This is a genomic window from uncultured Psychrosphaera sp. (assembly GCF_947500655.1).
Classification (GTDB): domain Bacteria; phylum Pseudomonadota; class Gammaproteobacteria; order Enterobacterales; family Alteromonadaceae; genus Psychrosphaera.
In genome coordinates, this window is sequence record NZ_CANMSK010000005.1 from 115344 (window position 1) to 173014 (window position 57671).

Genomic DNA, 57671 nt, shown 5'->3' on the forward strand with positions numbered 1-57671 from the left:
GCGTAATATGTTATTTTTAGCTTTTGTTACTGCCATAGTAGGTATTTATTTTTTAAATCAAAATGGCTCATACACGCAAAATAAAAAGCACCGCTTAATCTCAGTAATATTTAGTATTACCTCTGTTGTATTATTTGCTTATTTATACGGGACTGCGCGGGGAGTATTTATTTACCTGGGTGTAATATCGTTATTTGGAATTGTATTAACGGTTGTTAATACAATTAGGAAACCTGAATAAACGGCTTATAATTTATTTTATGCATAAAAAAACGCAGTTAAAACTGCGTTTTTTTATATGTGTTTCTATATTTAACCTGAATTAAAATTATTTACATACTGCGCCTAAAGTCACTAACTACTGTATTAGTTTTTTCCAATATTTGGCGGCCTTGACGAGACGATTGAGTAATTGCAATAAACAAGATATCTATAATAAATTCTTGCGCCGTACGGGTTAAAATTGATGACAAGCGAGCCGATTCATCATCAGCTACCGAATACAGTTTCAAATTAGCCATATCTGAAATAGGTGTGCTGCCAAAGCGTGTTACAGAAATGATTTTAGCTTTATTATTTTTAGCTTCAGTAACGACGTTGATCATTTCTTTGGTACTACCTGACTCACTAATGGCAAAGACTAAATCATTTTCAGATAAAGTAGCAGCAAAGGCCAATTGAGCATGGGCATCAGGTTCTTCTATCGCTAACATACCCAGTTTTTGCAACTTATAAGAAAAGTCTTTTCCTACCAGAGCTGAGCCGCCTAACCCACAAATTAATATACGCTTTGATGACTTTAATAATTCAACTGCTTCAATAAATGCAGCCTCATCATTTAACTTTTGTGTTTCATTAAGCACAGAAACTTTACTACTAAGTAGCTTATCTGACATCTGACTAAAGCTGTCATTAATAGTAATTTTACCGTGCAAATTATTGCTAGCAGTAGCAATATTCAATGCATCAATAACACCCATTTTAAACGCTGGGTAGCCTTTATAGCCTAATTTCTGAGAGAACTTAACCACTGAGGATTGGCTAACACCAACTACATTGGCTAACTCTAATGAGGATAATTCACGAATAGCACTGGATGAGTCCAAGGCAAATTTGGCTAGTTTTAGCTCACTACTCGACAACGAGTCCTTCAGTGCTTTAATTTTAGTAAATGTTGACATTGTTACTCATAAATAATTTATTCATCGATTAGGAATAATTGTAACCTAAACTGCAGCAATTCTTTAACAAATATTTAGTTATAAGTTTTCTTGGTTTTTAGATATAAAAAATCCTCGCTGAATGCGAGGATTATTTAATATTATAAATATCTAAACATAAAAAACACTACGTTTAAAAATCTATACTTACCGAGAATTGTACTCGACGAGGATTGATTAAAGTTTGTGCTTCACCAAACGTCTCGCTTGATACAATTGGGTTGTAGTTATAACCCGTTTGCTTATCAAATACATTATAAATGTCAGCTTTAAACTTAAGTACAAAATCTTCATTCAAATCAAAGCTTTGAGCATAGTTTAAATCTAATTGCCAATGACTTGCTTCACGGCGGCTACCAGCAGATTCTGCATAACGAATGGTGTCACTTGAATAACCATATAAAGAACCATCCCATGCTTCCCAAACATCTCCAGATTGGAATACAAAGTTGAAACCAATATCGGCCTCCCAATCTGTTGTGTAGTAACCTAAAGCTTTTAGAATATGAGGTCTGTCACCATTTAACTTACCGTATTTACCATCCCATAATTGGCGACCAATACCATCCGCTAAGTTAGATGACCCTACGAATAAGTTACCATCAGAAGCTGTACTAGTAATATCTTGATCGTAGTTACCAAAATAATGGCTCCATACATAAGACATATTCAAATAGAAGTTTTCACCGGTGTAATCACCTTCAATACTCCACTCATAATATGTATTCTCAGCGCCATCTAGTTCTGCAATTACATAAGAACCACCACCAATTTCGGCACGATAAGCATCTAAATCCTCAATATATAAGCCTTTAGCTGCAATATTCGCTGGCACACCACCAAATGGACCGCCATCTATATCAGTATAATCATATAAGCGTGAATCATTTGGCGTATCTTCCCAAGCATGTAACGCTTTACGTTGACGCCAATGGGTACGAATAAATAGTTCGTTTGATACATACTGAGTCATACCAATGGTGAATTCGTCGGTACGACGCGCTTTTAAGTCATCTTGGAATAACTTACCCGATGAACCACCAGCCTCGGTATTGCCAATAAAGTCACCATTTTCATCAAAATAAACTTCTTGGGTTGATTGATTATTACGATCCCACGATGCCGCACGTGCTAATGAAGTTGTATCTGGGTTATAACTGGCATAGTTAGCAAACACAGTGCTGTCTTCGGTATAAGCCCAAGTGATACCTAAGCGCGGTTGGATCATATCGACAAAATCCAACTCATACATTTTGTATTTTTCACCAGGCGCTACTACATAACCAGATACATTTTCAGCAATCGCAGGAGTGTCAGGAGTCGCAGGAATCGCTTCTGTTTTTGCCGTTTCTTTTAAGCCTTGTCCATATAACACATCGTTACTAAATAAAAACCCAACGTTAAATGTAAAATCGTTATACTCTATGGTGTCATTCACTTCAATATTAATGGTTTCAGAAGACGATGTTAGAGGACTTAACTCATCACTTAATAGACTATTAGAGTAAACTGATGCGCTATAATAGATTGGCGTTGTAGATACAAAATCAGTATCTGTATTTAAACCTCCAACATAGCTAATTCCGCCCCAGCCATTTGACAAACGAGTTAATACTTCTTTACTTTCTTTCCATTGATAACCTAAGTGAATACTATGGAAAGTATCGCCTATATCCATCTCATGATCTAATTTCAGTTCAAAGCTTTTACGATAGAAGTCTTGGTTATTAAATGAAGAACCGCCACCGACATTACCGCCTCCGGTTTTTACACCATCAGTTTCATAACCATAAGCGTCAATTAAGGCTTGTGCTTCTACATTATCGTAGCCTGCATCATCTTTTAGCGAAGGCACATAAAAATTACCTAGTTGATCTAAATTATCTAAATCTAACGAACCACCGAGAGAAGGGTTAACGCCAGAGAAAACAGTATCAGGTCGGCCAGAGTTTTTATTTTCAAAGTCACTAAATTGGAAAGATAAAATAGTACTATCACTTAGGATATAAGAACCATCAAAAGTCAAAATATCTTGAGTAACCGTACTACCTTCAGAGGTTGAGTCCGTTGCTTTTGAACTTACCGAGTCCCCTTCTACTTCTTTATCTGAAGTACGGTAACTTAAGTTTAATAATAAATCGTCGGTAGGTGCCCAAGTAAATTTACTAAAAAATTCGTCACGCGAACTTTTGTACTCTTTTACAGGGCCATATGCAGTTTCTTTGTTGTCACGAGTAACTTCGGGACCAAAATATGAACCATAAAAGAATAGCTCATCTTCAAGTAGTGCCCCGCTAACATTAGCACTCATCCAAGTTTTATTTTCTTTATAGCTTAAAGTAGAACTGTCAGTTGTCTTTTTATCTGCAACTAAACCTTTAGGCTCAATGCGATATTCTACGCTAGCATGAAAATCATTAGTACCTGACTTAGACATAGTGTTTATAGACATACCGCCAGCACGGTTAAAACCAATAGCTTTAGCACCGCCACGGTCAATAGACACAAAGGCAACATCTTGAGTTGATGGCTCTGACGCTAAGTTACCGTACATAGGTAAAGACACATCTACACCATCAAAGCCATATTTATTATCACGGCCAGAACCACCAGCTGATGGACCTAAAGTAGAGTTTTCTGAATATTGTACGCCAGGAATAATAGCTAGTAATGAACGATAATCTTGTCCTGCCGGTACACGATCTAATACATCTTTACCAAGTGAACCACTTAACGATGAGTCACCTTCTCGGCTAATGCGAGCACCAACTATTTGAATAACTTCTGTACTACCAGTTGGTGCAGCTTCAAACGCTACATCAACTTTTGCAGTTTGATCCAATAGTACATCTACCATCATTTCACGAACTGAACCGTCTGCAGAGGTAAATGTTAATGTATAAGTACCAGGCTTAAGCGCTGGTAATACATAACTACCATCAGCTTTAGTCTGAACGGTTCTTGGCTTTGGCATAACATTACTAGACGCCGTAACGGTAACACCAGAGACAGATACGTTAGCCGCCTGAGTTTCGACTTTACCCTTAATAGCACTATCACGTGCCATAGCGGGCGCAGACATTAATGCACTTGCTAATACCACAGCTGAAATAGATGCAGCTGGAGTCCTTAATATTTGACAAACGACCTGATGCAAGCGTCGCTTAGTGAAGTTGTTATTATGTGTTGACATGTATTCCACCTTTTTTATAAGAATTATATATGTGACATTGCTCCACAAATTCTGCTAATTACACTCTTGTGACGACTGGTGATTTATAACAGATAACTTTATTTAACAAATATTAACCGACTTCGTCAAGAATAATATTTTCCATTTTTATTAATTAATAGTAATAATTTATGTTTTTATAACTATCATAAATAACAAAAAAGAATATTCAAAGTAGCTATAAGCATGAATAGAAATAAGAGCTAAGCTAAAGTAGATAACTGTTTCACCAATTTTAAAAAATAAACTTTAATATATAAAATTACTTATTATTCACTTGTAAATATGTGTAGAATAATTATTCTTTATTATTCGTTAAATGATAATTATTTATTCTAAATGGTGGTTTGTTATGCAGCATAGTGTTAAAAATCAATCAAAATCGCGGTGTTTTTGGTCATTATCACGCAGGTTATGGTTTATTGCTGGACTAACAGTTTTTATTGTTAGTTGTTCCTCACTACCTTTATCACAAATAAAATCTAAAAATTACAGCCAACGTATTAAATTTTTGGTTATGCACTTTACTGCAATTGATTACCAAAAATCAGTAACTGCTTTAGTTGATGAGGGAGGGTTAAGTGCGCATTACTTAATTCCAGAACGCAACGACCCTTCTTACCAAGACAATGAGTTAAAAGTTATTCAACTCGTAGATGAATCTGGTCGAGCATGGCACGCTGGAAAAAGTTATTGGCAAGGTAGAAAAGATTTAAATGATCAATCTATTGGAATTGAGATAGTTAATGTACCTGAGTGCATGCGCGACAATTCTAGTGCAGATTTACAACAACGCGAAAATACTCCAGACCGACTTTGCCTTTTCCCAGATTATGACCCTGAGCAAATTGAATTACTTATTACACTTTCCAAAGATATTCTTGCCCGAAATCCAGATATATCACCGACTGCTGTTATAGGTCATTCCGACATTGCACCCACTCGTAAAAATGATCCCGGTCCTCGTTTCCCTTGGTATCAATTATACCAACATGGTATCGGCGCTTGGTACGATAATGACACCTTAAAAGAATATTGGGAGAAGTTTAACACTTCACCCCCTAGTATTAGTTTAATGCAGCATGCATTAAGTATTTATGGTTACGGCATTGTAGAAACGGGGATCAATGACAATACGACACTTGACACATTATCGGCCTTTCAAATGCACTTTTTACCTTGGTCAGTTACCGGCAAGCTTGACAGTAAAACCGCGGGAGCCCTATTTGCTTTGATAGACAAATACTTCCCAGAAGAAATTGATACGCTATTAATGCGTTACGAGTTAGAAAAAAAACCAGCTCAACCACCAATTAACTTAAGCTATTACCAAGTAAATGACATATTTCCGAATACAGATAGAAGTACACGTGAATGGGTAAATGATCGCAATGTTTTCAAAGGCTATACCAACGAAGGTCAAATCATTATCGAGAACATTGATGCCCAAAGTGCAGATATTTATATTAACGGTCAAAAACTTAATATAGAAAAAACGCTGCAACCTTACCAAAGTTACAATTATTCTTTAGCCCGTAGAACCAAAAATGGTGAAAACACTTTACGCGTTGAAAATGTATTACCAGAAGGCAGTACTATTAGGGTAATGATCCCTTTCCCTACCTTACAAGAAAAAACTAACCTTGATAGTAAACGTTTTTCTAAAGTGGATGAATTGATACAAGCTGATATCAACGAGGGGTTTCCTGGCGCTGTATTATTGGTAGTAAAAGACGGAAAAATCATTAAACGTAGTGCTTACGGTTACGCCAGAAAATATGCCGATGGCGGCGAGTTACTGGAAACACCAATCAAAATGCAAACCACACATTTGTTTGATTTAGCATCAAACACCAAAATGTTTGCTACAAATTTTGCGCTAATGAAATTAGTATCAGAAGGAAAAATTGATGTTACCAAACCGATTAATGAATACTTGCCTGAATACCAAGGTCAAGGACGCGAGAGTAGATTGGTGCGTGATCTCCTAACTCACACAGCAGGATACTCACCACAAGTGCGTTTTTTCACTCGGGATAACAAATTAGGTCCACAGTTTTTTTCTCAGAATAAAAAACAAACTGAACACTTACTGCTATCCCGCGTGCCCTTTGAAATGGCACGACAAACCAAAGCTGTATATAGCGATACTGATTACATGTTACTGAGTTTATTAATTGAGCGAGTCACTGATCAAGATTTAGATATGTATGCAGAACAACATATTTACCATCCTCTTAATTTAAACAACACCCTTTTTAATCCACTGCAAAAAGGGTTTATAAAGAGTCAGTTTGCTGCAACAGAAATAATGGGAACCACGCGCGGTGGTACAGTTTACTTTGAAAATGTACGTGATTATGTATTACAAGGTGAGGTTCATGATGAAAAAGCATTCCATTCTTTTGCTGGTGTAACTGGGCACGCAGGTTTGTTTTCCACTGTTGATGATTTAGCGGTATTAACCCAAACGTTATTAAATGGTGGTGGTTATGGTAAAACTAAAGTCTTTGAGCATTCAGTGTTAGATGAATTTATTAAGCCAGAAGAAGGCGATAATAGTTTTGGTTTAGGCTGGCGTCGTGCAGCTCATGGTAAACGTAAATGGCACTTTGGCCCTTACGCTAGCGCTTCTGCTTATGGTCATACAGGCTGGACAGGAACGGTCACTGTTATCGATCCTAAATATGACTTAGCCATCATATTACTAACTAATGCTCGACACAGTGAAATTGTGCAAGTAGTTGATGAACATGATCCAGAAGTTACCACAGAGAAGTTTGAAGGTAAGCTATTTGAAACTGGCAAATATGGCAGTATCATCAGCTTAGTGTACGAAGCCGTTTTAGATAATTAGTAGGTAGTCCTAATGCAAAAATTTTCATCTCAGTATTTAATCTGTAGTCTCTTAATTGGTGGTTTATCTATGTTTACTCACGCAAAACCTTCTACTTTAGATGAAGATAAAATACAAACAATCATGCAAAAGTTGTACATTCCCGGTGTCGCTATTGGCGTAATAAAAAATGGTGAAATAATTGCAGCTCAAGGTTTTGGTGTTAAAGATATAAACAGCAAAGAACCCGTTGATACTGACAGTATTTTTAAAATAGCCTCAAATACAAAAGCCTTTACTGCCGCAGCTTTAGCTATTTTAGTAGATGAAAACAAGATCCGCTGGGACGGTAAAGTACAAAGTTATTTACCTAACTTTAAACTGCATGACCCTTGGGTTAGTGAGCATTTTAATATAATAGACTTACTCACCCACCGTAGCGGTTTGGGTTTAGGTGCCGGTGATTTAATGTTATGGCCAGAGCCGTCTAGCTTTACTCGCCGGCAAGTTTTACATAACTTACGTTACTTAAAACCCACTGGAGAATTTAGAGCTGACTACGCTTACGATAACTTACTTTATATTGTCGCCAGTGAAATTATTCCAGCGGTAACAGGTAAAAGCTGGGAAACATTTATTGAGCAAAAAATTATGCAACCTTTGGGTATGCAGCATTGTTTTGCTGGTAACGTAAATGAGCAAAAACAAAAAGATATAGCAACTCCGCATGGAGTTGTTGGTGGTAAATTACAAACAATAATTCGCCCTATTGACCCAGATAAACCAAGCGTATCAGCGCCAGCTGGCGGTATACAATGTAGTCTTAACGACATGCTTAAATGGGTAAAAGTGCAACTCAACCAGGGTAAAATAACCGATGGAAAGTCATTGTTTTCCCAAGCTCAGCATAAAATGATGTGGACACCACATACCATAATGCCAGTGTCAACTCGTAGCAAACGTTTCGACAATACTCACCTTAGTTCATATGGCTTAGGTTGGCGTATTAATGATATGGATGGTCACTTACAAGTACATCACACTGGCAGTTTGGCTGGAATGTACTCATTTGTTAGTTTATTCCCAGAGTTAGATTTAGGCTTTGTTGTGCTAACCAATCAGCAATCTAGTGCGGCTCGCAGTGCATTAATGTATACCGTTATGAAACCCTATTTAGGTGATAATGCAACAGACTGGCTAGCTAAATTCGCTCCAGCATCTTCTAAATCATCATCAGCCAACAAACAAAAAAATAACACTGAGTTAAATAATGTATTGGCAAATTCAACTAATTCTGACGTTAAACAGTACGTAGGTACTTATGAAGATCCATGGTTGGGACAGTTTATTATTGAGTACAGCGATAATGATAAAAACGCTAATTTACGTATACGTTCATTACGAGTAGAAAAATTTGTTGGTGATTTACATCTGCAAAGTAGTGATGACACGTTATTGATCCGCTGGAATGATCGTAGCTTGGAAGCCGATGCAGTTATTACCTTCAAGCGTAATCAGCAGAATGAAGTTAATGGCATGACGTTAGCGCCAGCATCAAAAGACATAGACTTCAGTTATGATTTTCAGGACTTAGATTTTACCAAGCTCTAATTTTCCTAGCTTTCATTTAATATGCTTTACAACATGACGCTGATTGATAGAGTTAAGGCAAATTGCCTTAACTCCCAGAAGCTATAAACGACAAGACTTTACCCACCAACAAACCTCCTCCTGTGCCAACTATATAACCTATCATTGCCATTAATACACCAACTGGGATCAGTGATTTAGAGTAAGACGCTGCCAAAATAGGCGCTGAAGCAACCCCGCCAATATTAGCTAATGATGCAACACCACAAGTAAATAAATCTAGTTTTAACCACTTAGCCATAACTAACATTATTAAGCCATGAAACAGTAAAATCATTAACCCTAGAGCAATATAAAGAGGAGCTTGAGTGAGTTCAGCTAAATTTGCACGTGAAGCTATCAAAGCGATGATCAGATATAACATCAACATAGACAATTGACTCGCTCCGGCAATTTTACCTAAAGGGGTTAGCGCACAAATAACGCCAGCTACAGTAACCAATAATACAGTCCAGGCTGTGGGAGTAAAATAAGCTGAAGTTGGTAACCATAATGCTGCGCTTTGCGCTAAAGCAGACATTAATAAAGCCGTAGCTAAAAGTATTAACAAGCCACCGGAATCTACTTGCTGTTGCTCTTTATCCATATCGATATTGGCACCAATTTTTTCTAGTAATTGACTGTCCGCTTTAACCCATAAATTAAAACGCTTGGCGTGAGGGACTAAAGCTAATAAAAACATAACCCACAAAGCATAATCAATTGAGTCAATTAATAAGGTGTAACCCATGCTTGCATCCGGCACATCTAACGCCAATTGAATAGCAACCATATTACCTGTGCCACCCATCCAACTGCCGCTGAGCGCAGTAAGGGTTTTCCATGCATCGGCAGGTAAATAGCTTTGAAATACCGTAAAAGCTAAAACAAAAGCCACGCCTATGCTGGCAGCTGCAATAAAAAATGCCAGTAACATTCTGCCACCCAGTTGCTTTATTTGTCGTAAGTCAGCGTCAAGTAACATTAAAAATATCATGGCAGGCAGTAAGTTATTACGTAGCATTTTATAAGCATTGGTAATTTCTTCGGTTTTTTCCCATACACCAAATGTAGAGCAAAGCATGACCACAAAATAGAGAGACACAATAGCTGGTAAGTATTCGAATAAACGCCAACGTGTTGTGGTTTCTAAAAATTTAAGACTTCCAGCAATGACTAATAAAGCAGTAACATAAATAAACGAGCTAGTGATCAAAACTTTTCTCCTAAACGAAAAACTGAGAATATATATTAGTGGAGTATGCGCATTATTAACTGCACATTAACACCGTCAATATTCCTAAATTAAATAAATTTTGGAATATTTTATTATTTACATCAAGACTAGCTTTAGTCAATCCTAAATTAAAAATGGATGTACAAAAATTTAAAGGTAAACGGCTTTTTACATGGCGAACAAGTTTACCCATTTAATTATTTTTTATTTTGTACAAGATCACCTTGCTGAAATAATTATTCAAATGTAGTATTTGTTAAGGAATATAATATTATCATTTTTTATATGAAGATTTATGTGGCGACCTATATAAAGGTTTTTATGTAGGGATTGATGACAGCGTATAAAATGTAGTACGCATTGCATTTATTTAAATCTGGCTTATCTATAGATTATTAACATGAAAAGTCTAAATTTGAATCGTCACTTAGCCTATTACCCAAACGAGTTATTGCTATGAAAAATATAACTAAAACAAGAACTAATAAGTCCCGAAAAATTTATAAAAGCTTGTCTTACATTTTATTGCTATCAGCTCTTAGCGCTTGTAGCCCTGTAAAGACAACATATAACCTTAACATTACCGATATTACGGGCCAGCAGTTAAACGCTCAATATTGGCAAAATAAGCTTCAAAACAACGAGACTATGTCGATGAAAAGCCAAGATATCGCTGCATTCAATCAACAACTATTTGAAAGTGATCCTCATGTAGTTAGGCCATTAGCTAGCCTAGAAAATTTAGATAAAACAGCTTTAATAGAAAAAATTAACGACATCAGTAGTATTCCAACTAGTGCGCGTTTTTACGCCGATGGAACTGAACTTACCCCACAAGATTTTGCACGTTACCGTGACAACCTTAATATCCAAGATGTTAAAGATAATAATATCGTTCAATTTGGTTTAGTAACCAAACGTTCTGCACTGCGTACATTTCCTACTTTAGATAGGGTGTTTAACCAAGAAATGGACCTTGATTTAGACCGTTTTCAGGAAACTGGCGTATTTCCAAGTGAAGCTGTCGCTATATTACACACCAGTAAAGACGGTAAATGGCTGCTAGTACAAAACTATAATTATTTAGCTTGGGTGCAGCGCGATGATATTGCCATTGGTGACAAACAAGAAATCCAAGCCTATCTAGATCACGACGATTTTTTATTGGTGTCAGGCGCAAAAGTACACACTAGTTATGTACCTAATGAACCAAAAATATCTCAAATACAGTTAGATATGGGAGTTAAACTGCCATTACTTAGCAGTACCGAACAACATAATGAGTTATACGGACAAAGTACTGCTGGTAGTTATCAAGTTAAACTTCCAGTACGAAATCAAGATGGTAGCTTGAGCATTAAAACAGCGTTAATTGGTCGTACTCAAGATGTGCATGAAGGTTATTTGGAATACACTCCTGAAAATGTTATCGCCCAAGCGTATAAATTTTTAGGCGAACGATATGGTTGGGGCCACGATTACGATGGTCGAGATTGCACAGGGTTTGTTGGCGAAATTTACAAAACATTTGGTATATTAATGCCACGTAATTCAGGTCAACAAGGTAACGGTAAATACGGCACTAACTTCCGTTTTGATGAACATTCTGATCCTGCGAGTAAATTAGCTGTCATCAAGAAATTACAAATAGGCGATCTTATTTATATTCCTGGCCATGTTATGGTGTATTTAGGAAAAGAAAACAACCAACCTATTGTTATTCATGATGTAAAAGGGTTAGCGTATTGGACACCGGAAGGACAGTTTGTTGAAGGCGTACTAAATGCAGTTTCAGTAACGCCATTGATCACATTGCAGTTAAATGAAACCACTACTTACCTAGATAAAATCTACAATATTAAACGTTTAACTCTCAACAACGTTGAAGGACATTAAACCAGTATGAAAATTACAGCTATCCGTTTTGCAAAATTAGAGGTTCCGTTAATTACGCCTTTTAAAACGGCAATGCGGACAGTACAAAACATTACTGATCTTGTCGTAATAATTGAAACGGACAAAGGTATTCTTGGTTATGGTGCAGCTCCGGCAACGCCGGTAATTACCGGCGATACACATGGTTCAATCGCCTATGCAATCCAACATGTTATTGCTCCACATATTATTGGTATGGACGTTGAAAACTTAAATAGTATTTGTCATAAAATTCAGCATGCAATTGTGGGTAATTCCAGCGCAAAGGCAGCTCTTGAGATTGCGGTTTATGACTTATGGGCAAAACGCTTTGATGCACCTTTATATAAAATGTTAGGTGGTGGAATGCCAGAGCTAACAACCGATGTCACCATTAGCGTTGATAATATAGACAAGATGTTAACGGATTCAAATTTAGCTATTGAGCAAGGCTTTGAAATCTTAAAGGTGAAAATTGGTACTGACATTGAAAAAGATATTGAGCGCGTTCATTCTATTTACCAAAATGTTGCTAAACGAGCCATTATTCGATTAGACGTAAACCAAGGTTGGACCGCCAAACAAACGGTTTACGCCATTCAAAAATTAGAAAATTTAGGTGTAGAGCTTGAGCTAATTGAGCAGCCAGTAAAAAGCAAAGACATCGACGGTTTACGCTATATTAGCGAACGCATAACCACACCTGTTATGGCTGATGAAAGTGCATTTTCACCTCAACAGGTTTTAGAATTAATTCGTACAGGTGCTGCTGATATTATCAATATCAAACTAATGAAATGCGCTGGACTTAGCCAAGCGATTAAAATTGCTGATTTAGCTGAATTGCATGACATTCCTTGCATGATAGGTTGTATGCTTGAAGGCAGTGTCAGTGTTGCAGCTGCTGCGCACTTAGCTGCAGCAAAAGCGTCGAGTATTTCGTTAATTGATTTAGACGGCCCAGCTCTTGGTCAATTTGATCCAGTTGTTGGTGGTGTAAATTTTGACTTATCAAATATAAAATTGAGTCAAGGCGCAGGCCTTGGTATTGAAACTATTAACAATTTACAGGAGTTAACATGGCCATTTTAAATTCACGCTATATAGTTACGGGAACCTTCATGTTATTAACCAGTTTACTTAGTGCATGTAACTCAGACTCAACTCCCGCGTTATTACAAAATTTAGACACTAAACAGTTAGTTGTTGTTGTCTCTGATGATTGGAGTGCAACAACTGCAACTTTGCAAAAATTTGAGTGGCAAGATGATAAATGGCAAAAAATAGACGATGCTTTTCCTGTCAATTTAGGACGTAAAGGAATGTCATGGGGATTAGGACTTCATCCGACTCAAAGCGGTAATTACAAAGTTGAAGGTGATGGAACAGCTACCGCCGGCATATTTAACTTAACTACGACGTTTGGCTATTTACCTGAGGCGAATACTGACATGCCTTATCAACCTATGTCTGCGGATCATTATTGTATGGATGTGAACAACTCACCTTTGTATAACCAAATTGTGGATAAAAACGTTGTCGGTGAAGACACAGTTAAAGATTCTACAGAGCCTATGCGCCGTGACATTCATAAAGACGGTCAAACCATATATAAAAAAGGCATAGTGATAAACCACAATCCAGATAATATTAGTGGAAAAGGCAGCTGTATCTTTGCTCATTTATGGTTTGGTCCAGAAGTACCAACCGCAGGTTGTACATCTATGGAAGAATCAAAAATGGATGCGTTATTGGCTTGGTTAAAACCAGAACAAAATCCTCGTTACTTGGCTTTACCAAAAGATGAATACAAAAAGAAAATGAAAGTATGGGGTTTACCGGCTTTATAAACAGCATTTTTTACTTCAACACATAAAAAAGTCCCATAAATATGGGGCTTTTTCGTTTTTACTTTTCGCTTATATAACCTTTATTAATGCTGACAACTGCAATTACGTTGATTTTTATCTGTTTTGCCAATACCAGGGTTAAACGTATTGGTTGGATCTAGCGTTAAGTAAAACTCTTTAAGTGTTTGCTCAGCTTCGTATAAATGTCCGACATTATGTTCCGCTGGATATTTTACGCCTCTGCTATTCAATAATTCCAACATGCTCTTTTTAACCGCTTTAGGATCGGCGCCTTTTTTCAGAATGTAATCTTGGTGGAATACATGACAGAAAAAATGACCATAATACAATTTCATTTCTAAATGCTGCTCTATAGATTCTGGCAAGTTTTCAAGCCAATCAATATCATCTCGTCTTAGGGCAATATCCAGTGATAATAAATCACCCACTTCTTTTTGATATAAAGTGTGATAACGCATGGCAGCGCCTGCTGCTGCAAAGCGATTTAATACTGCAGCTTGAGTCTCTGTTTCGTCACACTCAAAAAAGTCACCTTCTTCTTGTGCAAAAAATTTTGTGAGATGTGCTTTTGCTTCTGCAATACCATCACCACTCATTTTTAAGATTAAGTGATGATCGTATTTAGCTCTGTATTGTAAAATACGTGATGGTAAGTGTTGTGGAAAAATTTTGCTAACAGCTTGCATTACCCAATCAGTTAAGTGAGTTGGCAGAAAAGGTAATGACTTACATAATGCGTCCACTCTACCTTTAATAGCAAACAATTTAGGCAGACGGTCTGTGCCTAAATATTTAACACTTAAAAATGTATCTTTGCCGTACTTAGTTGACACATCAAAGATATCTTTATGCAAGTACTCACCAACTTCAGGTAAATTTTTATAACTTTTTAACACATCACGACGGAATTTACCCAAAACAAGCGGATCGTTTGTACCTAAGTAGAATGTTTGCTCTTTTTCTGCAACAGGAAAAGTATCTAACCTCACAGCAAAAACCGCCAACTTGCCGGCACAACCGCTAGCTTCAAATAAACGTCTTGGGTCTGCATTAAAACGACTCGGTGTATTTTCATCAACTTGGCGAACTCGTTCCTGATATTCAGTATCTGAACACTGAGCATCACTTGCCTTTAAATTATCTTTAGCAAAATTACCCTTCATTAAGTTGGTGATCATTTCCTCTGGCGTTTCACCTAATTCAATCCCTAAATGATTTACCAGCTGTAACTCACCTTGCTCGGTCACTTGTGCAAACAATGCCATTTCAGTATATGCAGGACCACGTTTAACTAACGCTCCACCAGAGTTATTTGCGATTCCGCCAACAACAGATGCGCCCAAACATGAAGAGCCAATTACAGAATGTGGTGTTCGTTTTATTGATTTAAGTAAGGTTTCTAAACCAAAAAGTGTAGTGCCTGGGGAACTTAGAACTTGTTTACCCTGCTCGAGCAAATGTATTTCATCCATTGCTAACGTATTAATAATAACAATTAGTCGGTCATAATCGTCACCACTTGGAGTCGAGCCTTCCGTTAAACCAGTGTTTGCAGCTTGCATAATAATGATGGTGTTGTGTTTTACACAGGCTTGCAGAGCTTGATATAAAGCTAATAGATTTTGCGGCTTAATTACAGCAAATGCATCACCGCCGCCAGTGCGCCAGCCAAGACGAAAACGTCGAGATTTTTGCTTATTTATAATAACTTGGTTTTGACCAACTGCATCTTCAAGAGCTTGCTGTAAAAGTGTGTGCGGCATAATGACTTCCTAATATTCATTCAATAATTGCTAATTAAAGCGGGTATTGAAACAAGCAAAATAAATTAGTCGTTAACGTTTTTTGATATTTAATACGTGCGCTATTCCATCATCTTGTTTATTACTGTCGCGATCTGGATCTAGTTTCAATTCAAGCACATCAACTTGCTCTACTAGTTTAATAATTTTCACATTTTGTTTTGAAACTCGGTCAACCAAGCCATTAATGATTTTTTGTTTTATTGATTCTCTTACTTTTAACGGCAGCATATCAAACAAGTCGCGGGTAACTCTAAGAGCTATGATATCTGTTTTTGCCGTTACTGTGGCGCTTCTTGGTTCGTTGCAAATAAAGCCAACTTCACCAATAAAATTACCAGGAGTCGTTTTGGCAATAAATTGTTTATCCACAGTAACTTCAGCTTCGCCATTTAGCAAAATGTAAAAGTCAGAATCTAGGTGGTTCTGTTTTATAAAAACATTACCCTTTTCAATCATAACCACTAAATCTGGAATATTAGAAACGGTTCTGCGGTCATTAGCATCTAGGTTTTTAAATAGTGGGATACGATTTAAAAACTCCAACAATTTCAATTTTGAGATGTTACTTATTTTTTTCATGTGTTTATGCTTTATCTACGTCAATATATCCGTTGAGTTGCAAACATAAAACTACAATGTCATTACTGCTCAATTATTTAACAGCCCAGCAATGACTTATTTATATTGCCTTTAAATTTAGTTTTAAACTTCCTTTAAACTTAGAGTTTAATTTTATACTTACCCTTATTATCCATTTTACCTAACATGCCAACACCTTGATGTATTGCGGCAGGTAAACTTGCATCTGGTTTAACAAACACATCAATATTATATCTTGTGCCAGACTCAACAAATACAGTTCCATCAATACCAAGAAGGTTATCACCATCAAACTTAATCGCTAACTTATTGTCATCACACAATAACGTAGATGCAATGGTTCCCAATGGAATAGGACCGTTCATATTAACGCCAGATTTACTCCATATAAATTCCCCTGACAATTGTTCACAGACTGGAGTACCACTTTGGAAAATATCTATGGTGGTAATAAAACGTCCTGCAATAGGATTCAGTGGTAAAGGTAAAAATGGTCTAATGTCATCCGCAGGCATTCTAAAAACAAAATCTCTTAATTGATGACCTGTTAAACCAGTGGAAACAATACCACGGCCACTTAGTTGCTGACTTTCTCTTGGATTTCCAAACTTAACGTCAAAACCTAAATTACCATGTAGTAAGCTACTAAATTCAAATTTCCAATGGATATTTTCAAATAGCATTTTGTTAGCTTGCAAAGATTGTATTTCACCTTGCCAGATGTTTCCTGACATACCTTGGTAGGCAACGTTCTTTGGTAAACTTAATTTGCTAGCCACTAAGCTAACGGGGATCAGTGTCACCAAAAACAATATAAAACTTATAATAAATAAAACGATTAATTTAACTTTACTCATTTATTCTCGCCCTAAATCTAATCGTCTAACTTTCACCATGCCGTTAGTATCGGCTTTAGAAAAATCAATATTTTGAGCACTAATGTTATGCTTCGTTTGTAATTCCGTTAACCAGCGCATTAAATTATTAAAACCAATTTCATCAATTCCAACCTTTACCATATCTGTTTTTTGTGGCTGAATTCGCTCAATCACAACACCATATCGTTTAGCTGTTGAATTAATAACTTGGGTAATAGAACGTTCATTGCCTGATGCTGAGCCGGTATTTATACTCGCTGATTTAATAATCTCAATTTGTTGTTTAGCCCACTTGTTCAACTCTAGTTGTTGCGTAAGTTTTGCTTGTGAACTTGTAACACCAGTATTGATTTTAGTGACCACAGTGATCAATAAAAATAGAATAAATACCACACTGGCGACTTTAATTAGCCTTTGTTCGCTTTCTGTTTTACTGCCAAGCCAAGTGATTAATGTATGCTTTAATTTATCCATATTTACTTGGCCTCCTGAATACTTAACGAACCTGCAACTGTATTACCTTCGTTATTTACCGCACCTTGCTTAACTTCTAAGCCCAATTTTTCTATATCATTTTTGAATTGTTCAAATTGTTGAAAAGATGGAGCGTTAGCAGTAAGTCTAAGTTCACCACGTTTTTCATCATATCTAATTGATTCTATATTAATATTTGGACGCTTTTTAAAGATGGGTGTTAACTCAGCCATAAATGCAGTAAATCCACCGAGTTCACTACTGTCAGAACCACCGACAGCTGCAACTTTACGTTTTAACTGAGTACGTAAAATATTTATTCTTAATTTTTCTTTTGGAAAGGCAGCTTGATACATTTGCGCCAAATCCTCTTTGGCTACTTCAAGATCAGTGGTTGCTGATCGCCATTTGGCTATTACCATTACAAATTGGATGGACAAGGTTATTAATAACAACGCTGCGGCTGGACGCCACAATACCCAATTTTTGCTCACGGCTTTTTTCTGAGAAAAATCACCTTGTAACAAATTCCATTTAATTTGATCAGTTTGTTGTGCCAATAGCAACATAGGTAATTCTGGCTCAGCCGCAATTAGATTTACACGCTCTGATTCAATTAAATTAGCAGTTAATTCCGCAGGAAGCGGCGAAAAATAGTTTAATTCTATTTGAGCTTCTGCGCTTTCATCATCTGCTTTACTATTCTCTGCTAACAATTTTTCAAAATACAAAGGTAACCAAGGATCAGTTAAAAACCATCCACGCCAAGAATCTTCTCTTATTAACCAACCATTAGCATAACCAAGTATTGAGATACTTTTACTGTTTTGCTCAGACTTAATAGCCTCGTTTGGTAAGCCCAAAACATCTGGCAACATACTTTTTACTTGAATGTCAGCTTGCGCTAATCTGTCTAACCAGCTTTGTAATAATGTACGCTTAACTATCGCAATGTTAACCCAGTACTTTTCTAATTCTTTATCAAAACCAGTTTGTTCAATAGCAAAATGTAATTTTTCTATGTCTTCCGCCAATTCATCTTCTAACATAAATGGCAAAGCTTTAAGCAGCTGACGGGTTGGCTTACTTGGCATAAAATGTCGGTGCAATCTAACATCTGCGCTATCAACAAGCACAGTGACATAACGACCTTTCGCGTATTCTGTTAATACAGATAAATCATCTTGATGTTCCAATTCACCAGAGACAATAACTTCTTTTGTGGCCTGTGACCAAACCAACCAAGGAATGGAACTTGAGTTCTGACTACTCAGTCTCAGTATTAGCTTCTCGCTCAATCTTTCCTCCAAAACGGCGCGCAATTACGTCTACATTATATTTATCATCTAATTGAAACATGCTAGTCAATTCAAATTTAATATCATTTAAATAAGCATTTGTAACCAATTTAAAAAAACTACTTTTTACCGTAAATTGGCTTTTATCTATCTTTGCTATGTTTGACAGTGAACTTACCTGAGTAAGTGCAAAAAAGTCATCGATATTGTCAAACCCATCATCTGGTCGTTCTGCCAATATTGCGTCTACTTTATCACGTTCAATATCTAACATTGCCATCAAAAACTCTGGATTATCCGAGCTGATGGTATTTACATTAATACTAAGTTGATTGCTATTTGGGATCACGCACACTTTATCCATAAGTTGCGTCATGACCGCTAAATCAAAACCGTAAATAACTCTTAATTCATTTTCATGAGCCAGCATTGAATTGGCACTTAAATATGGAAACGATAAACTCGTATACATATCACCGTCATAACCTACCGAGCCAGAAGGATAATCGTCGGCATCTAACCAGTCATATAAATTCACAGCTAAATCGTCGTTACTCACTTCACCTTTTACATCCAATGAATCAAGTAACTTAACGAACAACTGGATACGTTCTGTTTTTATATCATCAGGTATACCTGGGTAGTACAAACTATTCAAATTAAAACAAGCTGACAAGTCTGTCACTTCACCTTCAATTAGACCATCACCAACCGGGAAACTCATGCCTTTTAACGCCCAAGGTTGGTCTAGGTTGAAAATACCATCTTCATCTTCTGCGGTTTTTTTTAATAATGCTTTAATAAAGTTTTCAGAACTAATTGCATACCAATAAGCTTGTTGACGCTCTAAAATATTTTGTACTCGTTGAACTTGGAATGCTTGTGCTGACAAAATTTCAGTCGCTAAAATCACACACAAAGCAATCGCCAATAACACGGAAATTAATGCCACGCCTTTTTGCTTATGCTGGCTTTTAATTTGTTTGCGCTTACCACTCAATTTACTTTTAAGCTTTGGTTGATGGCTTTGTGTTTTAATTATCATTCTTTATCTCTACCACTGTTTGTCGAATGATAAGAAAGCTACGTTCAATTTCACCAAAAGTTTCCGTTTCCAACTTAAGTTTTATTGCCGAAGGTAATCCAGTCTCGGGTAATTCATCGCCCCATTCACCATTGACGTGGTAAGACAAACTCATTGCTTCAATGCCATTAATTAGAACTTGAACTCTAGGTTCAGTACCCATTTCATTATCAACAAAGTTAAAGTACAAACGTTCTAATTTTTTTTCAATTAACCGATACGCCACAAGCTGTAGTTCACTTCTTGCTAGCACCATAGCTGGATTTGTCCAACCATCTCTGACAAAAGCAAAACCAACCGCTTCAGATTCAAACAAATAATCACTAGCATGAAAAAAGGTATCGCCGCTATCTTCACCGTCAATTCTCACTTTACGTTGCGCTAGCTGGGTAAAATCGTTTTCTATAATTGTAAATGCACGTTGTAAATCGGTTAACTGTTTGTTTTGGTTAATAACAACTTCATGGCCATTTACTGTGGTATTAACCACAGAAAACATAGCGACACTCAACATGGAAAAAATAGCCAAGGCCACTAAAATTTCTAGCAGGGTAAAGCCCTGTGCTTTGTTTGAGTTGTAATTAGTCATGTTATTTATTACGCACATTTGATGATAAGTACGTAGTTAAAGAATAAACAGATGTCGCTGCATTTTTCTCTGTGGATACATTCATAGTCACTGAGCGTAAAGACTTATCTTCCGTTTCAACCACGATTTGTTGCCAATACCATTTTCGGCCTGCTAATTCCTGCTCACCTTTTGCTTTATCTTTTGGTGGCCAAACTTCGCTAGTTTGTAACTCAATAAGCTGATCGTTTGCTACCCAAGAAGCAAATGTAATTTGTTCTATTTCACTTAAGTTGTTAGACGATGTGCCAACCACATTTAAAATTGTACTCGCTGAATAAGCAAAAATAGCTAATGCCAGTAACAACTCAACTAAAGTAAATCCAGTTTGCTTTTGATTTGTGCGCCCTTGATGACTTCTCATATTAAAGCTCATCTATTTGCTTTGGGTCGAGTACTAAAACGGGAGTAATAAATTCACCTCTAACTTTAAATGTAACTGGTTCATCAAAGCCATTGTCATAACTAACATCGAGGTCAAAAGGAGATATTTCACCTGAGGATAGGATAAAAATTTGTGGAAAAGACATCTGCTTTTCTTCTTCCGTTTGTTCGCTATTTTCTTCTAATTGTTCTTCATCAATCCATTCAACAGCACTTAATAAGTTTTGCTCTTGCCATTCCAAACCATCTAAGGCTAATTCAATAGTTATATCGTTTTCTAATTCAGTCTCTGTAAATGGCGGTTCTGGCATTGGTTGCCATTTTTCACCATCAAACATTAGGAATACGTAACTTGATTCGCTAACAGAAAAGCCTAATAAGGTATTATTCAATACTGCATATTCAGACGCTAGATTAATTAACGCAGCAAGTTTTTTACTTTGCTGATCAACTTGATCAAATGGGTCTTGGGCTAAGTTTGGAAATTTAACAGTACTGACAACAAGTCCCATCAACAAGATCACAAGCATCAATTCAAAAAGAGTAAAACCTTTATGTTTGTTCACTTATAGACCCTTACTAAATGGCACTATTTTTAAGAATAAGGATGCTTAAATTTATAAACATCCTAGTATTTATATCGCTTTATATTAAGCCTTTATAAAAAGTCTTTTACGTTCCAGTTACCAATATCGTCTTCAGTACCGGCTTCACCGTCTGGTCCGACTGAAAACAAATCAAATTTACCCATTTCGCCTGGATTAATTAACTGGTAATCATTACCCCATTTATCTTGCGGTAATTCATCAAGAAAACCATTTACTGGGTAGTTACGTGGAACAGGTTCAATTTCTGGTGCAGAAACTAATGCTTCCAAACCTTGTTCTGTCGTTGGATATTGACCGGCTTTTAATTTATATAAATCTAAAATTGATTCTAAATTTTTAATTTCAATTGCTGTACTCTGAACCTTAGCTTCGTCGGCACTATCCATTAAGTTACCAACAACTAATGACGCCATCATGCCCAAAATAGCAATAACGATCATCACTTCTAATATAGTAAAACCTTTCTGTGTTTTTCTAATAATTTTCATTTTCTTACTCCATTTACTCTAGTAATTTAAAATTGATTTACATGCCAGCTAAATTATTCATTTGCATAATTGGTTGCATAATTGCCATTACAATAAACATAACCATACCGGCCATTACAGCAACAATTAATGGTGTTAATAAACTTAAACTTATCTTAACAATTGCATCCAGTTCGTTGTCTTGGTTATCTGCTGAACGTTTTAACATTTGCTCTAATTCACCCGATTTTTCACCGCTGCCAATCATGTGTAACATCATAGGTGGAAATGTTTTTGAATTCTCTAATGAGCTTTTTAAAGATGCACCTTCACGTACATTATCGGACGCTTCTATAACCGCTTTTTTAATATGAGCATTAGACAATACTTCGCCAGATATGGTCATTCCTTCCAAGATAGGAACCGCACTGGAAGTTAAAATGCTTAACGTACGAGCAAAGCGCGCTGTATTAACACCTAAAATCACCTTGCCTATTAAAGGCAGTTTTAGTAATTTTTTATCAAACTTCAATCTGAATTTCGGACGCTTTAACATCCGCTGAAAAACCACAATCCCTGCAACAATAAAAATAGCCAAGAAAATACCGTAGTTAAGAATAAAATCACTCAGACTTAATAAGAGTTGAGTGCTTCCAGGAAGTTCCTGCCCAGACTTCATTACTTGCCCAACAATTTTAGGCACTACCGATGCTAACAAAAATGTCACTATACCAATGGCAAACACGGTTAACATTATTGGATAAACCATAGCTTGGGTTAGTTGTGACTTAGTCTCTTGACGTTTTTCTGTGTAATCAGCAAGTCTATTTAATACTTCATCTAAATGACCAGATTTTTCGCCGGCCGACACCATAGAGCGAAATAAGTGGTCAAAAATATAAGGAAATTCTTTCATGCCTTCAGCAAGACTATAACCTTCAACAACTTTGGAGCGAATAGCCATTATTGTACGTTTTAATCTTGGTTTATCGCATTGCTCTGCAACCGCTAACAATGCAGATTCTATGGTTAATGCAGAACCAACTAAGGTGGCTAACTGACGAGTAACAAGCGCTAAATCTGATGCTGATATCTTAGCTTGAAATAGTGATATTCCCGCTTCAGCTTGTTTCTCTTTTTGGCTCGACTGACTAACATCTATTGGGATTAACCCTTTATCTCTAAGCTGCTGCCTAACTTGTTTGGCAGTATCAGCTTCTAACATGCCTTTTTTAGTTTTGCCTTTGTTATCCAGAGCTTTGTATTCAAAGGCAGCCATTAACTGTCCTCACGGGTAACACGTAATACTTCTTCTAAAGTTGTTAACCCTGCTAAAACTTTACCCATACCATCATCTCGAATACTAGGCGTATTCTGACGTATATATTTTTCTATAGCCTGTTCGCCTTTACCTGTATGGATATTTTCACGAACCGCTTCATCAACAACTAATAATTCATGAATACCGACACGTCCACGGTAACCTGTAAAGTTACACTGGTCACAACCTTTAGGGTGGAAAATAGTACGCGTGTCGTCGGCTTTTAAGCCAAGCATTTCTTTTTCAGCATTATCAGGTGAATAATCAACTTTACAGCTGCTACATAAGGTTCTAACTAATCGTTGTGAAATAACCGCTAATAAACTTGATGATAATAAAAATGGTTCAATTCCCATATCTTCCATACGAGTAATAGCGCCTGATGCGGTATTTGTATGCAAGGTAGAGATAACTAAGTGACCAGTTAAACTAGCTTGCACTGCAATTTCTGCCGTTTCTAAGTCACGGATTTCACCTATCATTACGACATCTGGATCTTGACGTAATATTGCTCTTAATCCTCGAGCAAAAGTCATATCAACTTTAGTGTTAACTTGTGTTTGACCAACACCAGCTAATTCATACTCGACCGGATCTTCAACCGTTAAAATATTGCGGTCTTTACTGTTGATGTTGGTTAAGCCTGCATACAAGGTGGTACTTTTACCTGAACCTGTAGGTCCTGTAACCAAGATAATACCGTGCGGTTTACGCAGTAATTCAGCAAATTTTGCTTGGTTAGTTGGCGTCATACCCAAGTCAACTAAATCTAATTTGGCGTTATTTTTATCCAACAAACGCATCACCACACGCTCACCATAAGATGATGGCATGGTTGAAACGCGCACGTCGATTGCACGACCCGCTATACGTAAAGATATACGACCATCTTGAGGAATTCGTTTTTCAGCTATGTCTAACTTAGCCATAACTTTTATTCTTGAAACGAGCAAAGAGGAAAGTTTGCGGTTTGGTGATAACACCTCACGCAATACACCATCAACACGAAAGCGGATAACTAATTGCTTTTCAAATGTCTCAATATGTATATCTGACGCACCTTCTTTAATAGCTTCTGACAATGTCGCATTAATCAATTTAATAATTGGCGCGTCGTCTTCACCCTCTAATAAGTCTTCTGTACCCGGCATTTCTTCAGCAATAGAAAACAGGTCAACTTCGTTACCTATGTCTTCCATTAACTGTTGGGTTTCAGATGCATTACGTTGGTAGCTTTGCTCCAACTCAGTATCAAATTCATCATCTGGGATAGTTGATGTAGGTAATACAAAGCCGAGAAAACGACGAATTTCAATTAACGCATCCATAGATGTAGACGCTTTAATTAACATTCTCGGTTTATCTTGTTGATATGAAATTAATACACCAAAGCGCTGAGCAAAACCAAACGGCACGCGCTTAATAGATGTATCTATATCACCCTGCTCTACCAGTATAGTTGGACTGACAGGATCTAAGTTTTGGTTAACTAATTCTGACATTATTAGTTATCGCCCTTACTCTCATTATCTTTCTTTAGAGTTTCTTTATCTGAAGCTTTTCCTTCTAATTTTTTCAACGTATCAGATTGATTTTCATTTAAATACTCTTCAAAAGATGGAGGTAAGGCAATTGTCTCATCCCATTCACTTAATACCGGCTGACTAGTGAATGGCATTAATGCTATGCCATCCTCTTCACTTTTTAATTGTTCAGCGCGTATATAATTATATTTACGATTACTCTCACCAGCCAAGGTCTCATCGTCTCGGATTATTACAGCTCGAATAAATACCATTAAATTACGCTTACGTTTTGTAGTACTGGTCGATTTAAACAGGTGACCTATAATTGGTATATCGCCAAGTAGTGGAACTTTAGAAACACTTTCTTGCACGTCTTCATCAATCAAACCACCAATAACGATAGTCGCACCGTCTTCTGCCAAAACCGTTGTATTGATAGAGCGTTTATTTATGCCTAAATCAACACCCGTTGCTCCACTGACACTTGACACTTCTTGGCTTATCAATAGCTGAACTGCATTACCTTCATTAATTTGTGGTGTAATGCTTAATTTAATACCAACTTCAGTACGTTCAACCGTTTGGAACGGGTTAGCATTATTACTTCCAGTTGAAGAACCAGTAATAATTGGCACTTCCGAGCCCACTAAAATAGAGGCTTCTTCGTTATCTAAAGTAGTAATTGATGGAGTTGCTAAAATATTAGAGTTAGTGTCATTACTCACAGCTTGAAGAACAACGCCCCAACCATCTTTAAAGATACCTGTAGCAAAACCACTTACGCTACTTAGTACCGAAGCCAGAGTGGTATAATCACCTTCAGTTGTAGTCGATAATACAGAGCCTACAGACTCACCATCGTCATTAGTATTGTATACAATCTCTTCCGTGGTTGTTTCTCTTGCGCTGTAAGCGGCTCCTGCAAGAGTGGATACTGGTGTAACTGCACCATTATTAAACTGAGTAAACCCAAGGTCTTCGCTGCCCCACTGGACACCTAAATTAATGCCTTCACTTTCATACACTTCAACTATTATCGCTTCAACTAGTACTTGCTGACGACGAATATCGAGTTGGCGAATAATCTGCTCTAAAGAACGCATCATGTCAGGTTCTGCGTTAATAACTAACGAGTTAGAATCTGCGTGTGCTTGAATTGAATAATCACGTTTTTGACTACGCGATGAGGTTTTAGTTGACGTCCCGCCTTTAGCGTCTGCGGCTAATGAGTCTGATACGCCAGTTAACACTTTAACTATCTCTTCCGCCTTGGCGTATTTCAAATAATGAACTCGAGTGTTACCTGAGCTTTCTAATTCCGCATCCAAACGCTCAATTAATTTAATAACTCGGCTACGAGCTTGCGGTTCACCACTAACAATAACGCTATTGGTTCTATCATCAGATACAATTTTAGGAATTAAAAATTCTGGTTGGTCTTTATTGCCTTTGGCACTGTAAATACTTTCCAAAATACGAACAATTTCGCTGGCTGATGCAAATTGCAATTTAACAATTTCGACTTTTAAATCACCAGCCCTATCAACACGATTAATAATATCAACCAAACGATTAACCGTTGCCGCAGAACCTGTCATCATTATCACATTTGATGGGTCATAATGCACAACATGACCAGAACCTGATTGATTACTAAATTGGCGTAATAGCGGAGATAATTCACGCACTGATACGTTTTTAACTTCAACAACACGGGTAACCATTTCATCACCAACACCTGGTGCATCATTACCTACTACTGGAATTGCAGAATTTTTTGCATCTTTAGCTTTAACAACTTTAAGAATACCGTTGCCCATATCAACAACAGCGTATCCATATACCTCTAATACGTTTAAAAAGAATTGGTAATACTGTTTTTCTGACAATAAATCATAAGAACGAACGTTTACTTTACCTCGAACCGTTGGGTCTATAATGATGGTTTTCTGTAAAATTTTACCAACAATATTAATAAACTCATTAATATCAGTACCTTTAAAGTTAGGCGAGTACTGAGCCGCGTGGACTGGTTGGGATACCCATAAGCTGGATAATGCCAATACAGTTAACGAGGTAGATAACGCCGTCACCTTTATAGATTTAACAAATTTAATTGTTAAGGTATTTATTGATGCTGTAAACAAACCCATTAAAACAAACTCCAGGGGTTAAAGTGCCAAAATAATATCAATTGCGGTATCGTCTCTAACGACCGTTATTGTTGCTTCTGTCATTGTTCGCAATTCTTTCATTACGCTCAATGCTTGTTGCATATCTGTTAAGTCATAACCATTTATACTTGTAGCTAAATCATTACGCTTTAATCCAACTTCTGAAAATAACTTTCCATCTTTCCCTGGGGAAAGTTTATAGCCTTTTAGTTCACCACTTCTTCTATATGGTTTAACTCTAATAACATCGAGCAACTTTTTAGGATCATCAAATAAGGTTTCCCTTTGTTCTCTTAAAGAGCGAGAAAGTTCAACATTTTCACGTTTATCAAGTCGCTCTTTTTTTAACGGCTTGCTTTTTTGTGCTGGATTAGGATCTTGGATAACGGTTTGCTGATCACGATTTACTTTATTTTCAGAGCCTGGTACTGAGGTTGAATATTCAATACCAGCTAGCATTAATGTCTCAAATCTACCTGATACAAACAAGATAACTCTATCTAGTAATATTTCATGTACAGATGCAGAAGTACCATCAATTTTTTCATCTATACCATAAGTATTTTGATTGCCCGCACTTTCTATTATTGCGACACTTGTTTTTGAAGTGGTATTTGAACTATCTGCGACTAAGCCAGTTAATTTAACATTCAAACGTGTTTTAGGTGCTGGTTGATCTGTTTTTTGTGGTGATTTAACTACTGTGGATTTTTTTAAATCGCCAAATAAATTAATACTCAGTAAATCACTAATATCTATTTTATTATTCGTTGCCGTATTATTCTGGCCGCTAAGAGAAGAGCTACTGATTGTAATTTTGTTATATTCTGATGATGTTGGTATAAATTTCCAAATTAAATCAGCCGATATATACGCACAATAAACCAACAAAGTGATTGTTATAATTTTACTCAATTTTTGATGTGGTAATTTGCCCGTAAAGGTATTGAGCTGCTCAAACAAGCGAGACGACTCCATTAATTTTGGTACTCCAATATATCAGTTTATTATTAATGTTTTATTGCGCCATTAACAATAACAAACTTAATTCCATTTGAAATTAGTGATTTTACCGCTCAGTATAACCTTACACATGGTTAAAAATCACTATTTATGCTAAATTATCGTCGCTTTTTAACACTTATTCCTAGGATACTTTAATAACTACAATGTCAGAAACCAAGGTACGCTTAGATAAATGGCTATGGGCCGCACGCTTTTATAAAACACGTTCTACTGCTACAGACATGATCAATGGTGGTAAAGTTCATTATAATGGCCAAAGATGTAAAGCATCAAAACTTGTAGATGTGGGTGCAAGCGTAAAATTGCGCCAAGGCTACGATTCAAAAACGGTCATAGTGAAGATAGTTTCAGACAAGCGACAGAAGTTTGAAATAGCCCAAACCTTCTACCAAGAAACTGATGAGAGCCTAGAATTGCGACAAAGCGATCAACTTGCGCGCGAGCAAAGTATCGCGTTTTCACCGAGACCAGATAAAAAGCCAGATAAAAAACAACGCAGAACCTTAATTAATTTTAAAAATACCGATAACTTTGAGTAACAACACCTTATGACTGAGAAAAACACACAAGACTTATTACACAGATATATTTTTGAACAACGTCACGTTCGTGGCGAAATTGTGCAAATGAGTCACAGCTATAATGCCATGCTAGAAAACCACCAATATCCAGATGTTGTAAAACAAATACTTGGGGAATTACTAGCTATCACTAGCTTATTAACAGCAACCATTAAATTTGAAGGTGATATTAGTATTCAACTTCAAGGTGATGGTCCGCTTAGTTATGCCGTGGTTAATGGTAATAACAAACAACAAATGCGTGCTACTGCTAAATATAAAGACGATATAAAACCCGGAACTATTCCTGAATTGATTGGCTCTGGCTATATGGTGATCACAATTGCACCGGATCAAGGTGAACGTTATCAAGGTGTTGCAGCATTAGATAAAGACTCGTTAACCTTATGTATTGAAGATTATTTTAAAAACTCTGAGCAACTACGCACTCGAGTTTGGCTTGCTACCGATACATCTGAGCACAACGGTAAATCGGCAGGAATGTTATTACAAATACTACCTGTTGAAGCAAAAGCTAACGATGACTTTACTCACTTAGAAGCATTAACTAACACGATTAAAGATGAAGAGTTATTAAATCTGCCAGCCAAAGAAGTACTAACTCGGCTGTACCATGAAGATAATCCAGTGTTATTTGAGCCTCAAGAGATCACTTATGAATGTGGCTGTTCTCGTGAGAAAACATCTGCTGCTATCTTAAAACTAAGTTTTGATGATGCAATGGCATTAATCGAAGAACGTGGTGATATAGAGATAACATGTCAGTTCTGCTTAACCGATTATCATTTTGATGCGGTAGACGTAGAAGCCCTATTTAAAGATTCAGCTGAGCAAAGTGATTCTATTAATTAGTCCGATGTTAAACATTAATTGCTTGTTTTAAAAAAGCAATTAATACATGTAGAATCAAGCATATCCAAATATATAAGGTTACTAAAACAATAATATGAAATTAATTAAACAATTTAGTCTAACTGCGTTAGTTGCATCATTTGTAACTGTACTTGCAGCATGTTCTGAATCAACTGATACCGCTAGCGTTGAAAAATCACGCATACAAGCTCACCTAGAATTTCTTGCTGACGATCAATTGCAAGGTCGAGATACTGGTAGCCGAGGCCATGAAATAGCAGCAAATTATGTTGCCGCAGAATTCAAAAAAATTGGTTTAATACCAGCTGGCACAGACGGTTATATGCAGCGTGTTCCATTTAGACGTGCGTATTTAGATCAAACCAGCACAGTTGTTAAGATTGGTTCTGGTGCTAAAACTATTGAACTAAAATACCCTCAAGATTATATGATGGGTGCTAGCACATCAACTACAGAATCAAGTGTAAAAGCAGAAGTGGTTTTTGTTGGTTATGGTTTAGTAGCGGAAGATTATAACTATGATGATTATGCCGGTTTAGATGTTGAAGGCAAAATTGTTGTCGCTTTAACCGGTCGCCCGAAAGCATGGCCATCTGAAGAAGGTGCTCATTTAGGATCTGGTAAAGTTAAATCTGAAAATGCAGCAAAACATGGCGCGATTGGCTTTGTAACATTACATACCCCAAAAAGAGAAAAAGTACGCTCTTATACAACATCTCTTAACTATCTAAACGCTCCAAGTCTTCGTTGGTTAGATAAAGACGACGCTCCATTTGGTGTGCAAAAGCAATTTAAAGGTGGCGCATACTTAAATATCGACGCGGGTAAAAAGCTATTTGCAAATGCACCAACACAGTTAGAAGACATTTTCACTTTAGATAATGAAGATAAAGAAATTAAAGGTTTTCCTTTAAATACCAGCATTGAAATTGCATCTAAATCTAGTCATGAAAAAATCAGTTCACCAAACGTAGTGGCAATTTTACCAGGTTCAGATCCTGTATTAAAAGATGAGTACGTAGTATTTACCGCTCACCTTGATCACATTGGTTTAGCAAAAGACGTAACAACTAAAGATCGTATCAATAATGGTGCAATGGATAATGCCTCTGGTGTTGCTGTATTATTAGAAACTGCACGTGTATTAGCAAATTCTGAACGTCCACGTCGTTCTATTTTATTCACGGTTGTTACCGCTGAAGAAAAAGGCTTATTAGGCGCAAGTTACTTTGCCAATAACCCTACGGTTCCATTATCGTCAATGGTTGCCAACGTGAACTTAGATATGCCTGTATTGTTGTATGATTTTGCTGACGTAATTGCTTTTGGTGCAAATCATAGCTCTTTAGGCGCGGTTGTTGAAAAAGCTGCTGGTGAATTAGGTATTGGTTTAAGCCCAGATCCTATGCCAGAACAAGCTATATTTACTCGTTCAGATCATTACAACTTTGTAAAAAAAGGTGTTCCAGCTGTATTCTTAATGACTGGCTTCACTTCAAAAACTGAAGGCGAAGATGGCGGAAAAGTTTGGGGTGAGTTTTTTGCCAAGCATTACCACAAACCATCTGATTCATTAGATTTACCAATTAACTATGACGCAGCGAAAGTGTTTGCCGATGTTAATATCCGTATTGGTTTAACAATAGCAAACCAAGACGAACGTCCTTACTGGTTAGAAGATAGTTTCTTTGGTAAAACGTTTGGACAAACTAAGTAGTTCAGTTAACTGAACAACTAAGCTTGTTAGAAAGCTAGGTTTATAAACCAATTAAACCGTAACTTATGTTACGGTTTTTTTTCACGTTGTGATCAACTCACAATGGATTTTGCGTACTTTATTGAGTCTGAACTAGAGGCTGTTTATCGCCGCTTAAACTAACTTAGAGTCTACTTTTTGGAACGGCTTACGGCTTATTTTCAGCCATAAAAAAAGGCGCTAAATAAGCGCCTTCTTTAATCTGTTATTTACATAACAATATATTTTATACTTTAGGAGCATCAATATTAGTGATTAACTCTAAATCAAAAGTATATTCATCAACCGCAATAGCTAGTTTACGTTTTGCATCGTAAGCAGTTAATTTATCTTTTTCTTCCGCTGTTATTACATCAGCAGCTAAAGACACATCAACTAAACCAGCAAATCTTAATTGTTTCTTAACTTTACCAGAGCGAGTTGCAGCTTTCATTTTATCTAACAATGGAAGCACATCTAATTTAGCTTTATAAGCATCCTCTAGTACGGTGAAACCATCACGGCCAACCATGCTAACTAAAGAAGTAAGAGTCTTCTTAGCTGCATCATCTTTCAATGTTGCTTCAGCAAGGTCAGTTATCATTTTGTCAGATATTTTTGAACGTTTGATAAACGGCATCGCTAAACTCGCACCTAAGAAACCAGAAACGAATCTATTAGGGAAGTTATCTGTGTACGCAAACAATGCATCTTCAGCTTGTTTTAATGCCCAAGTTGTACCGTGGTTGAAGTATGGTTTTAACTCTTCACGACAGTCGCTTTGCAAGTAAAACTTAATATTCCCCATAGCCATGAATAAGTAACTCATTACGTCACCTAAACGAGCAGATAGCATTTCTTTACGTTTTAAATCACCGCCAAGAACTAATAATGCAAAATCAGCTTGAACTGCTAATGCTGAAGACAAACGATTAATTTGTTTTTCAAATTTCTTAACCATAGGCTCTGCATTTTTACCACGGCCAAAACCTGGTAAGTAAGCAGTTGCAATACCACGTAAAAAGTTTTTAGTACTGTAGCCAATCGTTTTACGCATTAACTTATTAAATTCTTTATCCGCTGCTTTATCTTCAGAGTGAATTACAGAAATTAAGTCTTGAACATATGGGTGACAACGAGTTGCACCTTGACCAAAGATCATTAAGTTACGAGTTAAGATATTTGCACCTTCAACCGTAATACCGATTGGTGTTGCAAAGTAAGCACTTGCTAATACATTGTTAGGACCCATTTGGATACCTTTACCAGCTTGCACGTCCATACCTGCTTCAAGACAATCACGACCCATTTCAGTCATGTGATATTTAGCCATTGCAGTAATAACTGACGGTTTTAAACCTGCATCTAACGAGTTCAATACTAAGTGACGCATTGATTCTAAGTTGTAAGTTAAGCCACCAATTAGCGCTAATTGCTCTTGGATACCTTCAAACTTACCAATCGGCATACCAAATTGCTCACGAATTGCAGCGTATTCAGATGTTGATTTAAGAGAAGCGTGACCAGTTGCACAACCATTAGCAGGTAATGAAACACCACGTCCAGCACCTAAACAAGCCACTAGCATTTGCCAGCCTTTACCGATGTTTTTCTGTCCACCGATAACGAATTCCATTGGTACAAATACATCTGTACCACGTGTAGTACCGTTATAGAATTTAACGCCTAACGGGTTATGACGGTTACCAGTTTCCACACCTTCATAGTCTGTAGGTAGTAATAAACAGGTAATACCTAAATCTTCTTCATCACCTAAAAGGTTATCTGGGTCATACGCTTTAACAGCAAGACCAAGTACAGTGGCGATTGGTGCTAACGTAATGTAACGCTTGTCCCAAGTACAACGTAAACCAACAACTTCTTCGCCGTTATACATGCCTTTAGTAACAATAGCTGTATCTGGAATACCACCAGCATCAGAACCAGCTTCTGGGCTAGTTAGTGCAAAACATGGAATTTCTAAACCGTCAGATAAACGCGGTAAATAATGTTGTTTCTGCTCATCTGTACCAAAGTGAGCTAGTAACTCACCTGGACCCAATGAGTTAGGAACCATTACTGTTGTGGCAATTGGGTTACTTTTTGTTGAGATACGCGCAACAATAGTAGAACTAGCATAAGCACTAAATTCTAATCCACCAAATTCTTGAGGAATGATGAACGAGAAAAATTTATGATCTTTTAAGTGCTGTAAAATACGTGGTGGAATATGAATATTGTTGTGTATTTCTACATCATCCAACATTTCTAACAATTCTTCTAACGGACCATCGATGAAAGCTTGCTCGCGCTCCGTTAATTTCGAAGGGGCAGTCTGTAACAAAGCGTTAAAATCTGGTTTGCCTTGATAAATTGATGCTTCAAGCCATGTATCTCCAGCGTCTAGAGCTTCTTGCTCTGTGCGAGAAATTTCAGGTAAAATTTTTCTAAATGACGTTCTTAGGCTCATGATTGCCCCTCTGTTGTTTGTTTTATAGTTATTCCAAGTATAGGACTTGGTTTCAGATTCAGTTAAATATAATACATATTAAAACACAACTGGTCTGATGTCTTACCAGTCAGTGTATTAACTTTTTACTAAAAAAGAAAGTATTTCGTCTTAATAATTTCCATATGAGCTACAAAACAACATTGAATATTAATAATTTAAAACTATATTTGTATTAATAATAGGGAAATTGGAGCGTTCATGTCATTTGCTACTGTATATAGTCGAGCTAGAGTTGGTATTGATGCACCGCTAGTTACCATAGAAGTTCATATATCAAATGGCCTACCTTCATTCCAAATTGTTGGACTGCCTGATGCCAGCGTTAGAGAGTCTCGTGATCGCGTTCGTAGTGCTTTAGTAAATAGCGACTTTCAATTTCCACAAACAAGATTAACCGTAAACTTATCACCTGCTGATATACCAAAAGAAGGCGCACGTTTTGATTTAGCTATTGCTGTTGGTATTCTAGCTGCCTCCGCGCAAGTCCCTATCGATAAGTTAAATCAATACGAGTTTTACGGTGAACTGGGTTTAAATGGCGATGTACGTGGAATAATAGGTGAAATACCCACAACTATTGCCTGTGGTAATGCCAATCGCATTTGTATCCTCCCTCAATCAAATAGTTTACAGGCAGGCTTAGTTGAAACCACAGAGATGCTAGAAGCTGCGACCTTAATGGCTGTTTTTCATCATTTAACCGGACAGCAAAACTTGTCCTTTATCACTCCAGTGCAAACTCCTGAGTATGAAGTAGTTAATGTGCAAAATGATTTGAGCGATGTTATTGGTCAGGTTATGGCAAAACGTGCATTAGAAATTGCCGCTGCAGGTCAACATAACTTATTATTTTTAGGGCCGCCAGGAACAGGAAAGTCGATGCTGGCGTCAAGACTTGCCAGCATTCTTCCTGCGATGTCGATAGAAGAGGCATTACAAACCGCCGCGATTCATTCAATAAGCGGTAAGCCATTCGACTTTACTCAATGGCGAACCCGCCCTTTCCGTAATCCTCATCACACAGCATCCGGTGTTGCTTTAGTTGGAGGTGGTAGCGTACCTAAACCTGGTGAAATTTCCTTATCTCATAATGGAGTCTTGTTTTTAGACGAACTGCCAGAATTTGACCGTAAAGTTTTAGATGTATTACGCGAGCCGATGGAAACGGGAGAAATTACAATTTCCCGTGCAACTCAGCAAGCTGACTTTCCAGCTCGTTTTCAATTTGTTGGTGCATTAAACCCAAGTCCAACAGGTCATCATAATGATGGCCGCTGTACCTCAGATCAGGTTTTAAAATACTTAAATAAAATATCAGGACCTTTATTAGACAGAATAGATATTCAAATAGATGTTCCCGCATTACCCAAAGGCGCATTAACTCAAAATACAGAAGAAAGAGAAACCTCTGCAAGCGTTAGAGAGCGAGTAAATAGAGCAAGAGAGGTGATGTTATCTAGATCGGGAAAGCCTAATGCCTTACTTTCCAGTAAAGAGGTATCTAAATATTGTTTATTAGTTAAAGAAGATCAGATATTTTTGGAACATACTATTCATCAACTCAAAATGTCGATTAGGGCTTACCATAAAATATTAAAAGTGGCCCGAACAATAGCCGACTTACAGCAATGTCAAAACATAACCCGAACACATTTAATTGAGGCACTCAACTACCGAGCAATGGACAGGCTGTTAGCGCATTTGAGTCAGTAACAAATGCTAATAAAGAGTACTGATTACGTAGCCAATAAGCTTAATAGTTAAATTAATTGCTCAGACTTCATCCATAAGTAACAATCCTCTAACATTACGTCAATAGAGATATTATCGACATAACCTAATTCCGTTACCGATTTATGGCTTGAGGCTACTACTCGTTTTGAAACCATGATGGCTTTTTCTGGAGTCATGGTTGGCTCTTTCTTAGTTAATAAAGACAACCAATAAGAAGTATAACCAACCATACTTAATAGCCACTGAGGAACCGTTTTATTTGGTGTGTCTTTACCTAGCAGTTTTCCAATTTTTGTAACCACTTCAAGAAAGGCACAATCCGTCCCTGCTAAAATATAGTTCTCTCCAATTTTACCTTTTTCAAATGCAGCAATATGTGCAGCGGCTACTTCATCAACATGACAGTAAGAACCTTCTCCAGAAGGGACACCAGGCAAATCTCCATTATTGATCATGGTAAATAATTGAGACCAATTTTGTTTGTCGTGCGAACCTATAATTGCACATGGATTGAGTATTACAGCATCTAACTTTCTAAAATGAACAGCATCTTTAACTATTTTTTCACCTGAGTACTTGGTCTTTAAATAGTTAATATTACTCTGCATTGCCGTACTTTTATCATCTTCAGTAATAGTTTTAGTATGAAAGCCATAAGCAGAAATAGAAGAGGTATGAATAAAGCGTTTAACTTTTTTTTGTAACGCCACTTCAACTAGGTTTTGGGTTGCAATAACGTTTACTTGAAATTGCCTTTCGTTATTACAAGCCCACATGTTTGTGTCACCTGCAATATGGAAAATAGCGTCTAGATCATCAGGGACTATTTTTTGTAACTCATTAATATCAGCCAGCGTGCCTTCAACTAAAGTAACGCCTAGCTTTTCTAAATCGGCAACATTTGAGTTATGGCGATGCATAGCCGTTACCTGCCAATTATTAGCGAGTAACTGTTTAATAACGTGAAAACCTAAAAAACCAGTTCCACCTGTAACAAATGCTTTCATAATATTTTTGCTGTTTTAACAATTAATGTATAGATATATACAGTTAAAATTTTGATTAGTGAAGTAGTAATGATTTTAAAGATAGATTTCTTGATTAATGGCGCTCTCGGCAGGAATCGAACCTGCGACTCATCCTCCGGAGGGACGCGTGAGATCCACTTCACCACGAGAGCGCAAATAGCTTTAAACAGTCGCTTAAGCGCGAGCATTCTAATCAATAAAAATATTATTTACTACCTCATAATAAATAACTTTTTTCGAATTAATCAGTAGATCCGGATATTACAGTCCCTTACCAAACGGTAAGATACATCAGTGATAGAAACAGTTATCTACTTTTTGATAAAAAGTTCACTTTTACCTTTTCAAATTCACGAGATATGACTTAGTATAAGAGTAATTTAAACTAGTAATTTCTGTGCTTTGTACTTTAATTACCCATTATCTCATTTTTTGGAGAAGATATATGTCACTAATGTCCGTTGATGAAGTTGCTGAATTTTTAGGTGTGAAAGACGTTCGAGTTAACCGTTTAGAACGCGAACATTTGTTAAATGCAGCTGATAAAGATCCTGATGGAAAACCGTTGTTTGATAAAGCTGACGTTGAAAAATATAAAGAAATCGCATTACGTTTAGGCGGTCTTTAATTTTTAACTAATCTAGTTAAAAATTGCATATACCTGTTTGTTTGTTGGTTATTTTTTTTAGCCCAAGATAAGCAGGTTATTGCATAAATCACAGCCCAGCTCTTTGCTACATCAATAAAGTTATCCTCCTGTAACCCCTTTTGTTTTAAATAAACGTCACACAGATTATTAAATTCATCTGAATTCAGTTCAAACTCAACCGCGATAGTTGCTAAATCCCATCTACAGTCTCTCACGTTGGCATATTCCCAATCAACAATACCAATACTTGTTTCTGTGACTAAAATATTCCCCATAGACAAATCACCATGTATAAATCCTATTATTGAGATGTTGTCAGCTATATTTATTTTCGCCTGATTAAACAGCTCTAAATAACAGCCCTCTACATCATCGCTACTAATGGGTAATTCATAATCTAACGAATACACGATAATGCTAGGTAATTTAGTAACCTCTACCAGCTGATGAAGGTACACCAATATTTTACACACCAAAGGAAAACGAGATATCAAACTTGATTTGGTCAATTGAGTGCCATCTAGTTTGCTGGTGATAAGCAAGTCTGATCTTGAGGTTAATGCATCTGGTTTGGGTAATTGAAGCTCAGTCGGGCGCTGTTTTGATATTGAGGTTTTACTTACAGATGGGTTAGAGTCTAGTTGAAGTTCTTCCAACCAAGACAATATCGAATACTCTATCTTCTGAATATGCTCTGGAACTTGTTTGATAAACTTTTGCTGGTTTTGATAAACAAGAAAAGCCGAAGGGTGTCGGCCTAACTCGATTACGGTATAGGATAAATAGTCAGCATGAGAGCTTGGTAAATTATGCAGCCAAAAATCGTCAGCTAACGCATTATTTTTCATTTTATTAATCTACGTCTCTTGCTTCGTCGACAATTGCTTAGTCGGTAACTGATTTTGCCAGATTTTAAAACCCTGCCATGCGAGTCCACTATACAAAACGTAAAGTATAGCTGTGGGGTAATAGTTCATCTCCACGTATAAAAATATAGACGCAAGATCTATCACTATCCAATATAACCAATTTTCCAGTACTTTCTGAGTCACCATATAAGTTGTCATCACTGCAAATACGGTAGTAAACGCGTCTAAATATGGCATTTTTGCATGCGTATATTCATTCATTACATACCCTAATACAATAAAGGTAACTGTTGCGCTGGCAATCCATATTGCATGTTTTGACAGTGACCAGCTTACGATCGATTTTTGTCCATGCTTACTATTATTGGTTTGATTAAGTTTATTCCATTGCCACCAGCCGTAAATAGCCATTAATAGATAATAAAAACTTAAAACGCTTTCTAGTAATAAAGCGCCCTGCCAAAATAAAATGGTGTAAATCAAGGTTGAAATAAATGCAGCTGGCCAGCACCATAAACTTTCTTTCATCACTAGAATTAGATAAGCCAAACTGAAAAATACCCCAACATATTCCCATGCCGACATTGCCTGAAAGCCAGTTAATACTTGGTCAATCATATTAACCTGCGTACTTTTCATATAAATTGCCTGGTATAAATTTACAGGCAAAAACGGTTGTTCCGTATTTTTCAAAGCTGTCTTTTAATTCTGTTGATAATGCATTCATAACTACATCGTATTCACCAAATAGCTGAGTACTCATTACATTAGTAATAACAGTAATGTCGTCGTATTTATTAATACGGTCGATAAAATTTTGAATTGCAGCTATAAAATTTACTTCTGCTAGTGGGTATTTGCTGATCTCAACACTTAATTGCATTTTGTTTTCCTTGTTAATGAAAAGTGCATTGATGCTAGTCAATTTTCACCAATGCACTTATAAATTTGAATATAAATTTTTAATATTCGCAGCTATTTAGAATACGTAATCTATTTTTATACCAATAACACTTGGCTCACCAAATTGTTCCCAATTTTTTGGAGTGTATTCGTCTCTTGGGTCGTTACCAAAGTAAAAACCACGAACTCCGTATTCTTCATCTGTGATATTACGAGCCCATAACGTTACATCAAGCATGTCACCTTTATAACTAAGGCTCGCATTGGTTAAGACTACAGAGTCAGATTTTTCATCATGGCTGTATGAATAGAAAAATTCATCTTTACCAGATAGGTTAAGGTTAGCGGTAATACGGTCTGTTATTTGCCAATCAGTACCTAGATTAAATTGGTATTTAGGTGCATGAGCTTGTTCACGACCATCTAAACTTAGGCGATATTCGTTATCATTTTCATCTTCTTCTAAACGATAAAAATCATTAACTTCTGTTTCTAGTATCGAAAACGCAGCGTAAATTCGAACCGCATCAACTAATTGATAACTCACATTGGTTTCGACACCAGAGTTGCTTCCGCTTGGCGCATTTGAAATATAGCCAATAAATGTTGGAGACTCACCACCGGCGATTACTTCGTCTTCGTTTGTTATCCACTGCTTGATTTGCATGTTAGTACGGGTTGAATAGAATAAACTAGCTTCTGCACTTAACTTATTGTCCGCACTATTGAAGCGCAAACCTAACTCTACGTTATCAAGCGTCTCAGACTCAAAACTTGAATTATCAAGCAGTTCTTGCTGTAAATCGATGTCAGCTTCACTACTAACATTGGCAAGCGCTTCACCATTAATACCACCCGCTTTAAAACCACGGCTGATACGGAAATATGCCATAAATTCATCGTTATATTGTTTATTTGCCGAGAAGTGGCCACCAATCATGGTTTCGTCTGTATCGCTGTTGGTCGCATTTGAATCTGTGTAGTCACCTGTGTATTGCTCAACACGCAAACCCACTGACACTTCTATATTTTCAGCTAATGCATGACGCTTCTCACCGTAGACTGCCGTGTTTACAACATCATATTTACTTGAAAAATCTGCAGCGGCGTATGTGTATTCACGCAATAAATCAGTAGATAAAGACTGGTTATATAGCCCAACAACCCAATCTTTATCTTTACTTGTTGCAGAAAAATCTACTTGATTTGCAGCACGATCTCTAAAGTAATGATCGGTAGAGCTGTATTCCCAACCCGGAGCTATACCAACGTATGACCAATCTTCGTCATAACCATAAGCTAAATCAGAGCTGGATGTACTTAAGAATAATTGCAGATCTACCGCATTTAAACCTAGGTATTTTTGCGTTAAACCAAATGCGGTGGTGTCTTGGCGATCAAAGCCAGGCTCATCCGACAGTGTTGTTCTGTCTAAATTTAATGAGAACGCATCATAACCATTATCGATATCAAACTTGTGTAATACCGCAGATATTGAATATTCGTCAGTTACCTGAGCATCAACTGCCGCTCGAATAGCTAATTCATCAAAACCATTCGTGTCTTTGCGATCTAAATAGGTATTTTCTATGTAACCGTCGCCTTGCAACTTGCTTGCAGAAACTCGGAATTCAACGTCCTCGTTAATGTCGCCACCAAATGCAGCAGCCACTTGCTGTAATCCATAATTACCAAGTTCTAAGCGAAGTTTACTTTCTTGATCAGAGCCTGTTTCAGTACTATTTAAGTTAATGAAACCAGCCATTGCATTAGCGCCAACACTCGTGCCTTGTGGGCCTTTAAACACTTCAACCTGGTCAATATCGAACAAGGTCGCGGCATTTCCAATACCTGTGTAATCAATGCCATCAATCGCTACGCCAACTGATGGATTTACTGGATCAACAAACTGGCTGCGTTCACCAATACCACGAATTTGGAAAAAACGAGCACGTGAGCTGCCAGATGCAACATTCACGTTGCCAACTTGTTGCAGTACATCTTGAATATGTGCAGCACCTGTTTTTTCTAGCGCTTCTTTACTGATAACATCAATTGAGTTAGCTGCATTTTGCGCGGTAGTTGGTAATAACTCACCTTTAACGATAATGGTTTCTATTTCTTTATTTTGAGTCTCATCTGCAATGACAGGCATTGACAATGCAAGGCCAATAGCAATGAAAGATGGTATGTATATTCCAGTTCTGGTTTTCATTTGGTTCTCTTGTTTGTTCTAATTTGAAAGACAAAAGAGCCGGTCGTAAGCGAGGATAAATTGATGTGTGTAATAATGCATAAGCAAATCGATATTGGTTATGCCACCATCCCTACGCCGGTACAAGCCGGATCAGGTTCTAAGGATTTGCTAATGCATCTCAGTCCTTACTCGTCATTGAGTAGGAACACTCCTTGGTATTCGCTGCAAGTGTAAATTTCTAATCGGTAAATTGCTAGGATTATTTGTATGCTGCACGTCTCATTGCGATATGGGGAATGCCATCTTCTAAATACATGTCTGAGATTTGCTCAAAGCCTAACGAATTATAAAATTTTGCTAAATGCTCTTGTGCTGAAATATGACATGTATTTTCAGGCCACAGTCTATCCGTTTGTGTGATAGCTTGCTGCATCAATTCATACCCTAAGTTTTGCCCTCTAAATTGCTGAGACACAATCACCCGGCCAATTGCAGATTCTTCTTTATAGACAACTCCAGGAGCTAGTACACGGCAATAGCTAGTGATTTTACCTTCTTGATAATTAAATATATGTAGCGTTTTGGGCTCTCGGTCTATTTCGTCCAAATCTGGGTAATAACACTCTTGCTCAACCACAAATACATCAATTCTTAATTTAAGTAAGTCATAAAGTTCATTAGTAGTCAGTTGAGAGAATGATTTAACCTGCCAGTCTAAAATTTTTGTCATATTGAAAATTTGTTAATTATTTATAACAACAATTTAACGCGACTGAACGCAAATTACCAACGTATAACTTGGCTTTAATCAGCTCACGCTGTATTCTACACACTTAATTCAACTACTATATTTGTGCCTGTATTATGTTTTTACGAATTGTTTATAGTTTTATTACCGTTTGTCTTTTTGTCTCACCCTTAGTTAATGCAGATCCAATACCCAAAGAATTAGAATGGTCCGACTTAGTACCTAAAGGCTTTGATGCTGGAACCCCAGATATTGCCCATATTGGCCAAGCTATGGCTGGTCCTCAAACGATCAACGCCCCTGTTGTAAAAGAATTAGACGGGCAACTTATTAAAATACCTGGTTTTGTTGTTCCTCTCGAAGGAGATGACAATAAGGTAACCGAGTTTCTACTGGTTCCATATTTTGGTGCTTGTGTTCATGTTCCACCACCACCATCTAATCAATTGATCTATGTAACCTTACCTGACGGTGCTCCAGCAGAAGCTATGTACGACCCAATTTGGGTAACTGGTAAGTTAAGTACCAAAGAGTGGAAAGGCGAATTAGCCCAAGTTGGTTACACTATGGAAGGGATAAGTGTTTCTGCTTACGACGATTTTTAATTCGTTAAATTAGAGCTAGATCAACACTTACTCCTGTAAATTAGATTAAAATAATATACAGAATCGTATTAACTCACTTTATTAATTGAGTTGTATTTAATTTTAAAGAATCTGGAAAATCCCATGAGTGATAAAATAGACATTAAAAATATTCCTAGTGACGTCAAAGTCTACAAACCAGACCCGAATCAAACGCCACAGTATAATATTCGCAGCCGAATTTACGTCCGAGCAGTAAAAGGTTTACACCAAATGCTTAGGAAACAAATTGGCGTCATATCGCTTGCTGTCTTCGCCTTATTGCCTTGGTTAAAATACGATGGAAAACAAGCCATCTTATTTGATATCGCCAATCAAGAATTTAATATTTTTGGCTTAACCTTATGGCCTCAAGATCTTACTTTATTTGCTACTTTATTGATTATCTCTGCTTACTTATTGTTTTTTGTTACTACCTTTTATGGTCGCGTTTGGTGCGGTTATATGTGCCCACAAACTGTGTGGACCTTTATGTTTATTTGGTTTGAAGAGAAAATTGAAGGCACAGCGAATAAACGCAAGCGATTAGATTCATTACCACTGAGCTTCGAAAAAGTATGGAAGAAAGGTCTAAAGCATACCTCCTGGTTTATTGTTTCATTACTCACCGCCTTGAGTTTTGTCGGATACTTTGTGCCTATTGATGAGCTGTTTGTAAACTTTTTCACATTTGAAAGCTCTGGTGCCGTTGTTGGTTGGACTTTATTTTTTGCTGGTTGTACTTATGCAAATGCCGGTTGGATGCGCGAAGTTATGTGTTTACATATTTGTCCTTACGCTCGATTCCAATCGTCTATGTTCGACAAAGATACTTTCACTGTAACTTACGATGCAGAACGCGGTGAAAATCGTGGCCCTCGATCTAGAAAAGTAGAACCTAAAGAAGTTGGTTTAGGTGACTGTGTCGACTGCAACTTATGTGTATTAGTTTGCCCAACAGGCATAGATATTCGTAATGGCTTACAATACGAATGCATAAACTGTGGTGCCTGTATTGATGCATGTAACGAAACCATGGATAAAATGAATTATGACAGAGGGTTAATATCTTATACCACCGAACATAGCTTAGAAGGCAAAAAGACTCACGTTATTAGACCAAAACTATTTGGTTACCTTGCGGTTATTCTTATTATGACGGTTGCCTTTATATGGCAAATAACCTCTCGTTTACCGCTTGAGTTAAATATAGACAGAGACCGTACGGCATTGTTTAGAGAAAACAGTGAAGGCTTAATTGAAAATACATATACCTTATTGATTTTAAATAAAAGTCAGCATGACAACACTTACGTTGTTAACGTCGAAGGGCTTGATAACTTTGAGTACTTTGGTGAAAAAGAAGTAAATATATCAGCAGGTGAAGCATTCACTCTACCTATTAGTTTAGCGGTTGACCCTTATGATTTAGAAAAGGCAGTCACTAACATCACCATAACCGTTACATCTAAAGATGGTGACGTTAAAGTATATGAAGAATCGCGCTTCTTCAAAGGAAGATAATGAGCAATTTTGACTTCTCGAACCTTGGTCCAGATCTGATCTTAGATGCGATTGAATCAATTGGTATCTACCCAGAATCTGGACTGTTAGCATTAAATAGTTACGAGAATCGTGTTTATCAATTTAAAGCAGATGACAACTTACGTTATGTAGTTAAATTCTATCGTCCAAATAGATGGACCGATGAACAAATATTAGAAGAACATACTTATAGTTACGACTTATTAGAGCATGACGTACCATTAGTTGTGCCTATTACTATAAACGGTAAAACACTATTTGAATTTAACGGATACCGATTCTGCTTATACAAAAGTGTCGGCGGTCGTATGTTTGAGTTGGATAATTTAGACCAACTTGAATGGTTAGGTAGACTGTTAGGTAAATTACATAAAGCCAGTTCGAGTAGTTTGTTTACCTCTAGAGCAACTATAAATATAGAACAAGAGTTACTTGAATCTACAGAGGTTATTAAACAAGTAAACTTCATTCCCTCTTATTTACAGAATACCTTTTTTAGCGACCTCGCTTTATTAACAGAGCGCACGTTGAAACACGCAAATACGAATTATCAAACAATAAAATTACATGGTGATTGTCATGCCGGTAATATTTTATGGCAATCACATGATGCAAAAAGCGATGCTATTTTGGTGGATTTTGATGATTGTATTAATGGTCCAGCAATTCAAGATATTTGGATGATGCTAAATGGCGATCGCCAAGAAAAGTTAATGCAGCTTGACGTAATGATCAATGCCTATGAAGAGTTTCATAAATTTAATCATGCTGAGTTCTCTTTAATTGAACCATTACGAGCAAGACGCATGGTTAATTACATGGCATGGATTTCTAAACGTTGGTCAGATCCGGCATTCCCACGTAATTTTTCTTGGTTTGCTACTGATAAATACTGGGAGCAACAGATATTAGCGATGAAAGAACAGATTGCCGCGTTAAACGAACCAACATTAACCCTATTTCCATAGTCTAATGAATGGAATAACCCATAACTTATCTGTGGTTGTAATGTGACATTACAAAGGCAATAATTAGAGGGTGTTCAAAATTAAAATATGACGTGAGTCTTTTCAAATAGGAATTATATTAAATGAAAAAGTTAATTACATTGGTCATGGCTGTATTCATGGCGGCCTCAGTTTCAGCGGTAGAGCTGAAAGAAGGCGTACACTATGAAGTGATCAGTACAACGGCAACGGCTACACCTGAAGTAAAAGAGTTTTTCTCATACTATTGCCCACACTGTCACAATTTTGAACCTCTTGCTGATAACCTAAAAAAAGCAGCCGAAACGGATAACTTTAAGTTTGTAAAAAGCCACGTTGATTTTTTACGAGCGGCAGGTCCAGATATTCAATTAATGCTAACTAAAGCATTAGTAACATCAGAGCTTTTAAATGTGCCTCAAGTATCGAAAGCAATTTTTGAATATATCCATGTTCAACGCGGTGTTTTCACTAAAGAAAAAGATATCCGTAATATCTTCTTAATTCATAATGTTGATGGTGAAAAATTTGATAAAGCATTTAACAGCTTCGCAGTGAAAGCGGCGGCTAGTAAAATGAAAAAAGAGCAAGACTCGCTTTCGCGTCGTAAAGTTCTTACTGGTGTGCCAACCTTTATTGTTAATGGTAAATATAAGATCCTAAACAGTGGCTTTAAAGTAAAAACATATAGCGAATTATTTGCTCAACTTGAAGATGCTGCTGTTCAATTAACTAAGAAAAACTAACGATTGTTAGACTTACTTAAACGTACCTTAAAATCTCCTTCAACTGCTTTACCAAAAGCAGTTAATGGAGATTTTGAGCTTTATCTTCCCGCAGAAAATACCACACTAAAATATCAGCTAAAATTGAGTAAACGTCGACGCTCGTTGAGTGTTGAAATCAAGCATAATGCAGTTTTAGTCAAAGCCCCCTATTGGACCGAGCTTGCATATATTGAAGCGTTTTTAATAAAAAAACAAAGTTGGATTGTAGAAAAACAAACTCAACAAACGTTGCGTCCTCAAAACCAAAACGACTATCAATCTGGTTCCAAAGTTTTATTACTTGGCCAATGGATAACGTTAATTATTGTTACCGGCTCCCGCTTTAATATTAAACTCGATAGTATCGAAAAACAGTTAGTTATTACCCAACCTAAAAATATTAAAAATCCACCGCAATATATACGAAACAAATTAATTCTGTTTTATAACCAACAAGCACAAGAATACATCACGCCTAGATTTCAAAAATTGCAAACACAGATGCAGTTAACGGCAAAAGAGTTACAGTTTAAATTATATAAACGTCGCTGGGGTTGCTGTTATGCATCAGGATTGATCAGAATAAATCCGATGATAATGGGAGCTCCTGATTGGGTAATAGATTGTGTATTGATCCATGAACTGAGCCATTTAACCCATATGAACCATTCAGCTAAATTTTGGCAGCTGAATAAGGATTTTTGTCCACATTGTAACTCAAGTAAAAAGTGGCTGTTTGAACATAGCCATGCTTTATCAATGCATTAATTCGTTAACTCTAACGTTCAACAGATTAATTGTTTTGAGATCATTAGATATTTTATTTTTAGGATAATGTTTAAAAGGATATAAATTGGGGGTTAGGCTACAGCACTAAAACCTTGCTGGTGAGGTGTTGATGCATTTGCGTATCGGTTTGAAATGACTTGCGCAGTTTTACTTTGAAATACTTGTGAATTAATTTCTTGCTCAGCATCTTTTGCTAACGGCATTGTATTAGGGAGTTCTACATCACTAACATTATTAGCTGATGCTTTTGCTAAGAATTCACCTGAGTTATTATCCGATTCTGTTTTTACATCACCAGTTTCAGTATTGTCCCCATTAACACCTTCAACGTTATTGGTATCAGATTTTGATTCAGCGGTTTCAGCATTTTGCTTAACGGACTCTACTTTTGCTTCTGCTATATTACTGGCCGCTTGCGCTGCCACTTTACGATCTTGTGAAGAAGGTTCTGCTGGTGCTAATGCCGCAGCCTGCACGGTTTGCATTTTACGAATTGTCGCTTCAGGCGTTGCTTCTTTTGATACATCAATTGAAACTTCGCCACCTACCGCATATTTTTTACCATTAGGCCCAGTTTCATATTCATAATTAGGTGTACCTGCATGGGTACCACCTACTGCAGCATGAGCTTGTTCATGTGCTTTAACTTCAATATCTCTTTGTTCAAGTTCTTGTATTTGTTGAAGCTCAACTTGCTCTTGTTCTTTTTCTTGGTTTTCTTGCTGTTTAGCTTGGCTATCTTCAGAAGACTCCGACGGTTTTGACTCACCATCAGCTGCATCTGTTTGATTAGCTTGTTCTGAATTTGTATCAGAAGAATTACTTTCTTGATCTGAGGTTTGGTCGCCTTCTTGCTGATCATCACTTTCTGGAATAATTTCAGCGTCTGAACGTTTTAATTGAATATCTTCGTAGGTTGACGATGTTGGTTGATTTACCGGAGAACGAACATCTTGTTCTCTAGATTTTTGTGGAACGATAGCCTCAGCTTGCACTGTTGGTGGCACTACCTCTCTTACCGCATTAGCTTTTGCTAATGACTCCACTGCAGGCATTGCTGAATTAGCAACAACCTGCGGGATATGAGGAGGTATGTTCATCGACATGGTAAATTAAACCGTTGTATCTATTAACGTACCGATCATTTCATCGGCAGTTTTAATTGTTTTAGTGTTTGCTGTTGCTAAATGTTCATTAACAACTAACTTAACAGCGGCTTCAGATAAATCCGCCTGTGGGCGAGCTTCAACAGCATCTAGGTTTTCTTTATTATCCGCTTTTACATCCTGAACTTTTTGTTGTTCAGTGTTTAATCTATTGATTTGTACTGCGGCCTCATCGACACCTTGCTCGGCTTTTTTTATTCCAGTTAAACCAGAATTGAATGCTGATGGCATTTGATCAATTTGCATATAATAATCCTAACCTTATCCACTACTACTAACGTACAATTATTAACCAATATGACTTATATATAAAGCCTTAATTCAATTAATTTCAATATTTACAGCCTATCCCTTGTTATTCCTCAATATTTTTAATTAACCAAGCATTAAATTTAGCGGTATCTGAGATAAAAGGCGCATGTGAAGACTTGTCGAAACAGCTTGTTTGTATATTTGGATTAATTTTCTTCACTTCTTGCTCAACAGCTATAGGCACTAACGAATCTAATTTTCCAAACAAAGCGAACACTGGACAAGTCAATTGCGACAACTGTTCTGTTAAGTCCACATCTTGTAATATTCTTAGCCCTTCTTGCAGCGCAATTTGTGATGGTAACTCAACATTCAAAACTACATTTTTTAAGGCTGTGATATCTTTACGAGCCGACTCACTGCCCATAGCTTGAATCGCTAAAAATCGTTCTACCGTTTTTACATGATCTTTACTAAGTTGGTTCAAAAACAGAGTTAACACATCAGACTTAATTCCAGGCCAAGTATCACTCTTCATAAATTTAGGGCTACTAGCAATGAGGCCAAATTTAATTACTTTCTCTGGAAAGCAAAACGCTAAATTTTGCGCTAACAAGCCACCTAAAGACCAACCAATAACAATACTAGGTTTATCAACTTCACTAGCTAGCCAACTAGTTAATGCAGCTAAATTATAATCCTCTAACTCAAGTCGGTTATCACCATAACCGGGTAAATCTAAGCAACGTATCCTAGCTTGAATATTCTGAGGTAATAACTTAATAACCTCACTCCAGATGGTTTTATTCATTCCCCAACCATGCAATAAAATAATTGGTGTTTTTTCAGAGCTTAAATTATAACTAACATCGGTACGCATATTCTTACTCTCCTAAATTCACATAATAAGATAAGTGAATGTATGCATTCTACGATGCTTGCTTTATTGCTTCAAAAAATAAGGATGTTTTTTGCAATTTATTAAACAATTTTTTCATAACGACTGTTTGTTATGTGACAGCCGCACACAAAATAATACAGAATTACTTTGTGATTTATGTAGGTCAGATCTCGACTTATATCCATTAGGCACAGACTTACTCTATTCATATACCAGTATCAGCTCTCATATAATACATAATGCTATAACAGGTATTGCGGTAGTCAGTAATTATCAATGGCCATTTGAACAGTGGATACCCCAAATGAAATTTCACAATCATATTAATAGTGCAAAGTTAATGGGCCAAATGTTAAATGAGCACTTAGCAAATAGCTTATGGCCTACAATCGATCTCATAATGCCAATGCCAATACACAGTCAGAGGTTGCTACAAAGAGGTTACAACCAAGCGGAATTACTGTGTAAGTTTATTGATCACTCGGCACATTCAAAATTATCCCATGCCTTAACAAGAACAAAATACACCCAACCACAAACTGAGTTAAATAAGATTGAGCGTAAGCAAAATATGAAACAAGCGTTTGCTTGTGAGGATACAGTAAAAGGCAAAACGGTATTATTAGTGGATGATGTTATCACTACAGGTCATACAGCTAATGCCGCAGCGCAAGAATTACTAAATTCAGGCGCAACAGCTGTATATTTAGCAGCTGTTGCAATCCGAAAGTATAATTAATGAGATTGGTAGAATTACTTGGCCTCTACTGCATCACCTAAAAACAGAGCATTAAATAATAATCTATTAGTACCATACATAATTGAGCGGAAGTTTGGATTGTCAGTCATTCCAATAACCACACCTTTACCATATTTATGTGTCACTAATCCCGTAGCCTCTGAGATTTTAACCACATTAGTATTATCAGCATAACCAGCTAAAAGTGGTTTTTGAGTATACTTAGCTACATTTGAAAATGCTTTAGTGCCATCCATTAACAAGTCAGTACGGTTTTTAAATACAGGTAATAGAGGTTTATTAAAACCAAAAGCTAAGGGATGAGATAAGTCTAACTCCATATTAAAAAATGCACCGGCAATACGTTGCTTACCTGCAATTGACTCCATATCAGAGTAATTTAACTCTGTCTTATCGAATCTCATGTTCATTTCTTGTTGTGAGAACGTAGCAGTTTGCAGCACATCATTATTCGCTAACCATAATGCAGCACGCTTTTGTGACCATAATACGCCACCGTTTTGCGTCCAAATTTTTAACTTTAATAATAAATTATCATCGCCTTTGTTATAATTCCCATCTGTCATAATGATATGTGTATATTTATCTAAGTTAGTACTCGCCAACCAGCGTTTTTCTATAATAGTTGGTGAGAAACCCAATTGCTTGTCGAGTAAGTACCAAGTTTCACCCACTTCATACGAGTTAGTTCCAAAACCACCAACCATAAGTACATTAGGTTTATTAACTACCATCATGTTACGGCTACCTAAGTCTATACCACTGGTAGTTAATCCACTGGATATAGATGAAACCGGAACATTAAACTCATTTACTATACGCTTAAACTCAGCTAACCAATCACCACTTTGTAGGCCTGCATTAATTAGCATAGTTCCAGCTTTAAATTCTTTTTTTCCTTTTGGTGTAATGGCTGTGAAAGACTTGAGTGAAGCTCTTACTTTAAAATCAGCGCTTAATAGTGCATAGGTTAATGCTGGCGCTTGGTAGTCTGCCCAATCAATTGCGTAGCTGTAGCTGTCCGTTAAATTAGCCACCTGTTTACTTGGTTTATGCCACTGTTGATCAGCCTTGGTGATAAGTCGTTTAGAATCTACTTTGTCATAGGTTATGTTAAACGCCATCGCTAAATTCCAACTAGACACATCGTAAAAGGTATTATCGTTGAAGCTTTTTCTATCGGAAAATATAGACTGAATCAGTCGCATTTGAGGTTGTGCTAACGGTACATAAACAGAGTCTTGTTTATTATATTTATGGCCGTTTACTTCTGTATTTTTTGTGATTGGATAAACTTGAATATCGTGCTTTTGTAATAACGTTAGCAGTTTATTAAATCTGGTTTTGTCATATTGTTCCGATAATACATAACCCACATGATCGGCTTTTTTAGCCAAGATTTTATACTCTTGAGCAAACTCGTATTGAAAATCGAGTAAGTCTTTTTTGTTGACTAAGCTGCCCTCTAAAGTAGAAAAAGACGCCATTATCTGATGTTTAATTGTGGTAGGAAAAGCTAACAATCCATTGATTGATTCTTGCAAATGCCCACGGCTAGACGCTTGTTCAAATAAGATCCCAACTGAACCATGCAAATCAGGGTAAGTTGAGCCTTTTCCCGCATAAAAATCATCAAACGCTTCTTCGGTAAAATACAATTGGTTTTGTTTATCAAATGCTTTGGCATGGAACATCGCTAAACGTTTTGTTAGCTCAACATTTTTATTTGGAGTAAATGGATTTTTCCTAGAACTAATCCCAGGTTGAAAGAAAAAGGTGCTATTGGTGCCCATTTCGTGATGATCAGTTAATACGTTTGGTCGCCATAAATGATATTGCTCAATTCGCGCTTGTGACTCTGGATGTTGCAGCAGTAACCAATCTCTATTTAAGTCAAACCAATAATGATTAACACGACCTCTAATCCAATCTTGAACATGCTCACGGTTATTTGGGTCGGCATTTAAGTTTTGTCCTTTATGTTGGTTCGCCCATTGTGCAAAGCGGCTTAGCCCGTCTGGATTTAAACTAGGGTCTAGTAAAATAACCATATTATCTAGATAACTTAATACTTCTGGATTATTCGACGCGGCTAAATAATAAGCCACTAATAATGAAGCGTTACTACCTGATGCTTCATCGCCATGAACGCTATAATTTAAATTTACAATTAAAGGTGATTTTTTTGCGCTTGGTTTTCTCGACTTAGAGAGTCGAGCGATATGTTGCTGCTGAATAACATCCAGTTTTTTCTGCTGTTCAGCTGATGTAATAATGACTTGAAGTAGTTCTCTTTGCTCATGAGACTTACCAATTACCTTAATTGAAACTCTATCAGAGCTTTTAGCTAACGTTTTAAAATATAGAACCAACTGATCGTGTCTAACATGCCAATCACCCACTTGATAACCTAATACAGATTCTGGCGTTGGGATATTTGTATCAAACTTTTCGTCTGGTAAATAGAATTTTAAATCAACGGCAAGTGTTGAAAATGAACTAACAATTAATAATATAGTTATTAGATATTTGGATGTTACACGGAACATAGATATGAGCACCTTTTTTAAAGTTAGCTAACCCTACCAACTATCAAAGCTAAATCGCAAATCTATTAACAAATAATTAGCCGATCGACTTGGCTCAAGCGACGAATAAACGTATCATAGCTATACCCTAGTAATTTAGTCAGTTATTTATATGATCACAATTTCAGAATCAGCCCAAGAACACTTTGTAAAACTGTTAGATAACCAAGCTCCTAAAACACGCATTCGTGTTTTCGTTGTAAATCCTGGCACTCGCACCGCGGAATGTGGTGTATCTTATTGCCCAGAAGAGTCGGTAGAAAAAGACGACACTATATTACCATTTAATGGGTTTGAAGCCGTTTTAGATGGCGAAAGTACACCGTTTTTGGAAGATGCAGAAATTGACTTTGTTACTGACCAAATGGGCTCACAATTAACATTGAAAGCACCAAATGCTAAAGCACGTAAAGTATCTGATGATTCACCATTGCGTGAACGTGTTCAGTACTTTATTGAAGCAGAAGTAAATCCTGGTTTAGCGAGTCATGGCGGTAATGTACAAATTGTTGATATTACCGACGACGGCGCAGTTATCCTTCAGTTTGGTGGCGGTTGTAATGGTTGTTCTATGGTTGATGTAACCCTTAAAGAAGGCATTGAAAAACAAATGCTTGTTGAGTTTGAAGGTGAAATCACTAGCGTGAAAGATACTACAGAACACGAAGCTGGCGAACACTCATATTACTAATGTGTGATATGTTAAAGGCAAACTAAAGTTTGCCTTTTTTTATGACTATTCTTTTTTATAACTATTAATGCGGCACAAGTTGATGAATATGGAAAATGACAAACTACAAAACTTCCTTGTGAAACAAGGTTCTAATCCACAAAAAAGTGTTAAACAATTTATCATTGGTTTAGTGTTATTTTTAGCTGGTGTTGCGTTAGTTTATATGGGTATTGGTTTGCCGTCATTTGTCCAAGTACTCGGTCTAACTATTATTTGTATTGCCTTTATTTTTGCCATTAGAGGTTATATTGGTATTGTGTCTAACAGAATTGCGTTTTATCGTCATCAAGCAAAAGTAAATAAAGAACGCTTTAAAAACATCAAATAAAATTTTTCTTTTGCACCATATACAACTGCGACAAACCACGCGCCAACATAAAACTACAAAATGCTAACCAAAGACCATGATTACCTAGCTCTGTTGTTAAATAAAACACCACGAAAAAAGTTATGGCCGCAATCAACATACTTTTAAACATTTTATAGCTATACGCTAAGCCAACAAAAACACCATCCAAAATAAAGCTCATAAAACTTACAAGCGGTAGCATAATAATCCAAATATAATAACTTTCTAATGCTTGTTGTAAGCTTGGAATATTTGTTAACAAATAAACAATATACCCACCCAATAACCAATAAATTAAACAATACATAACTGCGCCAAATGTAGCTAACCGCAATCCCGTTCTAATAAATAAAGTAACTTTACGTTTTTGTTTTTTCCCATAAAGTTGACCAATTAGTGACTCCAAAGCAAATGCAATACCGTCCATAGTAAAAGAGATAAACATGAAAAATTGCATCACAATAGCATTGGTTGCAACCGCCACTTCACCATAACGAGTGGCGTAAATAGTGATAAAAGACAAACATAACTGCAACAACATAGAACGCATAAACAACAAGCCATTGAGTGAGAGTAGCTGCTTACTGCCAAGCACTATGCTTAAGTTAAAACGTAAGTAAGATGATATTTGTGGATAAACATGACAAAACAGAAATATAAACAAGATACATTCTGCCAACACACTAGCAATAGCAACACCTGCAACATCAAACCCAAGAACTGGCACTAAAACAATATCAGCAATTAAATTCACCGAGTTACAAACTAATAATGCATACAAAACCGTCTTTGTCTGTCCTTTACCAATTAAGTAGCCAGTAAATACAAGGTTGATCAAACTAATTGGCGCTGTCCATATTCGTATTGAAAAGTAGGATGTGGCCGCGTTTATAGAAGCCGTTAAGTCTACATCAGTCGCTAATAAGGAAATAAAATAACTAAACAAACTCGACTGATTAACTAATATTACTACACTTAACAGAAGCGCTATCACCACGCCTTGCAACACAACTATCGCTTCTTGCTGAGTGTCTTTATTGCCAAATGCTTGCGCAACTAATCCGGTAGTAGACATACGCAAAAATCCTAGCAACCAAAACAACACCATTACGACTAAACTACCTAATGTTGTTCCAGCTAAAAATGCAGGTGAAGGTAAATGCCCTATCACCGCCACATCAACAAAACCTAACAAAGGCACGCTAATATTTGCTAGAATCATCGGCCACGCAAGCACCCAGATCTTTCTTGCACTAATAGTATGTAAACTAAATTTTTGAAAAGTAGAAATTATCATTATGAACCAAAGAGTTATCCAGAAAGTATTATTTGTTCTTGTTATTACCGCTAGTATGGTATTTAAAGCGGATGCTGCAACTATTTTAATTTATCATCATGTCAGTGATAAAACCCCGAAATCCACCAGCGTCTCCACTGAACAATTCAAAGAGCATTTAGAATTAATTAATACCTTAAAATTAACCGTTGTTCCGTTAACGACAATCACTGATGCCATTAGAGCAAATACACCTGTAGATAATAACTGGGTTGCCATTACATTTGATGATGGATACCACAGTGTATATGACAATGCTTTGCCTTTGTTAAAACAATATAACTTTCCATTTACCGTATTTGTAAATCCTAAAATGGTTGGACCAAGCAAACTGTATTTAGACTGGGATCAATTAGCAGAGTTGGCTGAACACCAAGGTATTATTGCCAATCATACAATGGCACATGAAAACCTAATACAAGACGGTTTAACTGACAAACAGATGATGGACAACATCAAACAAGCTGACAAGATAATTACAGAAAAATTAAACCAATCACACAAGCTACTTGCTTATCCATATGGTGAATATGATGAGAAAATTAAACAAGACCTAAAGAAGCTAGGTTATGTTGGTTTTGCGCAACACTCAGGCGCGGTTAATGAAACTAGTGATATTTTAGCGTTATCGAGATTTCCAGCAAACGGAATTTACGCTAACCCTAAGACACTTAAAGCTAAGTTAAACAGCTTACCGTTCAATATAAAATCTATTGCTCCTAGCGATACGAAGCCGGGCAGTAGCAAACCATTATTAGAAGTAAGCTTACTAAATAAAGACTTTTACCAAAGCCAGCTAGCGTGCTTTATTAGTGGATCGGATAAGCCACAAAAACCAGAGTGGACGTCAGAGTTAGACTTTAAAATTGCTTCAAAACATGACATTCCTAAAGGGCGAGTTAAATACAACTGCACGGCCCCATCCATCAAACATAGTGGACGTTTTTATTGGATGTCTAAATTATGGATAAATTTGTAACTAAAATTAAGAACTTTACAAACATATATAGATAATTAGCTGCCTAATGGCAGCTAATTGGAGTTTTGTCTATTGAGAAACAGATGGTTCATTTATATTTAATTACTTTTCTCGAACAAAAATTGGCGTGTTAGGGTATTCTATTATGTCTTTCTTAACTTCATTCCAATTTAAATTAGGGTATTTTTTCTGGAGCAAAGCTAAGTCTCTTTCTGATTTATCAGCAATAAGCCAATAACCTGATGACACTAAAGAAGCACCAAAAAGATTTTTACCATTGTATACAGGTTGAATTGCATACTCCCCTATGTAAGTGATCTTTCCAGCTTCAGCGTGAAACCTAATTGAAAAATTGTCGCTATCTTGCCAGTTTGTATGCGTATAGCCATATGATTGAGTTATCTGTGTACCATAAATTTCATAATCCCCAGCCGGAACTATATACGCAAAAATATTACCTGAGTTTTTCTTCTCTTTAAAATCAAAATCGTACTTACCAAAAGGTACGCTTTTATCCATTTTACCTTTTATAAAATTCTTGTATATCATGTCTGCATTAATTGATCTGAATAACAACGACCAGCTATCAAAACTCTGTAAACCGTTAGCTCTTGATAGAGAACCCACAATTAAAGAATAATTATTATCTAACGCATTTGTGTTTATTTTTTTTGGTAATTCCGGTCGGGCTGTACAACCAGCTAACAATATACTTAATCCAATAGTTATTAATGTTATATACTTTTTCATAATAATCCGTTTTAAAAGTTATAAGGATATCCCACTTTAAATTAAAACACCGATTCTTGCTAGACTCTATTTAGCACGATAAATTTGTAACTACTAAGTATTTTAGAAAGCAAATTAATTGGTAGTGATTTGAAATTAAGAGGAAAATTGGTTGATTCTAATTTCTGAAATTAGAGAATAAGCTCTTGAAATTGGAGTGAGCATCACCGCTTGCTTTCTTGTCGACGGTTCCTAACCTTTCTACATTATGAACAAGACAAATTGATTTCATACATTGATAGTTTCTGTCTTTTTCTCCATGTACTTTGTATCTCTGTAGTTATATTTTGTTTAATCTGTGTGTCTAAAATAAACAATAGCAAAGAGCTTGATTAAACCACTCAAGATACTGAAAGCACCTATAAGTGATTTTTACGTCGAGTCCACAGAATAAATGGCAGTGTTATAATGTAGTTTATTAACAAGCCTACTATCACCCCAAACGCAATTCCGTTTAGAGTTAACGGTATGCCAAGCTTGAAGTTGCTAACGGTTTTCTCTAAATTTCCGTACCTTGCAGGATTGAACATATAAATAGCTTTATCTAACAAGTTTCCTTCTTCAAAAACTATCACACCATTTGTTAACTCATCATATAACTCAAGGGTATAAAGTTTTTGTGTAGCATCTGTTCTTACGCTGGCATCATCATTTTCTAAGTGATGATTGATCATGGCTCTGAGATCAGGATATTCATGCTGCTTAGCAGTAGCCTCATATCCATCAACTTGCCACTTGGTTGACTCATATAATCCAGATAAAAACTGCTGATAATGATCAGCCAGTTGAGGAACCTGCAGTGCGATAATTAACGCAGTACCAAAAATAATTTTGTCAGCTAATTTTCCAATCAAAGTTGTTCCTCCTAGTTACTTGCTATGTGTTCTTGTCTTGCGCTGTGTAGACCAGATAACTTTCTGACAGCTTGGTTCCTCTTATTTATTTTTAGCAAATTACGTTATCCTTTACCATCGCTTTCTCACGTAACAGTTAGGCTTTCGTAACCCCAAAAAATAAACATTATCTCTTTTTTCATGCCTTGGTGGGCAAGTCACCAACACAGTATA

At 36.7% G+C, this 57671-nt stretch carries 51 protein-coding genes, 1 tRNA gene and 1 riboswitch (1 of these 53 only partly in view); of the genes, 20 read left to right on the forward strand and 32 right to left on the reverse strand.

Going from position 1 to position 57671, the window contains the following annotated elements:
* A protein-coding gene (locus tag Q0940_RS06565; protein WP_299265892.1) for a PepSY-associated TM helix domain-containing protein crosses the window boundary here: on the forward strand, nt 1-6 show its end. Its footprint begins 1623 nt before the window's first position; the window shows 6 of its 1629 coding nt (coding positions 1624-1629); the start codon falls outside the window, past its left edge; it ends in the stop codon at nt 4-6.
* Nucleotides 7-332: 326 nt separating this feature from the next.
* Here Q0940_RS06565 and Q0940_RS06570 read toward each other — a convergent pair whose 3' ends face one another.
* Both Q0940_RS06570 and Q0940_RS06575 read right to left on the reverse strand, forming a co-directional pair.
* Entirely contained in the window at nt 333-1181 is an 849-nt protein-coding gene (locus Q0940_RS06570) for a MurR/RpiR family transcriptional regulator (RefSeq protein WP_299265896.1), read from the reverse strand.
* 172 nt (nt 1182-1353) lie between these two features.
* Complete coding sequence (locus Q0940_RS06575) at nt 1354-4413, reverse strand: carboxypeptidase regulatory-like domain-containing protein (RefSeq protein WP_299265898.1); 3060 nt, start codon at nt 4411-4413, stop codon at nt 1354-1356.
* Between the two features lie 391 nt (nt 4414-4804).
* Here Q0940_RS06575 and pbp4b point away from each other — a divergent pair, with 391 nt between their 5' ends.
* Both pbp4b and Q0940_RS06585 read left to right on the forward strand, forming a co-directional pair.
* On the forward strand, nt 4805-7309 hold the full coding sequence (gene pbp4b, locus Q0940_RS06580; RefSeq protein WP_299265901.1) for a penicillin binding protein PBP4B: 2505 nt from the start codon (nt 4805-4807) through the stop codon (nt 7307-7309).
* Between the two features lie 12 nt (nt 7310-7321).
* Nucleotides 7322-8899, forward strand: coding sequence for a serine hydrolase (locus Q0940_RS06585; RefSeq protein WP_299265904.1), 1578 nt, complete (start codon nt 7322-7324; stop codon nt 8897-8899).
* 67 nt (nt 8900-8966) lie between these two features.
* Here Q0940_RS06585 and Q0940_RS06590 read toward each other — a convergent pair whose 3' ends face one another.
* Nucleotides 8967-10133 carry a DUF819 family protein gene (locus Q0940_RS06590; RefSeq protein ID WP_299265907.1) on the reverse strand — a complete coding sequence of 389 codons (1167 nt, stop codon included), beginning with the start codon at nt 10131-10133 and terminating at the stop codon, nt 8967-8969.
* A gap of 477 nt (nt 10134-10610) precedes the next feature.
* Between Q0940_RS06590 and Q0940_RS06595 the strand changes: the two genes are divergently transcribed.
* Genes Q0940_RS06595 through Q0940_RS06605 form a run of 3 tightly spaced genes read left to right on the forward strand, consistent with a single transcriptional unit; the run spans nt 10611 to nt 13918 of the window.
* Entirely contained in the window at nt 10611-12050 is a 1440-nt protein-coding gene (locus tag Q0940_RS06595; RefSeq protein WP_299265910.1) for an SH3 domain-containing protein, read from the forward strand.
* A 6-nt stretch (nt 12051-12056) separates the two neighbouring features.
* Nucleotides 12057-13160 (forward strand): dipeptide epimerase, encoded by a 1104-nt coding sequence (locus tag Q0940_RS06600; RefSeq protein WP_299265912.1) that lies wholly within the window; start codon nt 12057-12059, stop codon nt 13158-13160.
* Nucleotides 13148-13918 (forward strand): hypothetical protein, encoded by a 771-nt coding sequence (locus Q0940_RS06605; RefSeq protein ID WP_299265915.1) that lies wholly within the window; start codon nt 13148-13150, stop codon nt 13916-13918. The genes Q0940_RS06600 and Q0940_RS06605 overlap by 13 nt, the downstream gene beginning before the upstream one ends.
* 83 nt (nt 13919-14001) lie before the next feature.
* On the opposite strand, the gene dld is transcribed toward Q0940_RS06605, so the two are convergent.
* From dld to gspC, 14 genes are all read right to left on the reverse strand, one after another.
* On the reverse strand, nt 14002-15702 hold the full coding sequence (dld, locus tag Q0940_RS06610) for a D-lactate dehydrogenase (protein WP_299265918.1): 1701 nt from the start codon (nt 15700-15702) through the stop codon (nt 14002-14004).
* A gap of 72 nt (nt 15703-15774) precedes the next feature.
* Complete coding sequence (locus tag Q0940_RS06615; protein ID WP_299265921.1) at nt 15775-16323, reverse strand: cyclic nucleotide-binding domain-containing protein; 549 nt, start codon at nt 16321-16323, stop codon at nt 15775-15777.
* A gap of 140 nt (nt 16324-16463) precedes the next feature.
* Nucleotides 16464-17201 carry a type II secretion system protein N gene (locus Q0940_RS06620; RefSeq protein ID WP_299265924.1) on the reverse strand — a complete coding sequence of 246 codons (738 nt, stop codon included), beginning with the start codon at nt 17199-17201 and terminating at the stop codon, nt 16464-16466.
* Nucleotides 17202-17696 (reverse strand): type II secretion system protein M, encoded by a 495-nt coding sequence (locus tag Q0940_RS06625; protein ID WP_299265927.1) that lies wholly within the window; start codon nt 17694-17696, stop codon nt 17202-17204. It abuts the gene before it with no gap.
* Nucleotides 17697-17698: 2 nt separating this feature from the next.
* Nucleotides 17699-18994, reverse strand: coding sequence for a type II secretion system protein GspL (gene gspL / locus Q0940_RS06630; RefSeq protein ID WP_299265932.1), 1296 nt, complete (start codon nt 18992-18994; stop codon nt 17699-17701).
* Nucleotides 18963-20039 carry a type II secretion system minor pseudopilin GspK gene (gspK, locus tag Q0940_RS06635; protein ID WP_299265933.1) on the reverse strand — a complete coding sequence of 359 codons (1077 nt, stop codon included), beginning with the start codon at nt 20037-20039 and terminating at the stop codon, nt 18963-18965. Before gspK ends, gspL begins: the two co-directional genes overlap by 32 nt.
* Nucleotides 20029-20667, reverse strand: a complete 639-nt coding sequence (gspJ, locus tag Q0940_RS06640) for a type II secretion system minor pseudopilin GspJ (RefSeq protein WP_299265936.1) — start codon at nt 20665-20667, stop codon at nt 20029-20031. Before gspJ ends, gspK begins: the two co-directional genes overlap by 11 nt.
* A 1-nt stretch (nt 20668) precedes the next feature.
* Nucleotides 20669-21082 (reverse strand): type II secretion system minor pseudopilin GspI, encoded by a 414-nt coding sequence (gene gspI / locus Q0940_RS06645; protein ID WP_299265938.1) that lies wholly within the window; start codon nt 21080-21082, stop codon nt 20669-20671.
* The gene (gene gspH / locus Q0940_RS06650) at nt 21072-21656 is read right to left on the reverse strand and encodes a type II secretion system minor pseudopilin GspH (protein WP_299265940.1); all 585 of its coding nucleotides are present in this window, start codon (nt 21654-21656) and stop codon (nt 21072-21074) included. The genes gspI and gspH overlap by 11 nt, the downstream gene beginning before the upstream one ends.
* A 92-nt stretch (nt 21657-21748) precedes the next feature.
* Nucleotides 21749-22186 (reverse strand): type II secretion system major pseudopilin GspG, encoded by a 438-nt coding sequence (gene gspG, locus Q0940_RS06655; RefSeq protein WP_299265943.1) that lies wholly within the window; start codon nt 22184-22186, stop codon nt 21749-21751.
* A gap of 37 nt (nt 22187-22223) precedes the next feature.
* A complete protein-coding gene (gene gspF / locus Q0940_RS06660) occupies nt 22224-23444 on the reverse strand; it encodes a type II secretion system inner membrane protein GspF (RefSeq protein WP_299265949.1) in 1221 nt (406 codons plus the stop codon).
* On the reverse strand, nt 23444-24988 hold the full coding sequence (gene gspE / locus Q0940_RS06665; RefSeq protein ID WP_299265952.1) for a type II secretion system ATPase GspE: 1545 nt from the start codon (nt 24986-24988) through the stop codon (nt 23444-23446). Before gspE ends, gspF begins: the two co-directional genes overlap by 1 nt.
* A gap of 2 nt (nt 24989-24990) precedes the next feature.
* Entirely contained in the window at nt 24991-27165 is a 2175-nt protein-coding gene (gene gspD, locus Q0940_RS06670; RefSeq protein WP_299265955.1) for a type II secretion system secretin GspD, read from the reverse strand.
* Nucleotides 27166-27183: 18 nt separating this feature from the next.
* Nucleotides 27184-28164: a type II secretion system protein GspC gene (gene gspC, locus Q0940_RS06675; RefSeq protein WP_299265958.1), complete on the reverse strand. Its 981-nt coding sequence runs from the start codon at nt 28162-28164 to the stop codon at nt 27184-27186.
* Nucleotides 28165-28355: 191 nt separating this feature from the next.
* Here gspC and hslR point away from each other — a divergent pair, with 191 nt between their 5' ends.
* The 3 genes from hslR (at nt 28356) to Q0940_RS06690 (ending at nt 31383) form a co-directional block, all read left to right on the forward strand.
* A complete protein-coding gene (gene hslR, locus Q0940_RS06680) occupies nt 28356-28751 on the forward strand; it encodes a ribosome-associated heat shock protein Hsp15 (RefSeq protein ID WP_299265961.1) in 396 nt (131 codons plus the stop codon).
* A 9-nt stretch (nt 28752-28760) separates the two neighbouring features.
* Nucleotides 28761-29645, forward strand: a complete 885-nt coding sequence (gene hslO, locus Q0940_RS06685; RefSeq protein WP_299265964.1) for an Hsp33 family molecular chaperone HslO — start codon at nt 28761-28763, stop codon at nt 29643-29645.
* A 94-nt stretch (nt 29646-29739) separates the two neighbouring features.
* A complete protein-coding gene (locus Q0940_RS06690) occupies nt 29740-31383 on the forward strand; it encodes a M28 family metallopeptidase (protein ID WP_299265968.1) in 1644 nt (547 codons plus the stop codon).
* Between the two features lie 265 nt (nt 31384-31648).
* On the opposite strand, the gene Q0940_RS06695 is transcribed toward Q0940_RS06690, so the two are convergent.
* Nucleotides 31649-33871 carry an acyl-CoA dehydrogenase gene (locus tag Q0940_RS06695; RefSeq protein ID WP_299265971.1) on the reverse strand — a complete coding sequence of 741 codons (2223 nt, stop codon included), beginning with the start codon at nt 33869-33871 and terminating at the stop codon, nt 31649-31651.
* Nucleotides 33872-34111: 240 nt separating this feature from the next.
* On the opposite strand from Q0940_RS06695, the gene Q0940_RS06700 reads away from it, so the two are divergent.
* A complete protein-coding gene (locus Q0940_RS06700) occupies nt 34112-35626 on the forward strand; it encodes a YifB family Mg chelatase-like AAA ATPase (RefSeq protein WP_299265974.1) in 1515 nt (504 codons plus the stop codon).
* Nucleotides 35627-35673: 47 nt separating this feature from the next.
* On the opposite strand, the gene Q0940_RS06705 is transcribed toward Q0940_RS06700, so the two are convergent.
* Complete coding sequence (locus Q0940_RS06705) at nt 35674-36654, reverse strand: NAD-dependent epimerase/dehydratase family protein (RefSeq protein WP_299265978.1); 981 nt, start codon at nt 36652-36654, stop codon at nt 35674-35676.
* Between the two features lie 98 nt (nt 36655-36752).
* Nucleotides 36753-36827 (reverse strand) — tRNA-Arg (locus Q0940_RS06710).
* Nucleotides 36828-37120: 293 nt separating this feature from the next.
* Here Q0940_RS06710 and Q0940_RS06715 point away from each other — a divergent pair.
* Nucleotides 37121-37303: a helix-turn-helix domain-containing protein gene (locus Q0940_RS06715; RefSeq protein WP_299265980.1), complete on the forward strand. Its 183-nt coding sequence runs from the start codon at nt 37121-37123 to the stop codon at nt 37301-37303.
* On the opposite strand, the gene Q0940_RS06720 is transcribed toward Q0940_RS06715, so the two are convergent.
* From Q0940_RS06720 to Q0940_RS06740, 5 genes are all read right to left on the reverse strand, one after another.
* Nucleotides 37300-38172, reverse strand: coding sequence for a phosphotransferase (locus tag Q0940_RS06720; protein ID WP_299265982.1), 873 nt, complete (start codon nt 38170-38172; stop codon nt 37300-37302). The two genes, Q0940_RS06715 and Q0940_RS06720, sit on opposite strands and share 4 nt — an antisense overlap.
* Before the next feature lie 9 nt (nt 38173-38181).
* Nucleotides 38182-38832: a nicotinamide riboside transporter PnuC gene (gene pnuC / locus Q0940_RS06725; RefSeq protein WP_299265985.1), complete on the reverse strand. Its 651-nt coding sequence runs from the start codon at nt 38830-38832 to the stop codon at nt 38182-38184.
* The gene (locus Q0940_RS06730; protein WP_299265987.1) at nt 38813-39076 is read right to left on the reverse strand and encodes a hypothetical protein; all 264 of its coding nucleotides are present in this window, start codon (nt 39074-39076) and stop codon (nt 38813-38815) included. The genes pnuC and Q0940_RS06730 overlap by 20 nt, the downstream gene beginning before the upstream one ends.
* A gap of 96 nt (nt 39077-39172) precedes the next feature.
* Nucleotides 39173-41311 carry a TonB-dependent receptor gene (locus Q0940_RS06735; protein WP_299265990.1) on the reverse strand — a complete coding sequence of 713 codons (2139 nt, stop codon included), beginning with the start codon at nt 41309-41311 and terminating at the stop codon, nt 39173-39175.
* A 92-nt stretch (nt 41312-41403) separates the two neighbouring features.
* Nucleotides 41404-41516: riboswitch (TPP riboswitch) on the reverse strand.
* A gap of 36 nt (nt 41517-41552) precedes the next feature.
* Complete coding sequence (locus tag Q0940_RS06740; RefSeq protein ID WP_299265993.1) at nt 41553-42023, reverse strand: GNAT family N-acetyltransferase; 471 nt, start codon at nt 42021-42023, stop codon at nt 41553-41555.
* Between the two features lie 131 nt (nt 42024-42154).
* Between Q0940_RS06740 and Q0940_RS06745 the strand changes: the two genes are divergently transcribed.
* The 5 genes from Q0940_RS06745 to Q0940_RS06765 all read left to right on the forward strand — a co-directional run bounded on the left by Q0940_RS06745 (nt 42155) and on the right by Q0940_RS06765 (nt 46730).
* Complete coding sequence (locus Q0940_RS06745; RefSeq protein ID WP_299266118.1) at nt 42155-42646, forward strand: DUF3299 domain-containing protein; 492 nt, start codon at nt 42155-42157, stop codon at nt 42644-42646.
* A 123-nt stretch (nt 42647-42769) separates the two neighbouring features.
* Complete coding sequence (ccoG, locus tag Q0940_RS06750) at nt 42770-44188, forward strand: cytochrome c oxidase accessory protein CcoG (protein WP_299265996.1); 1419 nt, start codon at nt 42770-42772, stop codon at nt 44186-44188.
* Complete coding sequence (locus Q0940_RS06755) at nt 44188-45177, forward strand: serine/threonine protein kinase (protein WP_299265999.1); 990 nt, start codon at nt 44188-44190, stop codon at nt 45175-45177. The genes ccoG and Q0940_RS06755 overlap by 1 nt, the downstream gene beginning before the upstream one ends.
* Before the next feature lie 122 nt (nt 45178-45299).
* A complete protein-coding gene (locus Q0940_RS06760) occupies nt 45300-45941 on the forward strand; it encodes a thiol:disulfide interchange protein DsbA/DsbL (protein WP_299266002.1) in 642 nt (213 codons plus the stop codon).
* A gap of 3 nt (nt 45942-45944) precedes the next feature.
* Nucleotides 45945-46730 carry a SprT family zinc-dependent metalloprotease gene (locus Q0940_RS06765; protein ID WP_299266005.1) on the forward strand — a complete coding sequence of 262 codons (786 nt, stop codon included), beginning with the start codon at nt 45945-45947 and terminating at the stop codon, nt 46728-46730.
* A 92-nt stretch (nt 46731-46822) separates the two neighbouring features.
* On the opposite strand, the gene Q0940_RS06770 is transcribed toward Q0940_RS06765, so the two are convergent.
* From Q0940_RS06770 to bioH, 3 genes are all read right to left on the reverse strand, one after another.
* On the reverse strand, nt 46823-47857 hold the full coding sequence (locus tag Q0940_RS06770; RefSeq protein ID WP_299266007.1) for a putative metalloprotease CJM1_0395 family protein: 1035 nt from the start codon (nt 47855-47857) through the stop codon (nt 46823-46825).
* Nucleotides 47858-47863: 6 nt separating this feature from the next.
* On the reverse strand, nt 47864-48163 hold the full coding sequence (locus Q0940_RS06775) for a hypothetical protein (RefSeq protein WP_299266008.1): 300 nt from the start codon (nt 48161-48163) through the stop codon (nt 47864-47866).
* Between the two features lie 109 nt (nt 48164-48272).
* Nucleotides 48273-49049, reverse strand: a complete 777-nt coding sequence (gene bioH, locus Q0940_RS06780) for a pimeloyl-ACP methyl ester esterase BioH (RefSeq protein WP_299266011.1) — start codon at nt 49047-49049, stop codon at nt 48273-48275.
* 91 nt (nt 49050-49140) lie between these two features.
* On the opposite strand from bioH, the gene Q0940_RS06785 reads away from it, so the two are divergent.
* On the forward strand, nt 49141-49809 hold the full coding sequence (locus tag Q0940_RS06785) for a phosphoribosyltransferase family protein (protein WP_299266014.1): 669 nt from the start codon (nt 49141-49143) through the stop codon (nt 49807-49809).
* A 14-nt stretch (nt 49810-49823) separates the two neighbouring features.
* Here the strand turns inward: Q0940_RS06785 and Q0940_RS06790 are convergent, their stop codons facing one another.
* Entirely contained in the window at nt 49824-52379 is a 2556-nt protein-coding gene (locus Q0940_RS06790) for a M14 metallopeptidase family protein (RefSeq protein WP_299266018.1), read from the reverse strand.
* A gap of 151 nt (nt 52380-52530) precedes the next feature.
* Here Q0940_RS06790 and nfuA point away from each other — a divergent pair, with 151 nt between their 5' ends.
* Nucleotides 52531-53109, forward strand: coding sequence for a Fe-S biogenesis protein NfuA (gene nfuA / locus Q0940_RS06795; RefSeq protein WP_299266021.1), 579 nt, complete (start codon nt 52531-52533; stop codon nt 53107-53109).
* 88 nt (nt 53110-53197) lie between these two features.
* Nucleotides 53198-53479 (forward strand): hypothetical protein, encoded by a 282-nt coding sequence (locus Q0940_RS06800; protein WP_299266023.1) that lies wholly within the window; start codon nt 53198-53200, stop codon nt 53477-53479.
* On the opposite strand, the gene Q0940_RS06805 is transcribed toward Q0940_RS06800, so the two are convergent.
* On the reverse strand, nt 53472-54722 hold the full coding sequence (locus tag Q0940_RS06805; protein ID WP_299266026.1) for an MATE family efflux transporter: 1251 nt from the start codon (nt 54720-54722) through the stop codon (nt 53472-53474). The genes Q0940_RS06800 and Q0940_RS06805 overlap by 8 nt on opposite strands.
* 76 nt (nt 54723-54798) lie before the next feature.
* On the opposite strand from Q0940_RS06805, the gene Q0940_RS06810 reads away from it, so the two are divergent.
* Nucleotides 54799-55815 (forward strand): polysaccharide deacetylase family protein, encoded by a 1017-nt coding sequence (locus Q0940_RS06810; RefSeq protein WP_299266029.1) that lies wholly within the window; start codon nt 54799-54801, stop codon nt 55813-55815.
* Nucleotides 55816-55917: 102 nt separating this feature from the next.
* Here the strand turns inward: Q0940_RS06810 and Q0940_RS06815 are convergent, their stop codons facing one another.
* Nucleotides 55918-56565: a hypothetical protein gene (locus Q0940_RS06815; protein WP_299266032.1), complete on the reverse strand. Its 648-nt coding sequence runs from the start codon at nt 56563-56565 to the stop codon at nt 55918-55920.
* 398 nt (nt 56566-56963) lie between these two features.
* Nucleotides 56964-57458: a DUF2937 family protein gene (locus tag Q0940_RS06820; RefSeq protein WP_299266036.1), complete on the reverse strand. Its 495-nt coding sequence runs from the start codon at nt 57456-57458 to the stop codon at nt 56964-56966.
* Nucleotides 57459-57671: the final 213 nt, after the last annotated feature.

Excerpts from the sequence above, each read along its gene's own strand:
- Q0940_RS06570 (WP_299265896.1), bottom strand. The coding sequence starts at position 1,181 with ATGTCAACATTTACTAAAATTAAAGCACTGAAGGACTCGTTGTCGAGT.
- Q0940_RS06575 (WP_299265898.1), bottom strand. The coding sequence starts at position 4,413 with ATGTCAACACATAATAACAACTTCACTAAGCGACGCTTGCATCAGGTC.
- pbp4b (WP_299265901.1), top strand. The coding sequence starts at position 4,805 with ATGCAGCATAGTGTTAAAAATCAATCAAAATCGCGGTGTTTTTGGTCA.
- Q0940_RS06585 (WP_299265904.1), top strand. The coding sequence starts at position 7,322 with ATGCAAAAATTTTCATCTCAGTATTTAATCTGTAGTCTCTTAATTGGT.
- Q0940_RS06595 (WP_299265910.1), top strand. The coding sequence starts at position 10,611 with ATGAAAAATATAACTAAAACAAGAACTAATAAGTCCCGAAAAATTTAT.
- Q0940_RS06600 (WP_299265912.1), top strand. The coding sequence starts at position 12,057 with ATGAAAATTACAGCTATCCGTTTTGCAAAATTAGAGGTTCCGTTAATT.
- Q0940_RS06605 (WP_299265915.1), top strand. The coding sequence starts at position 13,148 with ATGGCCATTTTAAATTCACGCTATATAGTTACGGGAACCTTCATGTTA.
- dld (WP_299265918.1), bottom strand. The coding sequence starts at position 15,702 with ATGCCGCACACACTTTTACAGCAAGCTCTTGAAGATGCAGTTGGTCAA.
- Q0940_RS06615 (WP_299265921.1), bottom strand. The coding sequence starts at position 16,323 with ATGAAAAAAATAAGTAACATCTCAAAATTGAAATTGTTGGAGTTTTTA.
- Q0940_RS06620 (WP_299265924.1), bottom strand. The coding sequence starts at position 17,201 with ATGAGTAAAGTTAAATTAATCGTTTTATTTATTATAAGTTTTATATTG.
- Q0940_RS06625 (WP_299265927.1), bottom strand. The coding sequence starts at position 17,696 with ATGGATAAATTAAAGCATACATTAATCACTTGGCTTGGCAGTAAAACA.
- gspK (WP_299265933.1), bottom strand. The coding sequence starts at position 20,039 with ATGATAATTAAAACACAAAGCCATCAACCAAAGCTTAAAAGTAAATTG.
- gspJ (WP_299265936.1), bottom strand. The coding sequence starts at position 20,667 with ATGACTAATTACAACTCAAACAAAGCACAGGGCTTTACCCTGCTAGAA.
- gspI (WP_299265938.1), bottom strand. The coding sequence starts at position 21,082 with ATGAGCTTTAATATGAGAAGTCATCAAGGGCGCACAAATCAAAAGCAA.
- gspG (WP_299265943.1), bottom strand. The coding sequence starts at position 22,186 with ATGAAAATTATTAGAAAAACACAGAAAGGTTTTACTATATTAGAAGTG.
- gspF (WP_299265949.1), bottom strand. The coding sequence starts at position 23,444 with ATGGCTGCCTTTGAATACAAAGCTCTGGATAACAAAGGCAAAACTAAA.
- gspE (WP_299265952.1), bottom strand. The coding sequence starts at position 24,988 with ATGTCAGAATTAGTTAACCAAAACTTAGATCCTGTCAGTCCAACTATA.
- gspD (WP_299265955.1), bottom strand. The coding sequence starts at position 27,165 with ATGGGTTTGTTTACAGCATCAATAAATACCTTAACAATTAAATTTGTT.
- gspC (WP_299265958.1), bottom strand. The coding sequence starts at position 28,164 with ATGGAGTCGTCTCGCTTGTTTGAGCAGCTCAATACCTTTACGGGCAAA.
- hslR (WP_299265961.1), top strand. The coding sequence starts at position 28,356 with ATGTCAGAAACCAAGGTACGCTTAGATAAATGGCTATGGGCCGCACGC.
- hslO (WP_299265964.1), top strand. The coding sequence starts at position 28,761 with ATGACTGAGAAAAACACACAAGACTTATTACACAGATATATTTTTGAA.
- Q0940_RS06690 (WP_299265968.1), top strand. The coding sequence starts at position 29,740 with ATGAAATTAATTAAACAATTTAGTCTAACTGCGTTAGTTGCATCATTT.
- Q0940_RS06695 (WP_299265971.1), bottom strand. The coding sequence starts at position 33,871 with ATGAGCCTAAGAACGTCATTTAGAAAAATTTTACCTGAAATTTCTCGC.
- Q0940_RS06700 (WP_299265974.1), top strand. The coding sequence starts at position 34,112 with ATGTCATTTGCTACTGTATATAGTCGAGCTAGAGTTGGTATTGATGCA.
- Q0940_RS06705 (WP_299265978.1), bottom strand. The coding sequence starts at position 36,654 with ATGAAAGCATTTGTTACAGGTGGAACTGGTTTTTTAGGTTTTCACGTT.
- Q0940_RS06715 (WP_299265980.1), top strand. The coding sequence starts at position 37,121 with ATGTCACTAATGTCCGTTGATGAAGTTGCTGAATTTTTAGGTGTGAAA.
- Q0940_RS06720 (WP_299265982.1), bottom strand. The coding sequence starts at position 38,172 with ATGAAAAATAATGCGTTAGCTGACGATTTTTGGCTGCATAATTTACCA.
- pnuC (WP_299265985.1), bottom strand. The coding sequence starts at position 38,832 with ATGAAAAGTACGCAGGTTAATATGATTGACCAAGTATTAACTGGCTTT.
- Q0940_RS06730 (WP_299265987.1), bottom strand. The coding sequence starts at position 39,076 with ATGCAATTAAGTGTTGAGATCAGCAAATACCCACTAGCAGAAGTAAAT.
- Q0940_RS06735 (WP_299265990.1), bottom strand. The coding sequence starts at position 41,311 with ATGAAAACCAGAACTGGAATATACATACCATCTTTCATTGCTATTGGC.
- Q0940_RS06740 (WP_299265993.1), bottom strand. The coding sequence starts at position 42,023 with ATGACAAAAATTTTAGACTGGCAGGTTAAATCATTCTCTCAACTGACT.
- ccoG (WP_299265996.1), top strand. The coding sequence starts at position 42,770 with ATGAGTGATAAAATAGACATTAAAAATATTCCTAGTGACGTCAAAGTC.
- Q0940_RS06755 (WP_299265999.1), top strand. The coding sequence starts at position 44,188 with ATGAGCAATTTTGACTTCTCGAACCTTGGTCCAGATCTGATCTTAGAT.
- Q0940_RS06760 (WP_299266002.1), top strand. The coding sequence starts at position 45,300 with ATGAAAAAGTTAATTACATTGGTCATGGCTGTATTCATGGCGGCCTCA.
- Q0940_RS06770 (WP_299266007.1), bottom strand. The coding sequence starts at position 47,857 with ATGTCGATGAACATACCTCCTCATATCCCGCAGGTTGTTGCTAATTCA.
- Q0940_RS06775 (WP_299266008.1), bottom strand. The coding sequence starts at position 48,163 with ATGCAAATTGATCAAATGCCATCAGCATTCAATTCTGGTTTAACTGGA.
- bioH (WP_299266011.1), bottom strand. The coding sequence starts at position 49,049 with ATGCGTACCGATGTTAGTTATAATTTAAGCTCTGAAAAAACACCAATT.
- Q0940_RS06790 (WP_299266018.1), bottom strand. The coding sequence starts at position 52,379 with ATGTTCCGTGTAACATCCAAATATCTAATAACTATATTATTAATTGTT.
- nfuA (WP_299266021.1), top strand. The coding sequence starts at position 52,531 with ATGATCACAATTTCAGAATCAGCCCAAGAACACTTTGTAAAACTGTTA.
- Q0940_RS06800 (WP_299266023.1), top strand. The coding sequence starts at position 53,198 with ATGGAAAATGACAAACTACAAAACTTCCTTGTGAAACAAGGTTCTAAT.
- Q0940_RS06805 (WP_299266026.1), bottom strand. The coding sequence starts at position 54,722 with ATGATTCTAGCAAATATTAGCGTGCCTTTGTTAGGTTTTGTTGATGTG.
- Q0940_RS06810 (WP_299266029.1), top strand. The coding sequence starts at position 54,799 with ATGAACCAAAGAGTTATCCAGAAAGTATTATTTGTTCTTGTTATTACC.
- Q0940_RS06815 (WP_299266032.1), bottom strand. The coding sequence starts at position 56,565 with ATGAAAAAGTATATAACATTAATAACTATTGGATTAAGTATATTGTTA.